The 57671-nt window shown below is 37.2% G+C and carries 43 protein-coding genes and 1 pseudogene (1 of these 44 running past the window's edge); 28 read left to right on the forward strand and 16 right to left on the reverse strand.

Going from position 1 to position 57671, the window contains the following annotated elements; all coding sequences use genetic code 11:
• Positions 1 to 107: pseudogene (locus LO761_RS12610) on the reverse strand (transposase); the annotation flags it as partial.
• 116 nt (positions 108 to 223) lie between these two features.
• Between LO761_RS12610 and LO761_RS07290 the strand changes: the two are divergent.
• The 3 genes from LO761_RS07290 to LO761_RS07300 all read left to right on the forward strand — a co-directional run bounded on the left by LO761_RS07290 (position 224) and on the right by LO761_RS07300 (position 4720).
• Positions 224 to 442: a hypothetical protein gene (locus tag LO761_RS07290; protein ID WP_272817629.1), complete on the forward strand. Its 219-nt coding sequence runs from the start codon at positions 224 to 226 to the stop codon at positions 440 to 442.
• 348 nt (positions 443 to 790) lie between these two features.
• The gene (locus LO761_RS07295) at positions 791 to 2470 is read left to right on the forward strand and encodes a helix-turn-helix domain-containing protein (protein ID WP_272817630.1); all 1680 of its coding nucleotides are present in this window, start codon (positions 791 to 793) and stop codon (positions 2468 to 2470) included.
• A gap of 168 nt (positions 2471 to 2638) precedes the next feature.
• Complete coding sequence (locus LO761_RS07300; protein WP_272817631.1) at positions 2639 to 4720, forward strand: TonB-dependent receptor; 2082 nt, start codon at positions 2639 to 2641, stop codon at positions 4718 to 4720.
• Between the two features lie 564 nt (positions 4721 to 5284).
• On the opposite strand, the gene LO761_RS07305 is transcribed toward LO761_RS07300, so the two are convergent.
• The 5 genes from LO761_RS07305 to LO761_RS07325 all read right to left on the reverse strand — a co-directional run bounded on the left by LO761_RS07305 (position 5285) and on the right by LO761_RS07325 (position 11481).
• Positions 5285 to 6883, reverse strand: coding sequence for a S41 family peptidase (locus LO761_RS07305; protein ID WP_272817632.1), 1599 nt, complete (start codon positions 6881 to 6883; stop codon positions 5285 to 5287).
• A gap of 1 nt (position 6884) precedes the next feature.
• The gene (gene coaD / locus LO761_RS07310) at positions 6885 to 7343 is read right to left on the reverse strand and encodes a pantetheine-phosphate adenylyltransferase (protein ID WP_272817633.1); all 459 of its coding nucleotides are present in this window, start codon (positions 7341 to 7343) and stop codon (positions 6885 to 6887) included.
• On the reverse strand, positions 7340 to 9298 hold the full coding sequence (locus tag LO761_RS07315) for a DNA topoisomerase IV subunit B (RefSeq protein WP_272817634.1): 1959 nt from the start codon (positions 9296 to 9298) through the stop codon (positions 7340 to 7342). The genes coaD and LO761_RS07315 overlap by 4 nt, the downstream gene beginning before the upstream one ends.
• 25 nt (positions 9299 to 9323) lie before the next feature.
• Positions 9324 to 10454: an N-acetyltransferase gene (locus tag LO761_RS07320; RefSeq protein ID WP_272817635.1), complete on the reverse strand. Its 1131-nt coding sequence runs from the start codon at positions 10452 to 10454 to the stop codon at positions 9324 to 9326.
• Positions 10455 to 10524: 70 nt separating this feature from the next.
• Positions 10525 to 11481 carry a calcium/sodium antiporter gene (locus LO761_RS07325; protein ID WP_272817636.1) on the reverse strand — a complete coding sequence of 319 codons (957 nt, stop codon included), beginning with the start codon at positions 11479 to 11481 and terminating at the stop codon, positions 10525 to 10527.
• Between the two features lie 82 nt (positions 11482 to 11563).
• On the opposite strand from LO761_RS07325, the gene LO761_RS07330 reads away from it, so the two are divergent.
• Entirely contained in the window at positions 11564 to 12796 is a 1233-nt protein-coding gene (locus tag LO761_RS07330; protein ID WP_272817637.1) for a nucleoside recognition domain-containing protein, read from the forward strand.
• Here the strand turns inward: LO761_RS07330 and LO761_RS07335 are convergent.
• Together LO761_RS07335 and LO761_RS07340 are read right to left on the reverse strand one after the other, a co-directional pair.
• Complete coding sequence (locus LO761_RS07335; protein WP_272817638.1) at positions 12755 to 14269, reverse strand: PepSY-associated TM helix domain-containing protein; 1515 nt, start codon at positions 14267 to 14269, stop codon at positions 12755 to 12757. The two genes, LO761_RS07330 and LO761_RS07335, sit on opposite strands and share 42 nt — an antisense overlap.
• Before the next feature lie 3 nt (positions 14270 to 14272).
• On the reverse strand, positions 14273 to 16342 hold the full coding sequence (locus LO761_RS07340) for a TonB-dependent receptor plug domain-containing protein (RefSeq protein WP_272817639.1): 2070 nt from the start codon (positions 16340 to 16342) through the stop codon (positions 14273 to 14275).
• Positions 16343 to 17112: 770 nt separating this feature from the next.
• Between LO761_RS07340 and LO761_RS07345 the strand changes: the two genes are divergently transcribed.
• The 11 genes from LO761_RS07345 (at position 17113) to LO761_RS07395 (ending at position 29810) form a co-directional block, all read left to right on the forward strand.
• Complete coding sequence (locus LO761_RS07345; RefSeq protein WP_272817640.1) at positions 17113 to 18696, forward strand: THUMP domain-containing protein; 1584 nt, start codon at positions 17113 to 17115, stop codon at positions 18694 to 18696.
• Between the two features lie 5 nt (positions 18697 to 18701).
• Positions 18702 to 20849, forward strand: a complete 2148-nt coding sequence (locus LO761_RS07350) for a S9 family peptidase (RefSeq protein ID WP_272817641.1) — start codon at positions 18702 to 18704, stop codon at positions 20847 to 20849.
• Between the two features lie 7 nt (positions 20850 to 20856).
• Entirely contained in the window at positions 20857 to 22125 is a 1269-nt protein-coding gene (gene purD / locus LO761_RS07355) for a phosphoribosylamine--glycine ligase (RefSeq protein WP_272817642.1), read from the forward strand.
• A 9-nt stretch (positions 22126 to 22134) separates the two neighbouring features.
• The gene (locus LO761_RS07360; RefSeq protein ID WP_272817643.1) at positions 22135 to 23070 is read left to right on the forward strand and encodes a hypothetical protein; all 936 of its coding nucleotides are present in this window, start codon (positions 22135 to 22137) and stop codon (positions 23068 to 23070) included.
• The gene (locus LO761_RS07365; protein WP_272817644.1) at positions 23046 to 23510 is read left to right on the forward strand and encodes a YqaA family protein; all 465 of its coding nucleotides are present in this window, start codon (positions 23046 to 23048) and stop codon (positions 23508 to 23510) included. The genes LO761_RS07360 and LO761_RS07365 overlap by 25 nt, the downstream gene beginning before the upstream one ends.
• Before the next feature lies 1 nt (position 23511).
• Positions 23512 to 24354, forward strand: a complete 843-nt coding sequence (locus tag LO761_RS07370; RefSeq protein ID WP_272817645.1) for a metal ABC transporter solute-binding protein, Zn/Mn family — start codon at positions 23512 to 23514, stop codon at positions 24352 to 24354.
• A gap of 1 nt (position 24355) precedes the next feature.
• Positions 24356 to 25015, forward strand: coding sequence for a metal ABC transporter ATP-binding protein (locus LO761_RS07375; RefSeq protein ID WP_272817646.1), 660 nt, complete (start codon positions 24356 to 24358; stop codon positions 25013 to 25015).
• 387 nt (positions 25016 to 25402) lie between these two features.
• On the forward strand, positions 25403 to 26923 hold the full coding sequence (locus tag LO761_RS07380; RefSeq protein ID WP_272817647.1) for an alpha-L-fucosidase: 1521 nt from the start codon (positions 25403 to 25405) through the stop codon (positions 26921 to 26923).
• A gap of 1 nt (position 26924) precedes the next feature.
• Positions 26925 to 27857, forward strand: a complete 933-nt coding sequence (locus tag LO761_RS07385; RefSeq protein WP_272817648.1) for an aldo/keto reductase — start codon at positions 26925 to 26927, stop codon at positions 27855 to 27857.
• 4 nt (positions 27858 to 27861) lie between these two features.
• Complete coding sequence (locus LO761_RS07390; protein WP_272817649.1) at positions 27862 to 28779, forward strand: amidohydrolase family protein; 918 nt, start codon at positions 27862 to 27864, stop codon at positions 28777 to 28779.
• 11 nt (positions 28780 to 28790) lie between these two features.
• Positions 28791 to 29810 carry a zinc-binding alcohol dehydrogenase family protein gene (locus LO761_RS07395; protein WP_272817650.1) on the forward strand — a complete coding sequence of 340 codons (1020 nt, stop codon included), beginning with the start codon at positions 28791 to 28793 and terminating at the stop codon, positions 29808 to 29810.
• A gap of 512 nt (positions 29811 to 30322) precedes the next feature.
• On the opposite strand, the gene kbl is transcribed toward LO761_RS07395, so the two are convergent.
• Positions 30323 to 31513: a glycine C-acetyltransferase gene (gene kbl / locus LO761_RS07400; RefSeq protein ID WP_272817651.1), complete on the reverse strand. Its 1191-nt coding sequence runs from the start codon at positions 31511 to 31513 to the stop codon at positions 30323 to 30325.
• Between the two features lie 165 nt (positions 31514 to 31678).
• Between kbl and LO761_RS07405 the strand changes: the two genes are divergently transcribed.
• Together LO761_RS07405 and LO761_RS07410 are read left to right on the forward strand one after the other, a co-directional pair.
• Positions 31679 to 32635 (forward strand): NAD-dependent epimerase/dehydratase family protein, encoded by a 957-nt coding sequence (locus LO761_RS07405; RefSeq protein ID WP_272817652.1) that lies wholly within the window; start codon positions 31679 to 31681, stop codon positions 32633 to 32635.
• A 495-nt stretch (positions 32636 to 33130) separates the two neighbouring features.
• The gene (locus LO761_RS07410; RefSeq protein ID WP_272817653.1) at positions 33131 to 33673 is read left to right on the forward strand and encodes an RNA methyltransferase; all 543 of its coding nucleotides are present in this window, start codon (positions 33131 to 33133) and stop codon (positions 33671 to 33673) included.
• Here the strand turns inward: LO761_RS07410 and LO761_RS07415 are convergent.
• On the reverse strand, positions 33668 to 34261 hold the full coding sequence (locus tag LO761_RS07415; RefSeq protein ID WP_336385767.1) for a DUF4294 domain-containing protein: 594 nt from the start codon (positions 34259 to 34261) through the stop codon (positions 33668 to 33670). The two genes, LO761_RS07410 and LO761_RS07415, sit on opposite strands and share 6 nt — an antisense overlap.
• 84 nt (positions 34262 to 34345) lie before the next feature.
• Here LO761_RS07415 and LO761_RS07420 point away from each other — a divergent pair, with 84 nt between their 5' ends.
• The 8 genes from LO761_RS07420 to ccsA all read left to right on the forward strand — a co-directional run bounded on the left by LO761_RS07420 (position 34346) and on the right by ccsA (position 47160).
• Positions 34346 to 36394, forward strand: a complete 2049-nt coding sequence (locus LO761_RS07420; protein ID WP_272817654.1) for a helix-hairpin-helix domain-containing protein — start codon at positions 34346 to 34348, stop codon at positions 36392 to 36394.
• A gap of 832 nt (positions 36395 to 37226) precedes the next feature.
• Positions 37227 to 38006, forward strand: coding sequence for a radical SAM protein (locus tag LO761_RS07425; RefSeq protein WP_272817655.1), 780 nt, complete (start codon positions 37227 to 37229; stop codon positions 38004 to 38006).
• A gap of 12 nt (positions 38007 to 38018) precedes the next feature.
• Positions 38019 to 39092: a BF3164 family lipoprotein gene (locus tag LO761_RS07430; RefSeq protein ID WP_272817656.1), complete on the forward strand. Its 1074-nt coding sequence runs from the start codon at positions 38019 to 38021 to the stop codon at positions 39090 to 39092.
• 263 nt (positions 39093 to 39355) lie between these two features.
• Entirely contained in the window at positions 39356 to 40696 is a 1341-nt protein-coding gene (locus LO761_RS07435) for a hypothetical protein (protein WP_272817657.1), read from the forward strand.
• A gap of 36 nt (positions 40697 to 40732) precedes the next feature.
• The gene (locus tag LO761_RS07440; RefSeq protein ID WP_272817658.1) at positions 40733 to 41986 is read left to right on the forward strand and encodes an imelysin family protein; all 1254 of its coding nucleotides are present in this window, start codon (positions 40733 to 40735) and stop codon (positions 41984 to 41986) included.
• Positions 41987 to 42095: 109 nt separating this feature from the next.
• Positions 42096 to 43799, forward strand: coding sequence for a di-heme oxidoredictase family protein (locus tag LO761_RS07445; protein WP_272817702.1), 1704 nt, complete (start codon positions 42096 to 42098; stop codon positions 43797 to 43799).
• Positions 43800 to 43871: 72 nt separating this feature from the next.
• Positions 43872 to 44945: an imelysin family protein gene (locus LO761_RS07450; RefSeq protein WP_272817659.1), complete on the forward strand. Its 1074-nt coding sequence runs from the start codon at positions 43872 to 43874 to the stop codon at positions 44943 to 44945.
• 16 nt (positions 44946 to 44961) lie between these two features.
• Positions 44962 to 47160: a cytochrome c biogenesis protein CcsA gene (gene ccsA / locus LO761_RS07455; protein WP_272817660.1), complete on the forward strand. Its 2199-nt coding sequence runs from the start codon at positions 44962 to 44964 to the stop codon at positions 47158 to 47160.
• 21 nt (positions 47161 to 47181) lie between these two features.
• Here the strand turns inward: ccsA and LO761_RS07460 are convergent, their stop codons facing one another.
• Entirely contained in the window at positions 47182 to 48993 is a 1812-nt protein-coding gene (locus LO761_RS07460; RefSeq protein ID WP_272817661.1) for a DUF4091 domain-containing protein, read from the reverse strand.
• Positions 48994 to 49077: 84 nt separating this feature from the next.
• On the opposite strand from LO761_RS07460, the gene LO761_RS07465 reads away from it, so the two are divergent.
• Positions 49078 to 49482, forward strand: coding sequence for an A1S_2505 family phage non-structural protein (locus tag LO761_RS07465; RefSeq protein ID WP_272817662.1), 405 nt, complete (start codon positions 49078 to 49080; stop codon positions 49480 to 49482).
• A 345-nt stretch (positions 49483 to 49827) separates the two neighbouring features.
• Here LO761_RS07465 and LO761_RS07470 read toward each other — a convergent pair whose 3' ends face one another.
• The 4 genes from LO761_RS07470 to LO761_RS07485 form a co-directional block, all read right to left on the reverse strand.
• Entirely contained in the window at positions 49828 to 50409 is a 582-nt protein-coding gene (locus LO761_RS07470; protein WP_272817663.1) for a non-canonical purine NTP diphosphatase, read from the reverse strand.
• Positions 50406 to 51302 (reverse strand): YitT family protein, encoded by an 897-nt coding sequence (locus LO761_RS07475; RefSeq protein ID WP_272817664.1) that lies wholly within the window; start codon positions 51300 to 51302, stop codon positions 50406 to 50408. The genes LO761_RS07470 and LO761_RS07475 overlap by 4 nt, the downstream gene beginning before the upstream one ends.
• A 32-nt stretch (positions 51303 to 51334) precedes the next feature.
• Entirely contained in the window at positions 51335 to 54169 is a 2835-nt protein-coding gene (gene leuS / locus LO761_RS07480) for a leucine--tRNA ligase (protein ID WP_272817665.1), read from the reverse strand.
• A 231-nt stretch (positions 54170 to 54400) separates the two neighbouring features.
• Positions 54401 to 54841, reverse strand: a complete 441-nt coding sequence (locus tag LO761_RS07485) for a hypothetical protein (RefSeq protein WP_272817666.1) — start codon at positions 54839 to 54841, stop codon at positions 54401 to 54403.
• A gap of 850 nt (positions 54842 to 55691) precedes the next feature.
• On the opposite strand from LO761_RS07485, the gene miaB reads away from it, so the two are divergent.
• Complete coding sequence (miaB, locus tag LO761_RS07490; RefSeq protein ID WP_272817667.1) at positions 55692 to 57065, forward strand: tRNA (N6-isopentenyl adenosine(37)-C2)-methylthiotransferase MiaB; 1374 nt, start codon at positions 55692 to 55694, stop codon at positions 57063 to 57065.
• A gap of 52 nt (positions 57066 to 57117) precedes the next feature.
• Here the strand turns inward: miaB and LO761_RS07495 are convergent, their stop codons facing one another.
• On the reverse strand, positions 57118 to 57315 hold the full coding sequence (locus LO761_RS07495) for a PspC domain-containing protein (protein ID WP_272817668.1): 198 nt from the start codon (positions 57313 to 57315) through the stop codon (positions 57118 to 57120).
• A gap of 139 nt (positions 57316 to 57454) precedes the next feature.
• Here LO761_RS07495 and LO761_RS07500 point away from each other — a divergent pair, with 139 nt between their 5' ends.
• Positions 57455 to 57671: the 5' end (the start) of a methyltransferase domain-containing protein gene (locus LO761_RS07500; protein WP_272817703.1), read on the forward strand. Its footprint extends 680 nt past the window's final position; 217 of the gene's 897 nt are visible here — the first part of the coding sequence; the start codon lies at positions 57455 to 57457; the stop codon falls past the right edge of the window.

Consider the following 57671-nt stretch of genomic DNA (forward strand, 5'->3'; position numbering starts at 1 on the left):
CGCTTTGTGGTAGGTGGAAGAGTATATTTTGCCATCATTGTATCAAAAAACTTGCAGAAATCATCTGCCATACAAAATATTTCTATAACTTTGCTTTCGGTGATCATAGCGATTGTTGTTAGTATTTATTTGTATTTCAGCACTATAAAAATATAACAATTTTCGCTAATCACCAATTTTTTAGACAGTTATAATTCATCGAACTCACGTTACTTTATATGTTTTGAAAGGAAAATCAAAATATGAAATAGATAATGGTAAAATTATAATAAAAAGTCCTTACGGAAAAAGACTTAAACCAGACGAAACAACAGACTGTTATATTTTAAGTTTTATAAATTCTTTAAAAAACGATAGAATAGATGACGCAACATTTTCTATCATTAGCCCGTATGAAAGAGAACAATTCTTTGGAGATGAAATAAGCTTATTTCTTGAATAAAATATCTGTTAGTATCATCAAATAAAGTGACGCGGATAAATCACTCAACTCATACGGATGAGTTGATCGATTCATGCGGATCACTTTGACAATTTATCTATGTCACTTTTACAATTCATCGGTACGACTTTATAATCAATATAGTATCAGAAAAAAATAGGAATTGGTCTCATGCAAATGAGATCCTCAACATCAGACATAAGGACAAAGATGAAATCCTATGTGAAACATTAGCAAGGGAGCAGATAAGTTATTAACACTTCTGATTAACTTACTCTTTTGAAAAATGACTATGGCATTTGTATTAAATTTTGTACTTTTGTATTGTTAAAACGAACAGAAAGTACAATGAAACGATTATTATATCTCTTTGTTTTTGCATTGCTGTTTTCATGTACGTCGCACGACAATAGCAAGAAGCTACAAGCTACCGACAGTCTGCTCTTTTCTCACCCTGACAGTGCGCTAAAAATACTTAACGAATTGCAAAATGTAGGGCAAATGAGCGAGGCCGGGGTGATGCATTATGCGTGGAATCATGCTATGGCACACCAACAAATGGGAATGTCACTCGAAGAAGACAGCCTTATTCCAAATGCGGTCAGTTATTATAGACAAAGAAATGACACGACGAAGCTGCTTGACGGCTATCTGCTCAAAGCTTCCTATTTGCGATGGACAGGTAAGCCTAAAGAAGCCTTGACCGAGTTGGAAAAAGGAATTAAGGAAGCCAATATCATGCATGATGATTCGAAATGGATAATGCTAATGGTACAAAAAATAGAAATGCTCTATCGTGAAAATGACTTTCGAACCGCTGCCAACACCATTCGCAGTATGCTTGCAGGGCATCACCCCATAGACCATACCATGGGCGGTAAACTGCTCTACGCTTTGGGTCTCAATCTTTCTTTGCTCAATGACCCACAAGCCAATCGCTACTTTGAGGAAAGTATCAAGTTGGCACAAGCATCTCAACAGATGAATATAGCGGCAGAGCGTATGCGTAACTATTCAGCAGCATTGACAGAAAAAAGCGAGTTTGCCAAGTCCAATGAATTGCTTTATCATCTTCGCCGGTTAGCTCCTGAATATTCCGACATCTCGGCAATTATGCTTAGCTTAGCAAACAATTACGTCAATATGCACCGTTTGGACTCCACCCAATATTTTTTAGAAAAAGCAGAAGAAAGCGAACGTATATTAGAAGCCCACGGTAAAAGCGATCTCAATCGTCGTGCTAACATAGAACTTTTGCGTAACATTATCAACTTCAGTAAAGGAAAGATGATATCTTCGCTCGCCTTCAACCGCTATTGCGATTCCGTTACAACAGCAATGATAGACAAAGACAATACTTCTATGCGCCGCTTAGAAACGCGCAACAGCTTACAAGCTGCCAACTACGCACTACACCAATCCGCGTTACGTCTTTTCCTAATTATAGTTCTGTTGCTTTTTCTGCTCCTCGGCGGAGGCGGAACTGTTTACTGGCTATACCGAAGAAAATATCAACGATTGGCAGAGGCGGAAGAAAGTATTGAAACATTGAAGCAAATGCTCCGTGAAGCCCAAACAGCCACCTCGGAAAACAACCTGACAGATCAAGTGCCAACAAACACTGAGAGCAATGCTTTCCTCAAGAAAGTTCTTTTGCAGCAATTGGGTATCATCCGCCTTGTAGCCGGTACTCCAACCAATCAGAATCAAGCCTTGCTCAAACGCATCTCCGCTATCGGTGGAGGCGAAACGCCTGCCAACGACCTGCTGGTCTGGTCGGATCTTTATCCTATTATCGATCGGCTATACCACAATTTTCATTCCCGTCTGGTAGAAAATTACGGCGATAAACTTATTGAGAAGGAAATTCAAATCTGTTGTCTGCTCTGTGCCGAATTTTCTACCAAAGAGATTGGCGTTATCACTCAGCAAACAAATGCCACTATCTATGTACGTAAAAGCTCCATTCGTAAGAAGTTGGGAATGAAGGAAAGCCAAGACATTGTGGAATTTGTAAATACCATTTAATCTCTATTAAGATTTTCGAGGAGACAATTTAAACTTTCAATAATTGTAATCACTGATTTACTGATTGTTACCTTTATTGTATTAAGACTTTTTATTTGATGATTTAGTCGTTATTAAGAACATTTGCATCCTAATTTTGCAGTTGAAGAAACATCAAATAAAAAAGATATGAGACACTCCGTAAAATTAGTAAAAGTAATGATTCTTTTGCTTGTTGCCACTGCGACAATAGCGCAGGCGCAAAACTTGAATGATACAACAATCGCTTTGAAAGAAGTTACGATTAAAGCAAAAACAATCATCCACAAAGTTGACCGCACTCTTTTCTTACCTACACGTGAAGCACGGCACAATGCCTACAATCCTTATGATCTGATGTTTAATATGGCCATACCCCATGTACTGGTTGATCCTATGACTAAAAGTCTGACAGCTAATGGTGGGGAAGTACAAATGCGCATCAATGGCATAAAAGCCACACAGACAGAAGTAGTGGCAATCTTGCCAAAAAATATCGTACGCATAGAACTGATAGAGAATCCAGGCAAGCGATATGGTGATGAAAACCTTGGGGCTGTAGTAGACATTATCGTTCGCAATCGTGAAGCAGGCGGATTGGTTAATATTCAGGCAACTAATTCACCCATCGTTCCTTTTGGCGAGAACACCATTACAGCCAAATATAATTACGGGCACTCCCAATGGGGCATCAACTATGCCGTAAATTACCGTGATATCCATCATACCCACGTCGACAAGACAGAGGACTTTTTTCTTGAGTCTACACAGATACATCGTCAGCAAACAGGAGTGGATGACCGTTACAACTGGAATGATCATGCCGTAGACCTGTCATATAATTACATGGTGCCCGACCGTTATACGTTCAATGCCGTTTTACGCAATTATTATAAACAAGCCCCCCATCAAGACGATACCGGTATTATCAACAATAACTTGACAACTCACACAGCCTTGGAACTAAGTAACTATTCTCCTTCGCTTGACCTTTATTTTCAGCATATCCTCCCCCATCAGCAAATACTGACAGTTAACCTTACGGGTACGCTTATCAAATCTCGTCGTAATCGTCATTATACAGAACAAAACATAGGTGCTCATCAGTTAGCCGATATTGTAACCAATGTGGAAGGAAACAAGAAAAGCATCATTGGAGAGGCAATCTACGATAAGCAATTCAAGACTACAACTTTGAGTGCGGGATTACGCCACTATCAGATGTACGACCGTAATGAATATACAGGGTCAAGCCCTGTTATGTCTTCAATGAACCAATCACGCACATCAGCATTCGCCGAGATAAAGGGACATTGGAAGAAACTGAACTATGGTTTCAGTGCCGGAGCCACCCGGTCATGGTTCAAGGAGAGCGGTGAAGATCATACTTATATCACCTTTACACCGACTGTACAACTCTCCATTGCACCCCACAAAAACGGCTACCTCAACTACCGTCTCTCCACAGACCCGCAAATACCGTCACTATCTGCACTTACCAATGTTGAGCAAGCGATTGATACCATACAGATAAGCCGTGGTAACCCGATGCTAAAAACTTACAACGTATATAATAATACATTGAACTACTCTTATAACGTAGGGAAAGTCATAGCTATGTTAACCGCTAACTATACCTATCATCACCAACCTATCATGGAAGAACTATTGGTTGAAGGTAATCATTTGGTCATCATGCAAAAAAATCAACGCTCTTACCAAGTACTAAACGTTGCTCCAACCATTATCCTTCATGGTCTCGACCTTTTCGGCTTAAAGAACTTTGCAACACTAAGTCTTGAAGGTGGTTTCAATCGATATTGGAGTAAAGGGCAGACATATAACCATGCTTACAACAACTTCTATTATAACGCGCAATTCATGCTGCAGTATAAATCCTTTGCCTTCATGGGACAGTTACGTAAGAACCGTGACTATCTGTTGGGAGAAACAGTATTCAAGGGAGAGAACATGACAGTTTTTATGACCACATGGAATTACAAACGGCTTCAATTAGGTGCAGGTATAGTCTTCCCATTCGTCAACAACTACCGTACCGGAATGAATCGTCTTTCCTCTGTTGCTCCTTATCAGTCGTGGCGCTATGCCAAAGAATCAGGAAATCTATTCCTCTTTCGCCTAAACTATCACTTTGAGTTCGGAAAGGCATATCATACCAAAGACAAGCGCACCCATAACAGTGATACCGAAGATGGAATGTTGAAAATGTAACTTCAAAAGATAAAGGTAGTGATACGTTACAATGGTTATCTTAACGTGAATTCGATGAAATAACAGGAAGCCTATGTAGAAATCTACAAAGATGGAATACGACCTTATAGTATGTTTAAAACGATGTTTTTCTCTTTTTATCAGGTTCTTTAAAATTGCCATAAAGAGATTAGTAAAAGAGAACCGTATGAATCACTCAACTCATACGTATAATCTACTTGTTTCACCTATGTGAAACAAGTGACTCACATCAGTGAAACAAGTGTATCACATCTGTGAAACGAATGTATCACATCTGTGAAACGAAAAATTCTTTTGATGAATACGGCAACATATATGACCACTTTCTTTGTTCCTACGTATCGGGGTAGTAGCCGCGTACCATTGATTTCTTCAAAGATTTGCGTGTCTGTTTAAGAAGCTGCGGAGATATGCGGCTTACATTATTTTGAATTCGTCGAACTCACGTTATCTTATTGCTTTGCCCAATAAAAGAAGTAACGTATCACTACCATTACTCTGTCGAGATGTTTTCACAATGTTTTAGCAGAACAATAAAAAGATTCATTGTTTCTTGAAAAAGAGCTTATCGTAATCCTTTCTGTTCAGAAGTTCCAAAGCCTTTTTTACACTGAGATTAGATTCATTTACAATTTGATAGTATTCACTCATATCCCACAAATCCCTGGCGATTAATCCTTTTAACTGAAGTTTCATTTGAGGGAGTGATTTTTGATACTCTTCTTCATCCTTTGGGGTGATTTTCTCCTCCTTAGCCATCTCAGCCAATTGCTTCATCATTTCATCTGTCACTTCAAATTTTCTATCAAAATCATCGAACTTCTTATACTTTGAAGCCCACTCTTCTCGATAAGTTTCAATCAATTGGAAATGATATTTCAAAAGAATGCCATTCAAAGAAATCCGACGATGATACTTCGTATACATCGTTGTATCCATAGGAACAAAATAATCAGGCATAATTCCACCTCCCCCATAAACAGTTCGCTTCAATTTTAATGTCTGGAACTTCAAAGAATCAGGGAAGCTAATGCTATCTTCACTCATCATCTCCCCACTGTTATATCGTTTTATAAGGTCTTCATTATAATCCTCGATACTCTTTCCATACGGTTTTTGGATACAACGGCCTGAAGGCGTATAATAACGAGCCACCGTTAAACGTATCATGGATCCGTCAGGCAAATCTACCGGACGTTGAACAAGTCCTTTTCCAAAACTTCTTCTTCCAACTACCAATGCACGATCCCAATCTTGCAATGCTCCGGTAACAATTTCACTGGCCGAAGCAGAGAATTCATCAATCATCACAATCAGTTTTCCGTCATGAAACAATCCATTCCCTTTTGCACTAAAATCGCTTCGAGGATTTCTTCGTCCTGAAGTATAAACAATGAGATCTTTTTTACCTAAGAATTCATTCGCCACATTAATGGCAGCTTCCAAATACCCGCCTCCATTACCCTGCAAATCGAGAATCAAATCTTTCATTCCTTCTCTTTGCAGTTTCTGCAACGCTTCTTGAAATTCTTTATGCGTAGTCGCAGCAAAACGACTGATCTTTACATAACCTGTCCGCTTATTAATAAGATATGCGGCATCAATGCTATGGACCGGAATTTTATCACGACGAATGGTAAAATCAAGTAATCCGTCCACTCCTCTGCGAAGTACTTTTATATTCACTTTTGTCCCTTTTGGCCCACGAAGCTTATTCATAATCTTCTCCGTACTTAATTTTACTCCGGCAATAGTAAAATCATCAACCGACACAATTCTGTCGCCTGCAAGGACACCTACTTTTTCGGAAGGACCACCGGGAACCGGTTGGATAACCAGCAAGGTATCTTCCAGCATATTGAATTGTACTCCGATTCCATCAAAATTTCCTTGCAAAGGCTCCGTAAGTTCCTTTACTTCCTTCGGATCGGAATAAGTAGAGTGAGGATCCAACTGTTGAAGCATCTTGATAATGGCACTGTCCACCAATTGAGCTTCATCCACTTCATCGACATACAAGTTGGCAATAGCATATTCTGCTATCTGTAATTTATTTGCCGGACGATTCATAAAAGGACGCTGCTGAGCTGTTAGCCCTGTAACAGTCATTAATAAAACAAATATGCTGATTATTTTCTTCATTTCATTCTAATTTAAGTCCCTTCGGCAAGAATTCAGACACATCTTTTCCGAAAGCCAGCATCTCACGTACATTTGTTGAAGTTACATAAGCTAATTCAGGCTCTGTGAACAATAATATAGTCTCAATGCCTGACAAACGTTTATTTACCTCTGCCATGTTCTGCTCATATTCAAAATCAGTTACGGTACGTACACCTCGAATGATAAACTCAGCCCCCACTTCTTTCGCAAAATCAACCGTTAAGTTACTATAAGACATCACTTTTATGCTACGTTCATCTTTATAAACCTGCTTAATCATATTTACTCTCTTCTCTAAGGGGAAAAGTGTATTCTTAGAGATATTACAGTCGACAACACTAATGACAATCTCGTCCATGAAAGTCAATGCTCTGCGAACGATAGAATCATGTCCGATAGTATACGGATCAAATGTACCGGGAAACAATGCTCTTCTCATGCTTCAACCATATTTTCTGCCAAGTCTTCTTCAATAACTAAATTATCAATAATAAATCCTTGACGTTCCATTGTGTTCTTCCCCATATAGAATTCCAACAGTTCTTTCACCTGATCGGTTTTACGCAGAGTAACTTGTTCCAAACGCATATCTTCTCCGATGAAAAACTTAAACTCATCCGGAGAAATCTCACCCAGACCTTTGAATCGAGTGATTTCCGGATCCGGTCCCAAATCTATAATAGCCTGCTGACGCTCCTCATCCGTGTAACAATAATACGTAATATAGTCACTCCGCTTTTCTTTCTGCCCCAATCTGGCATCCGATTCAGCTATCACCTTTTTATTCTTTATCTTTGTTCGTTTATTCCGGACACGGAATAAAGGAGTCTGCAAGATAAACACATGCCCCTTCTTTATCAGTTCAGGGAAGAATTGAAGGAAGAAAGTTATCATCAGTAAGCGGATATGCATGCCATCAACATCGGCATCAGTTGCTACAATTACTTTATTATAACGCAATCCATCCAAACCATCCTCTATATTCAATGCCGCCTGAAGCAAATTAAACTCCTCGTTCTCATAAACCACTTTCTTCGTCAACCCAAAAGAATTTAGTGGCTTACCTCTCAAACTAAACACCGCCTGAGTATTTACATCTCTACTCTTAGTAATAGAACCGCTGGCAGAATCACCCTCTGTAATAAAGATGCAACTCTCTTCCTGTTTATCACCACGAGTATCCGTTAAATGGATACGACAATCGCGTAACTTTCTATTATGTAAATTGGCTTTCTTCGCTCTTTCACGAGCTAATTTTGTCACACCGGCAATTGCTTTACGTTCTTTCTCCGAAGCCAGAATCTTAGTCAGCATAATATCCGCGATATCAGGATATTTATGAAGAAAGTTATCTACTTCTGTCTTTACAAAATCGGAAATGAACTTATTCACAGACAATCCATCCGGTCCCATATTCGTAGACCCCAATTTTATCTTCGTCTGACTTTCAAACATTGGATTTTCCACATTGATAGCAATAGCAGCAACCAACCCGTTACGAATATCCGAATAATCCAAATTCTTATTATAAAACTCTTTAATCGTCCGAGCTAAATGCTCCTTAAATGCACTCTGGTGCGTTCCTCCCTGCGTAGTATGCTGACCATTAACAAACGAATAATATTCCTCGCCATACTGATTTGTATGGGTAAAAGCAACCTCAATATCCTCACCTTTCAAATGAATGATATCATATAAACCGGTTTCAGTCATATTATCATTCAACATATCAGCTAATCCGTTGCGGGAAATTATCTTCTTTCCATTAAATATGATTGACAGACCTGAGTTGAGATAAGTATAATTACGGAGCATCGTTTCCACAAACTCAGGATTATAACTATAGTTTATAAATAAAGTGTTATCCGGCTCAAAGAATACAAATGTTCCGGTTGCTTCTGAAGAATCCTCTATTTTATCACTCTTCATATCACCCTTCTCGAACTGCAGTTCTCTTACTTTCCCATCTCGGAAACTTCGAACGATGAATAAAGAGCTTAATGCATTTACAGCCTTCAGGCCGACACCATTCAAACCTACACTTTTCTTGAATGCCTTGCTATCATATTTCGCTCCGGTATTCAACATAGAAACAGCTTCCACAAGTTTTCCTTGAGGAATTCCGCGGCCATAATCACGGACACAGACACGAAGATTATCTTCGACCGTAATCTCTATCTTACTTCCTGCATTCATCTTGAATTCATCGATACTATTGTCGATAACCTCTTTCAGAAGGACATAGATACCATCTTCTATATGAGATCCATCGCCTAACCTTCCGATATACATACCAGGACGAGTCCTGACATGTTCCATATCAGTCAAATGCCGGATATTATCATCATTATATATTACGTTCTGATTTTTTAAGTGTTCTTCGTTCTCCACCATATATAGCTTTTAACCTCCTTTTTAATCAAATATCTTTTTTATATGCACGACGACGTTTATGCAACTCACGCTCAAAATAAGCCCATTGAGCCTGTACTTTAGAATTTATCTCCAGCTCCGGATTACTTTCCGCGTACTTAAATCCCAACTTGTTATACATAGGAATCAAATCATAAAAAAGCAAAGCATTAACACCTTTACTTTGATATTCCGGTTTTACTGCAACCAATAACAAATCAAGCGTATCAGGACGCTTCCAGAATAAAGCCTTACCTAAGTAAAACCAACCAAATGGAAATAACTTTCCTTTTGCCTTCTGCAATGCCTCTGAAATAGATGCCATGGAAATGCCAACACCTATCACATTATCCTCCCCATCCTCAATGACAGTAACCATACGTAAATCAAGAATAGTCAGATATTCTTTCACATACAAATCTATTTGCCCTTGAGTCATTTTTGAGTAACCAAAGAGTGGCGCATAAGCCTCATTTATCAAATCGAATATTTTCTTCCCCAAACCTGCATAAACCTCTTTCCGATTTCTAATCTTTTTAATTTTCAAATGATAGCGCTGCATCAACATTTCAGAAATGCGTTTATGTTTCTCAGGCATCTCCTTCGGAATCATAATTCTATATTCTACCCAATCAACATCTTTTACGTAGCCCAACTGTTCCATGTGTGTCGAATAATACGGGTAATTATATATCGTTGCCATTGTACTCTGTTTATCGAACCCCTCTATCAACATTCCTTCGGCATCCATATCTGTGAATCCCATCGGACCTACCATGGTAGTCATTCCCCGATCTTTACCCCACAGAGCAACTGTATCAAGTAAAGCCTTTGAAACTTCCAAATCATCAATGAAATCAATCCATCCGAAACGAACCTCCTCCTTATTCCAAGTCTCGTTAGCTCTTTTATTTAAAATTGCAGCGACACGTCCAACTAACTTCTTACCTTTATAAGCCAAAAAGAAATCGGCCTCACAGAACTCAAAAGCCGGGTTTTTACTCGAAGAGAAAGTTCCTAATATATCCTCATACAAATCAGGAACAGAATAAGGATTATCTTTATATAGTTCATAGTTGAAACGTATAAACTTCTTCAGTTCACTCTTGTTTGAGACTTTCTTTATAGTTACAGCCATATTTTTTATATATCAATATTGAGGTAAAATTACAAATATTTGTTCAATCTAAAGAATCTTTCACTATTTTTTACTGTTGAGCGATAAGATAGGCTATATATCCTACATAACACGTTACCAACAAAATACCTTCGTATCGGGTAATAGTGCGTTTCTTGAAGAACCAACCTACAAACCAGAATAATATAGATGCAAAAAGCAACATTAATAAGTCTACATTCGTTATATTGCCTATAGAAAGCGGAATAATCGTAGCACTTGTTCCTAATACAAAGAAGATATTAAACAAATTACTGCCTATCACATTACCTATCGCTATTCCTGAATTATGTTTCATGGCAGCAACAATCGATGTTGCCAATTCCGGAAGAGACGTACCACCTGCCACCAGTGTAAGACCAATGATAGATTCACTGACTCCCAATGAGCGTGCTACACCGCTTGCCCCATCCACAAACAAGTCTCCTCCAAATATTAAACCGAACAGACCCAATAAAATAAAAAGTATCGATTTCCACATGGGTAATTCTTTCACCTTTACATCCTCTCCATTCTCTTCACTATGAGCAATAGCAAAAGTATAACCCAAAAAGATTGCAAAAAAGCAAAGTAAAAGAATACCATCAGCACGACCTATCATATTATTAGCACCCCCATCAAGAAAAATATCATTAGCACAAACTATGACAGCAAAAGAAGATAGAATAACCAAAGGAATCTGTTTCGTCAAAGTACTTTTCTCTACCTTTATAGGATAAGCAATGGCTGTACAACCTACTATCATCAAAATATTAAAAATGTTACTACCAACCACGTTACCTATCGCTAAATCTGCGCTACCATTCATTGAGGAGAGTGTACTAACCACAAACTCCGGCATGGATGTACCGAAAGCAACAATGGTCAAGCCAATTACCAAATCTGAAATATGAAAGTGCTTAGCTACAGCAGAGGCACCGTCAGTTAACCAATTAGCGCCATAAAGAATAAGTACCAGCCCAACCACAAGAAATATAATATTCAGCATATTCTAATTGTTTACGGAAACATTTTGCAAAAATAAGAGATTTATTCTATTTTTGTCTCATCCTTTTTGAAAAAGTATTAACATGGCGCTCAACTATATTTGGATAGCATTCTTTGTCATCGCATTCTTTGTTGCACTTATCCGACTGATATTCTTTGGCGACATGAATGTGTTTACTGATATTATTAACTCCACTTTCAGCTCATCAAAGACTGCATTTGAAATATCCTTAGGTTTGACAGGTGTGCTTTCCCTTTGGCTGGGTATTATGAAAATTGGCGAACATGGTGGACTGATCGCTTGGTTTGCTAAAATCTTGAATCCTCTTTTCTCCAAACTTTTCCCTGATATTCCCAAAGGACATCTGGTAATGGGAAGTATATTCATGAATATTGCAGCAAATATGCTGGGACTTGATAATGCTGCCACCCCGTTAGGATTAAAAGCAATGGAGCAGTTACAAGAATTAAATTCCAAGAAAGATACAGCAAGTAATCCTATGATCATGTTCCTTGTTCTGAACACATCAGGATTATGCATTATCCCCATCAGTATTATGGTTTATCGTGCTCAACAGAGAGCTACACAGCCTACCGATGTATTCATTCCTATCCTATTGGCTACTTTCGTTGCTACGTTAATCGGCATTATCGCAGTAAGTATCTATCAAAAAATCAATCTGATAAACAGAACAATCTTACTAAGCCTCGGAGGTATCAGTCTATTCTTCGCAGTCATTATATATGGATGTACCCAACTTTCACAATCGCAATTAAATACCTACTCCACTTTAGTTGCTAATATGCTTCTGTTTATTATTATTATCGGATTTATCATGACCGGAGTCCGCAAGAAAATCAATGTATATAATACCTTTGTAGAAGGAGCTAAAGATGGCTTCACCACCGCTGTCCGAATCATCCCATACTTAGTAGCCATGTTGGTAAGCATTGCTGTATTTCGTGCTTCCGGAGCAATGGACTATATTATTACCGGAATAGAGCAATGCATGATACTCTGTGGACTTCCTACCGATTTCGTTCCGGCTCTTCCTACAGCCTTAATGAAGCCTCTTAGCGGTAGTGGAGCTCGCGGCATGATGCTCGACGCAATGACTACTTACGGTGCCGATTCTTTCGTAGGCCGTCTGTCGTGCATTTTGCAAGGTTCTACCGACACCACATTCTACATTCTGGCAGTTTACTTCGGAAGTGTAAATATTATGAAAACCCGCCATGCTGTACCTGCCGGACTGATAGCCGACTTATCCGGTTCAATTGCTGCCATTCTTATCGCTTATATGTTCTTTGGGTAATCTTCTTCTTGAACGAAGATAAATAAATAAACCTGAAAGCAAAGTAAAAATCAATAATAACCCCGATATTTGTACATACCACGAACTAAATCCTTTTATTCCTAAAGAAAAGTATCTCCCTGTATGAAGCTCCAGAGCAAAATTCCATAAAGATAAAGGCTGCCGGATCATTTTCTTCGGCATTGCAGGCAGTAGTTTATCAGCCCCTTTCTGCTTAGTAAACACAACAGGGATTGGACCCAAATATTGGCTGAATCCGGAAACAGATATTGTTCTTCTCTTTTTGCTATTTGAATGATCGTCCTTTCCCTCTGTTCTTTTAGCATAGTCTTTCACTTGCTCTTTTTGAACATCAAATTTATAAAGCCCACTGACAGATCCTATCACCCAGTCTTTTCCAACCTTTTCAAAGACATTCACTCCCATAGCACTAATCTTCGGCTTTACCTTAAAAGGAATGGGAATTGCATCGAACGATTCCAGATGATACATCTTTCCAGATGTTATCAACAACCATTCACCCAACTGAGCATCCCATCTAATTGCTCTTAAACTGTCGTTAAAAGGATTATCTGAGACTAAAGTAGTACATGGCAACGGACTTACTTCTATCTTTTTCAAAATAGAAGAAAGCGGATCACGCAGACAAATTCCTGTTACTGCTATTAATAATGTAAACACTATCAGCCAATAGCCAAAACGATTATGCCATTTTATATTGGCTTTCATCAAAGTTGTTCCTCTTTTCCTTTTATCAACATTTTTTATATGCTTCATCCTGCTTTTCTTATAAGTAAAAGCTATACCTGTCACACATAATATAATTAGAACTATTGCGATGAAATCGACAAAAATCTTACCCGGAGTACCCAACAATTCACCACTATGAACCATCCAAATAGTTCTAAATAATGTAGTCTTTTTTGAATAATATCTTGCTGGACGAAGTATATGTTCTTCAAAATGAGTATAAGGGGGAAAGGACAAAAAAATTTTAGAACGTCCCAGCAAAACTAATGTATCCCCGCGTAAGGTCATATCCTCCAGTTCTTCTTTATCATCAAATATTTTCTTCCATGAACCATACTCCGACATTCTATATGCGGCAAAGTTGTTGATACACCAAAAGGATTTATCTGCAGTCTCAACCAAACTCAAAATTTTATGGTAATCGGCTCCTGAAGGAATACCTTTATTCATTTCACGAAAAAAAGAAAAGCAAGAGTCCGTTTCCCAGACTCCTGCAATTCCATATGCCAAAAGTTTACCTTCTTTAGTTAGCAAAGTCCCCCGAATTGTTCCATTGTTGTAATTATCTAACCGATAACTCTCAGGCATAATCTTTCTACTGACATCAAGACCGGCAAAAATCGCACGATGATTAATAATAATTCCTGATACTGAAAAGAATAGAATAATAATAGAAAATATTAATCCTACCCACTTATGACATACCCGAAGTATCTTTTTCATATATTAATTAAACTTCAATTTTACCCCTGCTACCAGCATTCTTCCCGAAGAAAGATATGCATAACGCCGTTTCGACCAATCTATACGATTATCTACCTTATCAAAGATGTTATCTACTCCTAAACTTGGCTCAACAAGGAATTTGCTAAAATGAAAGGAATGAGTCGTGTTCAATGAAACAGTTCCAAAACCGGGAGCATTCTCATAATCGATAAAATAGGTCTTACTCTGGAAACGGCCATTGAGATTGGCATTTAACGTATATTTTCCCCAAGAATGACTATAATTTGCGGCTACAGTAGCAGAGTTTTTCACACTACGCTCAAGTGTTTCCCATACACCGGCAGTTTTTGTCCTTGCATAAGTATAAGCATAGTTTGCTGTTATGCTCAAATCATTTGTAATAATGTAACTCGAATGAACATTAATGCCTTTAATTATTCCTTTATCACTGTTTACATATTGGCCATAGGTAGTCATCTTCTTAAAAGTAGCTTCTGTAATATCATTGGGAAACTCTTTCATCAGCATGCTCTTTGCGGCATCATCAATAGAAAGATTATCTTTCACAATCATATCATCAATAAAGTTCATAAATCCGGTAATAGTAATACTGAAGCGATTATTTGTATAACTTCCACTTAAAGAAATATAATCACTCGTCTCCGGATTCAAATCCTTATTTCCGAAAGTAACTACAAGCTTTCCACCCATCTTTGATTTGAAATAATGATAATAAAGCTCATCCAATCCCGGAGCACGGAAGCCACGGGCATAGTTAATACGGAAATTGAAATCGCCCGGCGCAAAACTCAAAGCAACCTTTGGAGTAAACCGACTACCAAAAGTTTCATGTTTATCATATCGGACACCCAATGTCACACGAAAATCCTTTATCGCCTGCATATCATGCTGGCCGTAAGCCGACAAGGTATAAGCATGGTTATCTGTATTTCCTGCTGTTGCCAATAAAAAATCGTTTCTATAATCCAAACCGAAAATTGTAGTCGATTTTGAAGTAAAACGATTGATATTCTTCAACTCTACATCATAGAACAGCTGTCTCTTCTTTAGATCATAGTCTCCTTTGGAAAAGTTTCCTGAGGCAGCAGAATTATATTCATAACCGTAACGATAATTATCACTGGTAAAATCTATCTGCACACTATGTTTTTGGCTGAATTTATAGTTGGCTCCTGCATTGAAACGCAGTGTCTTAAAACGCAAATCATAGGTATATCCGCCTTCTTTCCCTTCAATAGGCAAAGGACGATCTGTCATCTTATATGAGTGATTTATTTCTCCATAAACAGAAACTTTTTCAATAGGCTGATAACTTAAACGCTCACCAATACTGTTTGTGTGATAGCCGAGAAACAACGGATCAATGCATTCCTGCGTATCACCGGAATTGCCTTTGGCATATTCCAACGGATTATTACGATAACTGTCAGCCTCATCATGCTTGAAGTTAGTAGAACTCGTCAGTCCTTTATAACTGATATTCACATTCGCGCTCTGAGTAAACTGCCCCTTTCCTGATATTCGAGTATTAGCCGTTACACTGACAAGCTGATCCTTAGGTTGAGAAGTGATAATATTGATTACACCGCCAATGGCATCACTGCCATAAAGTGAAGAAGCAGCACCGTTCAGCACCTCAATACGCTTCACTTGTCCCATATTGATACGATCCAATTCAACATTTCCAGCAATATCTCCTGTTATCTTCCGCCCATTGATCAATATCAAAATATACTTGTTGCCTAAACCATTCAAACGAAGATAAGACCCCATCGCATTAGGCATAAATTCTACATTCGGCATCAATTTTGTCAAAGCATCATTAAATGTTGATACGCCGGTCTTTTCTATCTCTCTATTAGTCATCACATGAACCGGAGTGGTTGACGATTTTAAATACTCATGATGAGCATTTCCTGTCACCACAACCGGATTCATTTGAAAAATAGAATCTGCAAAGTTGATATATTCCCGCTTTTTATGATTTTGGGCAAAAGCACCCAAAACAAATCCTCCTAAAACGACTGTAAAAATTAATTTCTTTACCATATTATTATTTTTTTGATCCTTTATCCTGACGATGACCAACGTCCGCCAGTATTACTGCTATATTAGAGTTATTACTCTTAACTTTCTTTTGTTTTTCGCTCTAAAAATAGAGGTTAAAAAAAAGAAAGACAATACCTATTAGTAATGATTCAAATAAAATAAAATACCCTTTTATAGGTAGATTTTCATGGACAATTCATTTTTTCTGAATCAAAATACTGTATCATAAAAAAGATTAATCTCACAAAAACGCCACAAAGTAATTGAGTTTATATAAAGGTATGAGATTGTATAAAATAATTTCTATCAAAAGACAAAAGAGATAGGTATTTCAAAAATAATCATACGAACAAGCAAGCCCAGCCATACGAATTGTCGATTTTATTAGAAGTTTTGAGCAAGCCAGTCATACGTATCAGCTCATACGGATCAATCCGTCAACTCATACGCATGAACTGATCAATTCATGCGGATCATTTCAACAACTCATACGCATCAATTTACCAACTCATACGCATGAACTTTTGAAGAGATATTTATGAGTTTCCCGGATGTTACTCAACAGCAACTTCTCCCTTGCTAACAAACAGGAGAAGAGAAGAAGAAAGCTATTCTTTTTTATCACTTATAAATTCATTTTATTCCACATCCAAAAACAATATTCTATTCATCTTTTAAATCCCCCCATTTTGTTGATTTCAAGTTAGAATATAAAATAAAATTCCACTATCTTTGCAACACCATTTGAAATTTTGTAATCCGTATTAAAGATGAACGAAGAATTCGAGCTTGTAGCCAAGACGTTCCAAGGGCTGGAAGATGTGCTTGCAAAAGAACTCACGGAATTAGGGGCAAACGACATTCAGATAGGTCGACGTATGGTCTCTTTCACCGGCAACAAGGCAATGATGTACAAGGCAAACTTCTGTCTGCGCACTGCCATTCGTATTTTAAAACCAATCAAACATTTTAAGGCAAAGAGTGCCGATGAAGTCTACGAGGCTGTTAAAGCTATCGCGTGGGATAATTATCTGGATCCGGATAAAACATTTGCAGTAGATGCTACTGTTTTTTCTGAAGAGTTCCGCCACTCCATGTTTGTCACTTATAAGGTAAAAGACGCCATAGCCGATTATTTTCGCGAGAAGACAGACAAACGCCCATCGGTAAGCGTCACCAATCCGGGTCTCCTATTAAACATTCACATTTCGGATGATAATTGTACGCTTTCTCTCGATAGTTCCGGCGAATCATTGCATCGCCGTGGTTATCGCCAAGAAGCTGTTGAAGCCCCTCTAAACGAAGTTTTGGCTGCAGGACTGATTTTAATGACCGGTTGGCACGGGGAATGCGACCTTATTGACCCAATGTGCGGTTCAGGAACTATTCCTATTGAAGCTGCTCTCATCGCCCGAAATATTGCTCCGGGAATCTTCCGTAAGAATTTCGCATTCGAGAAGTGGCCTGATTTCGATCAGGAACTATTTGATGACATCTATAACGATGATTCAAAAGAATGCGAGTTCGAACATCATATCTACGGATACGATAATAATCTTCAAGCCATTGCCATAGCAACCAATAATGCCAAAGCTGCCGGAGTAAACAAATACATTGCCCTGAAACTACAGGACTTTGCCGAATTTGTACAACCTGACAAGAAAAGCATCATAATAACCAACCCTCCGTATGGAGAACGCATATCGACTGATGACTTGTTGGGCTTGTATCAAATGATTGGTGAACGTCTGAAACATCAGTTTGTAGGAAATGACGCATGGATTATCAGCTATAAAGAGGAATGTTTTGACGCAATAGGATTAAAACCTTCAGATAGAATCTCGTTATATAACGGTGCTTTAGCATGCGAGTTTCGCAAATATCAGATTTTCGATGGAAAATATAATGATTTCCGATCTGAACATCACGAGAGAAAGTTTAAAACAAGTAGTGGCAAGTTCCGCCCACATCATTTGGGAGAGAAACTTGGAGATATTCAAAAACAAGAAAGAGAAGATTCTGACGAAAAACGAAAAAGAGGAGACAAACGTGAACGCCGCTTTGGTGCTCGCGGAGAACGCCGTCCTTTTAAAGAAAAACGGGAAGAACATTCGTTCGGAGATAAAAAAGAAAGGCGTCCGTACAAAGATAGAAAAGAAGAACACCCTTTCCGAGGAGAACGAAAAGAAACACCCGAACGCCGTCGTTTTGCCGACTTTGGAGACAAGTATGAAAAACGAACGGAGGATAAAAAGCAAAATAAAGATTTCAGAGTATTGATGAGCTATCCACAAAGAAAAAAGATGGAACGTGAACAGAAACTCTCTGAGGATTCGGATAAAAAGAAAGACTAATAGATATGAAAAAAGCATTTTATTTATTCGCTCTGATGATAATGGTAACAACCGCAATGGCACAGAAGAAGAGTTTTACATTAGAAGATTTGATGCCGGGCGGGTATAACTACTTTAATACGCGACCGCAGAACAAATATGGTTTGACATGGTGGAACAATCAGGTAATGGATTGTGATGTAGATGGCATAAAAACCGTAAACATGAAAGATGGAACAGAATCGACTGTTATCACACTGGAAGAGATCAATACCATTCTGAAAACTAAAGGTTTAAAAGAGACTCATCAACTGTATAACGCGTCATTCCCATATAAAAAAAAGTTGATGCTGTTGAGAGACAAAACAATTCAAGTTCTGATTGACATAGAGAAGAAAGAAGTGGTCTGGACTCAACAAATTCCTGAAGGAGCAGAAAACTTAGATTGGGAAAAGAATACCAGAGCTTTAGCTTTTACCATAGGAAACAACTTGATAGTGACTACCGCTGACGGGTATCAACAACAAGTTACCACTGAACCGGACGGAGTTGTATGCGGACAAAGCGTCCACCGTAATGAGTTTGGAATTAACAAAGGCACGTTCTGGAGTCCAAAAGGTAGATTCTTAGCATTTTATCGCATGGATCAATCGATGGTAACCGATTATCCACAAGTAAATACAACAACGCGAATCGCTACACCGGAACCGGATAAGTATCCTATGGCAGGTATGACAAGTCATAAAGTAACTATAGGAGTCTACTGCCCGTCAACAAAACAGACAATTTATCTACAAGCCGGAGATCCTACAGATCGTTATTTTACGAATATTTCGTGGAGTCCTGATGATATGCATATTTATATTCAGGAATTAAACCGCGATCAGAACCACATGAAAATGGTTTGTTATAATGCTATCAGCGGTGAAAAGGAAAAAGTGCTGTTTGAAGAAACTCATCCGAAATATGTAGAGCCGTTACATCCTATTACATTCCTTCCTTGGAATCCAACAGAATTCATTTATCAGAGCCAATGCGACGGATTCAATCATTTATATATCTATAATACCGAAGGAAAGTTGATTAAGCAGTTGACAAAAGGCGAATGGCTCGTTCAAAATCTGTTAGGCTTCAACGTCAAGACTCAAGAGGTCATTTATATGTCAACGGAAATTTCTCCGTTGCAGACCAATACTTATGCCATTAACGTAAACAATGGGAAAAAGCGATTGATTGGCACTGAAGAGGGCTTTCACAGAGTACAGCTCTCTCCGGATGCAAGTTATATAATAGACAACTGGGAATCGCATGCTGTTGCCCGTAAGATTGATATTATCCCAACGTCCGGAAAGGGCAAGACTGTGAACATTCTAACAGCAACTAATCCGCAAGAGGAATATAACATGCCTGAAATTACAGTCGGTACAATTAAAGCTGCCGATGGGAAAACAGACTTGTATTACCGACTGATAAAACCGGTCAACTTTGACTCTTCAAAGAAATATCCTGCAGTAATTTATGTATACGGAGGACCACACGCGCAAATGATTAACGATGTGCGGAACTATGCAGCAGGCGGTTGGGACATATATATGGCTCAATTAGGTTACGTTATGTTAACCGTTGACAATCGTGGCAGCGAGAATAGAGGCCTGGAATTCGAAAATGTTACCTTCGGCCAATTAGGAACAGAAGAAATGAAAGACCAAATAAAAGGTGTAGAGCTTTTAAAATCTCTCTCCTATGTAGATCCTAACCGAATTGGTGTTCACGGATGGAGTTTCGGAGGATTCATGACAACCAACCTGATGTTGACTTACAATGATATCTTTAAAGTAGGTGTAGCCGGAGGTCCGGTCATCGACTGGGCATATTACGAAGTAATGTACGGAGAACGTTATATGGATACTCCACAAACAAATCCGGAAAGGTACAAAAGCTCCAATCTTAAACTTCGTGCAAAGAATCTGAAAGGACGTTTGGAGATTATTATCGGAGCAAACGACAAGACGGTCGTTCCACAGCATGCCATCACCTTTATACGTGCATGCATTGACTCGGAAACACAACCCGATTTCTTTATTTATCCGGGTGATGAACATAATATGTTCGGACGTGACAGAGTCCATCTGTACACCCGAATAACCCGTTATTTTGAAGAACATTTAAAATAAATGATATATGAAACTGTTACTGTTAGGTTCAGGCGGACGCGAACACGCATTGGCATGGAAAATAGCACAAAGTCCGAAGATTGAAACATTATATATCGCTCCGGGAAATGCAGGAACATCTTCAACCGGCATAAATGTTCCTATCCAAGCAGATGACTTCAATGGAATCAAAGCTTTTGTACTAAAAAACGAAATTGATATGGTAGTTGTCGGACCGGAAGTTCCCTTGGTAGAAGGTATCACTGACTACTTAAAAAACGATCCGCAACTGAAAGACGTTTCCGTAATTGGTCCTTCCAAACAAGGAGCTCAAATGGAAGGCAGTAAGGAATTCGCCAAACACTTCACGAATCGCCATCATATCCCTACAGCTAAGTATCAGGCATTTAATAATCAGACATTAAAGGAAGGGCTGGCTTTCTTAGAAACACTCCAACCTCCTTATGTTTTAAAAGCTGATGGCTTGGCTGCCGGTAAAGGTGTATTGATTCTCCCTACCTTGGAAGAAGCAAAAAAAGAACTAAAAGAAATGCTGGGCGGTATGTTCGGTAATGCGTCTTCAACAGTTGTTATAGAAGAATTCTTAAGCGGCATTGAGTGTTCTGTTTTTGTTCTTACCGATGGCAAACACTATAAAATCCTCCCTGAAGCGAAAGATTATAAACGTATTGGAGAACATGATACCGGACTGAATACCGGTGGTATGGGAAGTGTTTCCCCTGTTCCCTTCGCCGATAAAGACTGGATGAAAAAGGTTGAAGATCGTATTATCCGTCCAACTGTTGAAGGATTGACAGAGGAAGGTATCGATTATAAAGGATTTATCTTTTTCGGACTGATAAATGTAAAGGGAGAACCCATGGTGATAGAATATAATGTCCGTATGGGAGACCCCGAAACCGAAACTGTTATGCTACGCATTAAAAGCGATTTGGTTGATCTGCTTGAAGGCGTGGCAAAAGGGAATCTGGACACCAAAGAAATGGAGATTGATGATCGTTCGGCAGTATGTGTCATGTTGGTCTCCGGAGGCTATCCTCAACACTACGATAAAGGATACGAAATAACAGGACTCGACAACATAAAAGAAAGTATCGTCTTCCATGCCGGAACAGCACTGAAAAACGGGAAAGTTGTTACAAGTGGAGGACGAGTACTCGCAGTCAGCTCTTACGGAAAAAATAAAGAAGAGGCTTTAGCGCAATCTTTTGCCAGCGCAAAGAAAATAAACTTCGAAAAAAAATACTTCCGTTCTGACATTGGCGCTGACCTTTAAACAGAATAGATGGCAACAGAAAGAAGATATCAACGAGAGATAACAACGGGAAGAGGGACCCTTCCCGTCACCATTCTCCTATGTCTCATTCTATGGAGTATCCATTTCAAATCTTTTTCTTATTTTGCCAGTTTTGCTATCTATGCATTGGTGGGTTATCTGTTAATAGAGTTGAACACCACTTTCAGCATCATCCGCACACGGACCACTATGCCTGTTGCACTCTATTGGCTCATCATGGCCATTTGTTTATTCTTCCATCCTTTTAATTGGGTAAACATCACACCTCTGGCTTTTATTATAGCTATTTTCCAATTGTTCATTACCTATGAGCGAAAGAACAGTACCAAATTCATCTTTAATACATTCTTTATCATCAGTGCTGGAAGCATTGCTTTTCCACCATTACTTTATCTTATCATCCCATTTTTTATAGGGATGAAGATGTTCCGTTCGCTCACGCGAAAAACATTCTTTGTCGCTATTCTCGGACTTCTTTTTCCATACTGGTTTCTCTTTTGTTATGCTTTCTTGACAGATCAATTGAATGTATTCAAAGCATCTATACATTCACTGTACAACTTCTCTCCTATTATATATAGCGGAATACATATCGAGATATTGGCAGCTGTTGGAATCATTACTTTCTTTTCATTAATCGGTACCATTCATTATCTGATGGTATCTTATCAAGATAAGACACAGACCAGAATTTATTATTCATTCTTTATTCTGCTTGAAGTATGCATATACATTTTAGGAACCTTACAGCCTCAGCATTTATATCCGCTTTTGTTGATGCAAACTATCATTATGTCTATTCTGGTGAGCCACTTGATTGTTTTGTCTCGCACTCGCTTCTCATCCATTATGCTGATAGCTACCTTTATTATCTTAACCGTTTGGGCTTTATTTGAAATATGGATGCTGTCATTCAATTCTTAGAAAACTGGGGTATTCTGGGACTTTTCTTCAGTGCATTTATTGCCGGAAGCGTCATTCCATTCAGTTCCGAAGCTATACTTGTCGCTTGCATCGGACCACTGAAGCTTTCTCCTATGCTATGCCTGATAGCAGCTACCCTTGGAAATGTGGCAGGTGGCATGACATGCTATTGGATTGGTCATTTGGGAAAGATGGAATGGATAGAGAAATATCTCCATGTAAGCAAAGAAAAGTTAAATAAAGCAGAAAAATTCGTGCAAGGACGGGGAGCATGGATGGCATTCTTCGCTTTTATTCCTATCTTGGGAAGCGCCATAAGCATAGCGTTAGGATTAATGCGTGCGAATCCTTGGATTACTGTCTTAGCTATGGCTATCGGAAAAGTCATCCGGTATGCAATTATTATTATAGGTACCTTAGGTGCCATAACTTTATTTTAGAATGAGAAAAATTTTATGCTATATTTGTCTGATAATAGGCTTCTCTGCTTGCGGAAACAATCCAACAAACAAGGAACGAATTATTACAGTGACCATAGAACCGCTTCGCTACTTTACAGAAGCTATAGCAGGCGGCCAATATAAAATTGTCAGTATGGTTCCCGAAGGTACCAGCCCGGAAACCTACGATCCTACTCCACAGCAACTCATTGATTTATCAAAAAGTGCTGCTTATTTTAAAATCGGATACATCGGCTTTGAGCAGCATTGGATGGATAGGTTAAAGGAAAACAATCCACAACTAAACATTTTCGATACTTCTGAAGGAGTCCAGATAATGAAAAGCAATGATGAACATAGCATAGCAGGAGTAGAGCCACATATATGGAACTCCACACAAAACGCAACGGTTATTGCTCAAAACATCTGCAAGGCTTTATGCAAACTCGATGCCAAACATACCGATGATTATACACACAGGCTCGACAGCTTGCAACATATCATCCATAAAACCGACAGCATAATAAAGACAGATTTACAACAAGCCGATACTGCTTTCATCATTTTTCATCCTGCACTCAGCTATTTTGCACGCGATTATGGATTAAAACAAATTTGTATGGAAGAAAACGGAAAGGAACCTTCTCCGGCTTCGCTTCAACAGATCATAAAAGAAGGTAAAGCAAATCGGGTACACACCATCTTCATCCAAAAAGAGTTTGATTCTCGAAATACCCAACTGATTGCCGATGAAATGGGATTAAAAGTGATTACGATTAATCCACTGAGCTATCATTGGCAAGAGGAAATGGTTCGAGTTGCGGATGCCTTAAAACAAAAATAACATGGAGCCGATCATTGAAATAAAAGAGTTAACAGCCATTTACGGAGATAACGTCATCTTTACCAATGCAAACCTGACGGTCTATAATCGCGACTTCCTCGTCATTATAGGTCCTAATGGAGGTGGAAAAACTACCCTTATTCGTTATATGTTAGGACTGAAAAAGCCTGCTGTCGGAACCATTACCTATTTTAAAGATGGTAAACAAATCAATAACTTGCCAATGGGATATCTTCCACAATATAATACCATCGACAAAAAGTTCCCTATTTCTGTTGAAGAGGTGGTGCTCTCCGGACTGAACACACAGAAAAAACTATGGAAACGATTTACTACAAAACAATATGAGCAAGTGAAAAGGGTAATCGAACGCATGGGACTGAATGGTTTGGAGAACAGAGCAATAGGAGAATTAAGCGGTGGGCAAATACAACGTGCTCTTTTAGGAAGAGCCATTGTTTCGAATCCGGATGTGGTGATTTTAGACGAGCCGAGTACCTATATGGATAGGGAGTTCCAATCGCAGCTCTATCAATTGCTGCAAAAGATTAATAAAGACTGTACCGTTATCCTCGTCAGCCATGATGTGAATAAGGCAATGCAACATGCCAATCGGGTGATTTACGTTAACCATACGGTGGAAGAAACTACCGTTCTATAACCTTATGTAAAGTCATACGAACGTATACCCGAAATAATGCGTATGAGTTGCCGTATTCATCAGTATGAATTCTTCGTTTCACTTAGGTGATTCACTTGTTTCACTTAAGTGAAACGAACGAATGATACGCATGAGTTTTGCAGATGATACGTATGAACAAACAAATACTTCTGATAAATACGGGAACTCATACATATCGCTCTCCACGCCCCTATATACAAGAACAGTAACTTATTATGATTAGCTTTCAAAAAGCCATATAACAATCTAAAGAAATGTAATAAAAAACATTAATTTTATCTTACTTATAAATGTTATTATGCAATAACTTTTCATGCAATTTTCTTATCTTTGTTAAATATAAAATAATCTTTTAAATCAATTTATATGAAAAGAAACATAATCTATATAGCTGCCACTATATCAATGCTCTTTTTCTTCTCCTTCACTTCTTTGCAAGCTCAAAATGAAGCATTGAAATACCATAGAGGTAAATACAATTCGTCAGAGGAATCGCTCAAGCAATACAAAATTCCTGAATGGTTCCGTGATGCCAAATTTGGAATCTGGTCACACTGGGGGCCGCAAGCCGTCCCACGTGAAGGCGATTGGTACGCCAAAAATATGTATGTTGAAGGTTCAAGACAGAATAAGTATCATGTAGAGCATTACGGACATCCTTCAAAGTTTGGTTATAAGGATATCATTGACTTGTGGAAAGCAGAAAAATGGAATCCTGAAGAGTTGATAAAACTCTATAAGAGAGTGGGAGCCAAATATTTTGTTTCCATGGGTTCACACCATGATAATTTTTTCCTTTGGGATTCCAAACTAAACAAGTGGAACTCAGTAAATAAAGGTCCTCATAAAGACGTCGTAGGATTATGGCAGCAAGCAGCCAAAAAAGAAAGGTTATATTTCGGCGTTTCAGAGCATATAGCAGCAAGTTATACGTGGTATCAGTCTGCCCATAGCGCAGATAAGGAAGGCACTATGGCCGGCGTTCCTTATGATGGAAATGATCCGGTTTATGCCGATTTATATCATGAGAAAGCCGATAAGAATGATACAGAATGGTATACCACTAATCCGGCATGGCAACTCGACTGGTATAATAAGGTAAAGGAACTGGTTGACCAATATCACCCAGACTTGTTGTACTCCGATGGGAAAATACCATTCGATTATGTAGGTCGCTGCCAATTAGCTAATTTATACAACAGCAATACTTCTGCTGATGGCGAAACTCAAACTGTTTATACTTGTAAGCACGATGCCCAAAGCATGGGTGTACTCGATGTTGAAAGAGGCGCTGTTCAAGACATCAATCCGGATCCTTGGCAGACAGATACTTCTATTGGCGACTGGTACTATCAAAGAGGTCAACGATACATGACATCTGATCAGGTTATTCAGATGCTTGTCGATGTAGTAAGCAAAAACGGAAACTTACTTCTGAACGTTGTTCAGACTCCTGAAGGAGATTTAGAACAAGACGTATTGGATATTCTTGAAGGAATAGAAAAATGGATGAATGTAAATGGTGATGCTATTTACGGAAGCCGTCCTTGGAAGATTTACGGTGAAGGGCCGTCCATGGAGAATCAGGAAAAAGGCATATTCGGAGGTGTTAAAGACGTACGCCCATATAAGCCGGGCGACATACGCTTTACTACCAAAAACGGAAAGCTTTATATCTTCTTTATGGAGCATCCTACCGAAAGTATAAAGATTAAATCTCTCAGCAAGTCTTCTACCGATAAAACTACTTCTATTACTTCTATCAGCATGCTTGGCAGTAAGGAAAGAATCAAATGGACACAGAATGATGATTCATTGGTTATTAATGTACCATCTAAGTTGCCAACCTATGCAACAACAGTTTACGAAGTTCAATTCAAGAAATAAAATGGAATACAGAACAATAGGAAAGACAGGAATGAACATCTCCTGTTTGAGCTTTGGAGCTTCCTCTTTAGGCGGTGTATTTCACGAGGTCGACGAGAAAAAAGGAATTAAAGCTGTCTTTACAGCTATTGAACATGGCATTAACTTCATTGATGTGTCCCCTTATTACGGATACTATAAAGCTGAGACTGTTTTGGGGAAAGCATTAAAAGATATCCCGCGCAATGCATACTTCCTCTCTACTAAAGTAGGAAGATACGGTCAAAATGGGGTCAACACTTGGAATTATTCAGGAAAACGGGCTAAAGAAAGTGTTTACGAGAGTATGCAACGTCTGCATGTTGATTTCTTTGACATCATCAATGTCCATGACATAGAATTTGCTGATTTAAATCAAGTTGTTAATGAAACCCTTCCGGCTTTGGTTGAACTCAAAAAGGAAGGGGTCGTCAAACACGTTGGAATTACCGACCTTCAATTGGAAAACTTAAAATGGGTAGTCGATCATGTCCCAACAGGTACTGTCGAAAGCATATTAAATTTTTGTCATTTCTGTCTCAATGATGATAAGCTAACTGACTTTCTTGATTATTTTGAATCAAAAGGAGTTGGAGTTATCAATGCATCTCCATTTGCCATGGGGCTGTTATCCATGCGTGGTGTTCCCGATTGGCATCCGGCACCAAAGGAATTGGTTGAAGCCTGTAAAAGAGTTGCTGATTTCTGCAATAAAAAAAGATATCCGATTGAAAAATTGGCTATTCAATATGCAGTGTCAAACCCTCGCGTCACTACTACACTCTTTAGCTCGGCCAATCCAGACAATGTCCTTCGTAATATTCAATATGTGGAAGAGCCCATCAATACCGACTTGGTGAATGAAGTACAAAAGATTATTGGCAACCAGATGAGAGTAAGTTGGAAAAATACATGATAATATGAAGATAATTGACGCTCATGCCCATCTCTGGCTAAAGCAGGATACTACAGTTAACGGTTTCCCCATTAAAACGTTAAAAAACGGACGATCACTTTTCTTCGGAGAAGAACGACAGATGCTCCCACCGTTTATGGTAGACGGGCGGAACAGCGCAGAAGTCTTCCTTTCGAATATGGATTATGCACAAGTATCTGCCGCTGTTATTACACAGGAAATCATTGATGGACAACAAAATAACTATCTGGAAGAAGTAAAAGCTACTTATCCTGACCGATTCTTTGTATATGGAATGCCCGACTTTCAAAACGGCAACTTTATGGAAGAATCTACAAGCCTGATAAAAAAAGGATTTAAAGGCTTTGCCATTCCTGCTCACCGAGTGTTTGCTCAGAAACACGGAATGAATCTAAACAGTCCAGAGATGATGGAACTCTTTCATCTGATGGAACAAAACAATATGATTCTTTCTATCTGTCTGGCTGAGGGAGACCAACACATTCCACCTATGAAAGAGATTATTCAAGAATGTCCACATCTGAAGATCGCCATAGGACACATGGGGATGGTAACTTTTCCCCAATGGGAAGAACAAATAAAACTTGCTCGCCACCGGAATATCATGATTGAAATGGGCGGTATTACCTGGCTCTTTAATAAGGAATTCTATCCTTTTCCTAACGCTATTAAGGCTGTTCGAAAAATAATTGAACTGGTTGGTGTAAACAAATTGATGTGGGGATCTGATTACCCGCGCACCATCACAGCCATCACTTATAAAATGTCGTACGACTTCATTACTAAATCAAAAGAATTGTCGGATAATGAAAAAGAACAGATACTTGGACAAAATGCCCGACAATTCTTTAACTTTAAACACCTCGTCGACTTACCATATATTAAAAATATGTCAGAATAAACAATGATTATATGAAAGCTATTCAAATAACAGCGCCTTCCGATATGAAGGTCATTGATATTAGCACTCCCCAACTGAAAAGAGGAGAAGTTTTATTAAAAATCCATTTCGTCGGATTCTGTGGATCGGATCTGAACACTTTCTTAGGAAGAAACCTGATGGCGCTGAATCCTGTCATTCCCGGACACGAGATTGGCGCGACTATTGAGAAAATAGGAGAAGACGTTCCTGATTTTCTAAAAGTTGGAATGGCGGTCACCGTGAATCCATATACCAACTGCGGAAAGTGTGCCGCATGTCGGAACGGAAAAGTAAATGCTTGTGAACATAATGAAACTTTAGGAGTCCAACGTAACGGGGCTATGAAAGAATTCTTAACAGTATCATGGGAGAAGGTTATTCCGGCAAAAGAAATCACTCCTCGCGATTGTGCACTTATTGAACCGATGAGTGTCGGCTTTCATGCTGTTTCAAGAGCTCAGGTTACAGATATCGATACGGTTATGGTCATCGGTTGCGGAATGATTGGCATAGGGGCCATTACACGTGCAGCATTGAGAGGAGCTACCGTCATTGCTGTCGATTTAGATGACTATAAATTGGAATTAGCTAAAAGAATTGGAGCAAAATACACAATTAACTCGAAAACAGAGAATATACACGAAAAGCTTCAGCAATTGACAGACGGCTTTGGACCTGATATAGTAATTGAAGCAGTAGGAAGTCCGGCTACTTATGTTATGGCCGTTGAAGAAGTCGGCTTTACCGGCAGAATTATTTGTATTGGATACTCGAAAAGCGACGTTACGTTCCAAACAAAACTCTTTGTACAGAAAGAACTCGACATCCGTGGTTCACGGAATGCTTTGCATGCTGATTTCAGAGCGGTGATTCATTATTTAGAACAGAAGACATATCCGATAAACGAACTGATTACTGAAGTGGTTAAACCGGAACAGGCATTAGGTGCCATGCAAAGATGGACAGCTAATCCGGCCAAAGTTTTCCGTATCTTAGTCTCGTTTGAATAAGAAAAAGCGGTTCAGTAATTTATCAACTCACGTCGACTATAAAATTAACAACATAAAGTATTATTCAATAAAAGATGATACCATCCGTATGAAAGAGAACAATTCTTTGGAGATGAAATAACTTTATTTCTTGAATAAAATAGAATGTATTCTTCTGTTTGTTCCGAAGACTATACTTGATTTACTTATTTGTCAGCGCAGTCAAATAAAGTAATGTGAATGAATTGTCTAACTCACGCGGATGATTTATTCGTTTCACAGAGGTGAGTCACTTGTTTCACAGAGGTGAGTCACTTGTTTCACAGAGGTGAGTCACTTGTTTCACAGAAGTGAGTCATTTGTTTCACAGAAGTGAAACGAAAAAATCTTCTGATGAATACGAAAACTTATATGTATCATTTTCTTTGTTTATATGCGTTGAAACAGTAACCGATTATAGTTAATTTAAAAATGAGCCGTATATCCTCTAAAAAAGATGAATATACGGCTCAATTTATAAAATGTGCTTTACCTTATTTCAAAACATTCAATTCCTTTCCAACTTTAATAAATGCAGTGATAGCTTTATCCAAATGCTCTTTCTCATGACCGGCAGATAGCTGAACACGAATACGAGCCTCACCTTTCGGAACAACAGGATAATAGAATCCGGTGACATAAATCCCTTCTTCTTGCATTTTGTTAGCAAAATCTTGTGATAACTTAGCATCATACAACATGACTGCACAGATAGCACTTTGAGTTGGTTTAATATCAAATCCTGCAACGAGCATCTTGTCACGGAAATAATTAACATTATTCACTAATTTGGTATGCAAATCATTGCTTTCTTTTAACATCTTAAACATCTCAATACTTGCGCCAACAATACCCGGAGCAATAGAATTAGAAAACAAATACGGACGAGAACGCTGACGCAACATATCAATAATTTCTTTTCGACCAGTTGTAAATCCGCCCATAGCACCGCCGAATGCTTTACCTAATGTACCGGTAAATATATCAATCTTGCCATACAAGTTGAACTGCTCTGCAACACCATGTCCGGTTGGTCCAACAACACCTGCGGAATGAGACTCATCAACCATTACCATAGCATCGTACTTCTCTGCTAAAGCACAAATCTTATCCATTGGAGCAACATTTCCATCCATAGAGAACACACCATCCGTCGCAATGATACGGAAACGTTGAGCTTGAGCCTCTTTCAAACAATTTTCAAGCTCTTCCATATTTGCATTCGCATAACGATAACGTTTTGCTTTACAAAGACGAACCCCATCAATAATAGAAGCATGATTCAATGCATCAGAGATAATGGCATCTTCTTTAGAGAGAATTCCACCAAACAAACCACCGTTAGCATCAAAGCACGAACCATAAAGAATAGCATCTTCAGTATGAAAGTAATCAGAGATAGCTGCTTCTAACTGTTTATGAATATCCTGCGTTCCACAAATAAAACGAACAGAAGACATACCATAACCATGTGTTTTCATAGTTTCAACAGCAGCATTCATTAATCGTGTATTATCTGAAAGACCCAAATAATTATTTGCACAGAAATTAAGAACTTCCTTATTCGGCTGCACCTTAATATCAGCACGTTGAGCAGTAGTAATTATTCGTTCTTCTTTATATAATCCGGCAGCTTTAATGTCAGACAGTTCCTTTGTAAGAAACTCTTTTACCTTTCCATACATAATATTAAATTTTTATATTGAGTTAAACATACTTTCTTTATTACTTTCATTTACAAAGTTCTAAAAATTTTCTGATAATAAAGAAATATCTATAGGAAAATTTCATTAATGAGGTATAAAGTCACTATATTTGTGACAAATTGATATTTGATAATCTTATTATAAATGAAAAACGTATTGATTATTGGTTCAACCGGACAAATAGGTTCGGAATTAACCATGAAACTTAGAGAGATTTATAAAAATGGGAATATTGTAGCCGGCTACATCCACGGTGCCGAACCTAAAGGAGAATTAGCAGAATCGGGGCCATCGGAGATAGTTGATATTACAAATGCTCAACAAATCGCGGATGCTGTTAAGAAGTATCATGTAGACACTATTTATAATTTAGCAGCATTACTTTCAGCTGTTGCAGAAGCAAAACCTCAACTTGCGTGGAAGATTGGCATTGGTGGCTTAATGAATGTTCTTGAAGTATCAAGAGAATTAAAATGTGCTGTATTTACTCCAAGTTCCATTGGTTCATTCGGTCCTAATGCCCCAAAAAATGAGACTCCTCAGGATACTATTCAACAGCCAAAAACAATGTATGGCGTAACAAAGGTAACAGGTGAATTACTTGGCAACTATTATTTTCATAAGTTTGGTGTAGATACTCGTTCTGTTCGCTTCCCGGGATTAATTTCTTATGTTACTCCTCCGGGGGGTGGTACCACCGATTACGCTGTCGATATATACTACTATGCGGCTCAAGGCAAAAAGTTTACTTGTCCTATTAAAGCAGGAACTTTTATGGATATGATGTACATGCCCGATGCACTCCGTGCTGCCATTGAAATTATGGAAGCAGACCCTACTCGTTTCATTCATCGTAATTCATTTAATATCGCTTCTATGAGTTTTGATCCGGAAATCATTTATCATAAAATTAAAGAATATGTTCCAGATTTTGAAATGATGTATGATGTCGATCCACTTCGGCAAGAAATTGCCGAATCTTGGCCAAATAAGATGGATGACAATTGTGCTCGTTCTGAATGGGATTGGAAACCGGAATACGACTTAGATGCCATGACTAAGGATATGCTAACAAAGCTAAAAATCAAATTTACAAAGTAATCAAACATACTTTCATATACAGGCGGGCTATATCAGTCCGCCTTTTTTATGAACTATATAATATTATTATTTTTTATATTTTAATTTATATAAGACTATATGATAATTATAATAAGATGTTCATAAAGTTCATAAATAATGCTATATTTTGTTGGATTCAAAGTTATTATTTTTTTAATGAACTTATTTAAATACCTTATTAACTTAATAATTATTTGATTATATATGATTTACGTTTATTATTAACGATTTGTTTAAAACGTGTAAAGTTTATATTTCTTTATTAGGTTTATAGTGAAAAGTAATTTCTTTGATGTTGAAAGTAGACTATTAAAAAATATCTTTTTCTTTTGTTTTACTTGTTTAGATGAGCATATATAAATAAGAATGAAAAATACAAATGAAAGTTTTAAAAGTGTTTCAACATGTTTTCCATTGTTTATTAACAGGTAATGTAAATAAGTTGTTATCTTTGTAGATACAAATTTAATCCTTATGAGAAAACTAAAGATAACTGAACTAAATCGAATGACAGTAGATGAATTTAAAAAGGCCAATAAATTACCGTTAGTTGTAATTTTAGACGGAGTACGCAGTTTATATAATGTGGGTTCTGTATTTCGTTCTTCAGATGCTTTTCGAGTTAATTGTATTTATTTGTGTGGTATAACAGCTACTCCTCCTAATGCTGAAATTCATAAAACAGCTTTAGGCGCTGAAGATTCTGTCGATTGGATTTATAAAAAGGATACTATAGAAGCGGTAAAAGAGCTTCGTGATGAAGGTTATGTTATTTTATCTATTGAACAAGTTGAAGGAAGTACTATGCTTAATAATTTTTGTTTAGATAAGAATAAGAAATATGCTGTTATTTTCGGGAATGAAGTGAAAGGAGTTCAACAAGAAGTGGTTAATGTTTCGGATGATTGTATAGAAATTCCGCAATATGGAACTAAACATTCTTTGAATATATCAGTTACCGCAGGAATAGTATTATGGGAATTCGCACAGCAACAAATAACTTTAAATGAGTTATAATTGTCCGTTTTCCACTTGAAGAACAATTCTTTCAATAAGTTTATCTTCCCCATTGGGATCATATTCTTTTTTAAGACTGGCTCCCATCATAGAAGCAAATAATTGATATGACCAAGCACGCATAGGGCCTAAAAAGACTTTGACTAAATCGTATGATGATGAATTAGTTTCGCGATACACCAATTTAATCAATAATTTACCTTGTGATAAAGTTAACTTCTTCATTCTTGGTGTATATTGTTGTTTAATACTTTTTTCTACTCTTTTTAAGTGTTTGGAACGTTGTTCAGGTGGTAAAGTCTGGAGATACTCGTACGTTTCCAAAATGATACCATTGACTTCTTTTGCTAATGGTAATGTCTTTTTAACATTACGAATTAATTTATAATAATTTGCTTCTTGTCTTTTATTCTTAAAAATCAGAGGCTTAAAAATATAAATCATTGGTAATTTTAATGATGCTATAGTATCTCCTTTATATATCGTTGCCGGAACACGATATCCCATTATTTTAGTAGACAGATCTTGTGCTGATGCTGCTAAAGTAATAATTGACAAACAAAATAATATAAAGAGTTTTCTTTTCATACCATTACAAAAGTACTAAGAAAACTGATTACTTAACTAAGCTATAATTATTTTTAGTATAAAACACATAATATTAAATACCCAATGGCTCAACTATTAAAAAAGTTATTAATTGCTTATCTTTTAATAAGTTTTCCTGTTCATAATCGGGCACAAGATATATTAGAAGAGTTAACAGAACAGGCTATAGAGAATGGCAGTGTTCAAGGTGAAGTATTGTTTGAAGATTTGGCGGATTATTTGGTTACTCCTTTAAATATAAATATGGCTACAAAAGAGCAATTGGAATGTTTTCCTTTTCTTTCCGATGAGTTAATAGAGAATATTCTTTATTACTTATATAAATATGGGTCGATGTTAACATATAAGGAATTGATGATGGTGGAAGGTATGGACAAAGAGACAATGAATAAATTGAAACCTTTTGTAACTTTTCAGCCATTGGATAAAACATCTAAACCTCTTAATATCAAGAATATTATAAAATATGGTAAGCATGAATTGACAGCTCGAATGGATATTCCTTTTTACTTTCGAGAAGGATATAAAACGCATAGTCAGAAAGTGTTGGCTAAGAATCCAAATAAGCAGTATATCGGATATCCTTATCATCACAGCTTACGATATGGTTTTCATTATAGTAATAGAATTTATTTTGGATTGACTGCCGAGAATGATGCCGGTGAACCATTCTTTTCGGGAAAAAACAAAAAGGGATACGATTACTATTCTCCTTATTTTATCATACATGATATTAATCATTTAAAAACTTTGGTATTAGGAAATTATCGGGCAAGTTATGGATATGGATTGGTGATGAATACAGATTTCCTGTTGGGAAAGACTGTCACATTAAACACTTTATTCAATAGGCGTGTGGGGTTAAAGAAACATTCATCGACAGATGAGTATAATTATCTTCAGGGAATAGGATCAAGTATACGATTAACCAAGCGTTGGACTATTGATGCTTTTTACTCTTTTCGCAATATGGACGGAAAAGTGGATAACTTGTTCATAACTTCGTTGAAAAAAGATGGATTACATCGGTTAAAAAAGGATTATGAAAAGAAGAATACTTTTCATAATCAAGTAATGGGCAGTCATTTAAACTATAATGGGAAATATTCTGAATTAGGATTAACAGCTGTTTATAATGTTTTTAATAAAGTGTTGAAACCTATGGAGAGATCGTATAATAAGTATTATCCTAAAGGTCGCGATTTTTTTAATATAGGAGCAAATTATAAGTTCTTCTTAAACCGATTTACATTGTTGGGTGAGACAGCAATGGATAAAAAGGGGCGTATTGCTACGTTAAATATGTTACGTTATTCACCGAATTTGAAAACTCAGTTTATAGTTATGAACAGGTATTATGATGCAAAGTATCAAAGTTTGTATGCTCGTTCAGTTTCTGAGGGAGGATTGATTCAAAACGAGAATGCAATGTATATTGGATTGGAAACAAAGATTTTACCCAATACCTCTTTAGTAGCTTATGGCGATTTCTTCTACTTTCCCTATGAAAAGTATTTGGTTAGTAAAAATGGAACAAACGGATTCGACGGACTTTTTCAACTAAGTTATTCACCGAGTTATCAACTAAATATGTCTTTACGATATCGGTTTAAAAAGAAAGATAAAGATTATAAGGTGAGTAAATCGGAAAAGCAAACTATTCCGTATTATCAGCAACGTATCCGTTATCAGCTTAATTACCAACCGAATGAACAGTTGCGTTTGAAAACGACAGTAGCGTATAATTGGAACAATTATCAATATAGGAAAATAAAAATGGGATATTTAATCTCTCAGAGCGCAGACTATCATTTTCTGCGGTTACCACTTCAAACAAATTTAGCTATAACATGGTTTGATACGGATGATTATAACAGTCGTATTTATTTATATGAGAAAGGATTGTTGTATTCATTCTCCATTCCATCGTTCTTTTATCAGGGTCTCCGTTTCGCGTTGAACGCTCGTTATGCTATTACAGAAAAATTAATTGTTCAGTTGAAATACGGATGGACGCATTATACAAACAAGGAATCCATTGGAACGGGTTTAGATTTGATTAATGGAAAGAACAAACGAGATCTTTATTTACAAGTTCGATGGAAGTTTTAAAAACGGAGATGTTATTATGTGATATTTTAAAAGTACAACTTTCTTTTAATGTTTGTGGGATCGGATGGAATGTTTTCTCTTATTATGAAAACTGAATCTATAAATAATAAAGTTAACAGAATAGTGAGTAAATAGAAATCTCAAAATTAGCTTCGTGTTACCCTTCCTTTTAATTTAATAATCGTTATGATTAACGAAAGCAAATTTATTGAATTATTTTGTCTATCAGATGACTTTTACAAGTTTTTTTGACTCCATGAAAATATGCTTTAACGTATGTTCGATGAAATAACAGAAGAGTCATGTAGAAGCCTACAAAGGTAGAATAAGCCGTTATAGTATGTTTAAACTGTGTTTTTACCTTTTTATCAGGTTCGTTAAAATACTCACAAAGAGATTAGTCAAAGTAATCCGTATGAATTACTCAACTCATACGTATAATTCATTTGTTTCACACTAGTGAAACGAGCGAATCACATCTGTGAAACAAGTGAATCACATTTGTGAAACAAGTGAATCACATCTGTGAAACGAAAAATACTTCTGATGAATATGGCAACTTATATGGTTTACTTTCTTTGTTTCTACGTATCGGAGTAGTAGTTGCATGTTATTGATTTCTCTAAAGATTTGTTTGTCTGTTTAAGTAGAAATAATGATACACAGCTTGTTTTATTTAGATTTGTCGAACTCATGTTAATAAATTATGTAATAATGATTTATAGTGAAGGGAGTGAAACGTGTTAATGAGAGCATCAGATTCTTAATTTTTCATTATTCATTATTCGTTATTTCCTTATATCTTTGTATTTTGTAAATAAAAAATAGAAAGATGCCAACTGTTATTTATCCTTCTCCTATATTCGGACCTATTATGAGTCGGCGTTTGGGGGTGTCTTTGGGGATCAATCTGTTGCCTGAAGATGGTAAGTTTTGTACGTTTAACTGCATTTATTGCGAGTGTGGATTTAATGAAGATCGTCGTCCGCGTCATCCGTTACCTACCCGTGAGGAAGTACGTGTGGCATTAGAAGCAAAGTTGAAAGAAATGCAAAGTAACGGGCCGACTCCGAACGTACTTACTTTTGCCGGAAATGGAGAACCGACAGCCCATCCCGATTTTGCCGGTATCGTTGATGATGTTATTGCTTTACGGAATATTTATTTCCCCAATGCAAAAGTCAGCGTATTGAGTAATTCTACCATGATTCATAAGCCCGATGTGTTTATTGCATTAAAAAAAGTTGATAACAATATATTGAAACTGGATACTATCGATTCCTCTTATATCTCATTAGTTGACCGTCCGTTGCAGTCGAATTATAATGTGAAGCAAGTTATTAATGATATGATTAACTTTAAAGGCCATGTTATTATTCAAACCATGTTCATGAAAGGTAAGTTTGGCGATAAGGACGTGGATAATACATCGGATAATTATGTTCTTCCTTGGTTGAATGCTGTACGGGCTATTGAGCCTCAGCAAGTTATGGTGTATACCATTGATAGAGAAACCCCCGATGATGATTTGAAAAAAGCAACGCACGAGGAGCTCGACAGTATAGCGGAAAAAGTGCGGGCATTAGGTATTCCGTGCTCTGCATCGTATTAATAAGATAGAGCTATGAAAAATTTTATTCATTTTTGTTTATTACTAATATGCTTGGTATTAGTATGTTGTACTCCATCAATCGAAAAGCGAAACGTTATAAACATCGGTCAGGAAGTTATTACTTCAGCTAAGGTACTGAAAGAGGAGCCATTAACTTTTATTGACAGCTTGAAAGATGCGAAGTTATGTTATGTTTATAAAGACAGCATTCTTATTGTGTTGAATAAAGGATTGGATAGTGAACATTTGGTTGACTTTTATAACCTGAATTCCGGACAATCTATTGCCAAACTCTATCATTTGGGTAATGGTGCCGACGGATTACTTTCAACAGAGGCAATAGTGAACCGAAATCTATTGATTCTCAATGACTCTATCATGTCACAGGTTGCGGCTTTGAATATAGATTCGGTGTTAAATAACTCGAAATATATTGTTCATCCGATTCAATATAGTAAGATTGGTGTTCGGAAAGCTGCTCCGTTCTATGATAATATGTTGGTTGAGAATCCCGATTATTTTCATAATAAGGATATGCGAATTAATCAGGGTAAGTCACGCTTTCTCATTATGAAGCCCGGCGATAACTATACCATGGACCGTTCGTATAAATATTATGTGAAAAATTTGTCAATAAACGGGCAGATATTGGTTAACGAAGATAAGGCGCGTATTATCTATGGTCAACTTTACGACTCTCAGTTGGAAATATATAACTCAGAGCTTCAACTCATTCGTTCGGTAGTTGGTCCGGTGAATATTGCTCCGAAATATAATTTCAAAGGCGATGAGGGTTTTTATCGCATCATATTCAAGTTTCCCATTCCATACGCTTATCTGAATTGCACAGCCGATAACGAATACATTTATATGGTATATGCCGGAGCGAAGGTAAAGGAAGGTATGACCGTAAATGACTTACCCAATTGGATTTTGAAGTTTGATTGGGATGGAAACTATATAAGCAGTTATAAAATAAATAGATCCATTCAGTCGCTTACGAAGAGTGTTCAGGATGAATCTGCTTTTTATGCCACAATTTTAACCAATGGTCGGCCTGAGTTGGTCAAACTTAGCTTAAAATAATTACTATCTTTTAGGGAAATAATTCCATAATAAATAATGTTTTGATTGAGAGTTTCTTCTTTAATTGGTAACTATACTTTTGTCTCTTTTTATTTGCGTTCATTAAGGAAAACAGTTACTTTATTTATAGAATCAATGTGTAGTTAAACTAACAACATGTAGTAGGTATTTATCATTGTTATTTCTTCTATTTTTTACTTATTTTTAGTTATTGGTATATTTTTCTTTTCGAAATATTTTTGCAAGGAAAAAATACTGTAAAAATGAGAAAAAGAATTGTATTAATATTAAGTTTGATATGGTGTATTTCTTCTTTTAGTTTTGCTCAAAAAACGGAAAGTCTTTATGGGGATGATGAAGTTAATGAGAGCAAAGAGATTAAACAACAAATATCAAAATATAATTTAAAATCACGCTTAACCGTTGGTGGCTATGGTGAAGTTGCTTTTACTCGAGAGTTTTTTAGTGATAATGTGTACAGGTATAGTAAACCAGGTCAATATAAGCATGATCCGAGCCATGGAAAGTTTGACATTCCTCATGCTGTTATCTATTTGAATTATGATTTTGGACGTGGTTGGACAATGGGTACTGAAATTGAATTTGAACATGGAGGTACCGGTACAGCATACGAAAAAGAATTTGAAGAGAGTGGTGAGTGGGAACAGGAAGTAGAGAAAGGCGGTGAAGTAGAATTGGAACAGTTTTGGTTGCAAAAGTCTTTTTCCCGTTTATTAAATATAAAGGTAGGACATATTGTTGTTCCAGTCGGCGGACTGAATAATTCTCATGAACCTTTGAATTTCTTTACTGTTTATCGTCCTGAAGGTGAATATACTATTCTTCCAAGTACATGGCACCAAACGGGTATAAGTTTATGGGGAAGATCAAAGAAATGGAGATATGAAGTTCAGTTTCTTCCAGGGCTAAATGCCATGTATTTTACACGTGACAAATGGATTCATAAAGGAGCAGGTACAGCCCTTGAATTTGAAGTTGCAAATAAATATGCCGGAATGATTCGCATAGATAATTATTCTATTCCGGGTTTGAGAATGGGTATTTCTGGATATTATGGACATAGCATTGATAATGCATTAACTCGTGACGCAAATGGTACAGCAAGTAAACTAAAAGGCGCTGTGGCTATAGGTACATTCGACTTTACCTATAAAGGATATAACTGGATTATTCGCGGTAATGCAGATTATGGACATTTAGGTGATGCTGTTTCTGTTTATAATTTACCGGGCCGCCAAACAAAAACAAGTCCGTATTCGTCTGATCATGTTGGAAAGAATGCGTTAGCTTATGGCATTGAAGCAGGTTATGATATCTTTTCTCAAATACATTCTTTAAGAGAAAAAGAGCAAAAGATGTACATATTTGGAAGATATGAATATTATGATTCTTATGTTCCAAACAGAAATTCACAACCGGAATATCCTTATACCGATAAAAACAGGATAGCTGTTGGATTGAACTATTTCCCTTTACCCCAGATAGTTGTAAAGGGAGAATATTCTTATCGATTTTTAAAGAGTCGGTATAATAACGAACCTTCTGTTTCATTAGGAATAGCATATCAAGGTTTCTTTTTTTAATTAATGTTGAAAATTTTATTTTAATAATTAATAAGTATGAAAACATATTTCAATTTACTTGGACTTGTAGTTATTGTATTGACTACATTGTTTAGCATGTCATCTTGTGATAAAAATAATGATGATCCTATTAACGAGAATGAGTTATCGGCTGGTGATAAATTGCTGCAACAAGTTTTAGTTCAGAATGTTGATGGAACTATTAACCCTATTTACCAAGCTTTAGCTGCTGATTGTTCAAATTTATACGATGAAATGAAAGTTATTCGTTCTGCAGCTGCTACTAAATCCGTTACTCAAGACATGGTTAATTCAGCTTGTACAAGTTGGAAAAAAGCTCGTGCTAATTATGAGTTAAGTGAGGCTTTTCTGATGGGTGCTGCCGCTGATTTTAGTATTGATCCACATATTGATTCTTGGCCACTTGATCTTGATCAGCTTTGGACATTGCTAAGTAGTACAAATATGGTAAATAAATTAGATGGTGATGATGGTCCTGAATATGCTAATACAAACTTAGGTCAAAATTTATTAGGATTTCATGGAGTAGAATTTATTCTTTTCCGTGACGGTTCGCCAAGACCTGCATCAGAATTTAACGGATATGATTCTTATAATAAGGATGGTTTGGATTTCACTTCATTTTCTGGAGAATATGAAATGGTTTATGCTTTAGCAGTTTGCGGTGATTTACGTAATAGTTGTTATCGTTTGGAAACTTCTTGGAATGAAAAAGCTCCGGCAGCTCATTTTTCGGTAATGAGTGATTTGGAGTGGTCAACTACTTTAACAAGTGGTAATTCTTATGGAAAAAACATGAAAATTTCTGGTGAAGCCGGTAGTACTTATTCAAGTGTTAGAAATGCGGCAAGTGCTGTACTTGTAGGTGATGGTGGCGCAGCAGGTATTGCCGATGAGGTTGGAAATGTAAAGATTGGCAATCCTTATACAGGTAAGGATATCAATTATATTGAATCACCTTATAGTTATAATTCTTTAACAGACTTCTATGATAATATTGAAAGTATAAGGAATATATGGATGGGAGGTTCTTTAGGAAACAGAGTTTCCGGTATTTCTTTTTCTGTTTACTTTGCCAAATATAATACAGCAATTGGTCAACGTGTAGAAAAAGCTATGGACAATGCTCAGTCGGCTATTAATGCTATTCCGAAACCATTTGTTAAGAACTATACAAGTTCACAATGCGCGACAGCAATGTCTGCGTGTACAGAATTGGTTAATGCATTAAATGCAGCTAATGATTATATACAAAGTTCGAAGGATTGATAATAGAGGATTATAATCATTTGTAGATTAAGATTAAATACTAAATAACAACGATAGGGAGTAATAAAGAACTGCTTCTTTTAGGTGCAAAAATATCTAAATTATGAAAATGAAGTTTGTAAACAAAATGCTTCTATTAGGAATGTTATCTGTCGGATTGTTTGCTTGTAGTGATGATAAAGAGGATAATACTAAAAGCAATACGATAAATGGAGAAACAGGGGAAGCTAATGATGTATTTACTAAGGCAGAATGGTATCCGGGAGGAGAATTAGGAACAACAAGCAATGAACAGGGTTGCTACTCGAATCCTTCCCCTTATGTAGAGAACAATGGAATGTATATGAACTTTAAAAAAGGAGAGACTTTCTTCGAGAATGATTATACATTGAATACTTTTCCTCGAAGAGGATTAGGGCCGGCTTGGATTCGTCCGGGCTGTTTATATTGTCATCCTTCGTATGGACATGGTAAACGTCAGACAACTTATAATGCTGATATGCAGGGTAATGGTTATCTGTTGGTAGTATACCATCCAACTGCTGGTACAACTTCTCAAGGTGTATCTTATGCTGCTAACAGTTATATAACGGAAGTAACAGGTATGCCTCAAACGCGGGCAATGTCTCCTTTTCTTCCTCCTATTGATGAGAGTGGAATTCATATTCAATGGTTAAATGCTACAGATGAACATAATAACACTTTTCCTGACGGTGAGACATATTCGTTAATCTATCCGGAAGTAACAATAGATGAGTCGGCTTTTAATACAAACCCAAAGCCGGAGAATTATGAAGTTCGTCTGGAATCAACTATTGGAGTATATGGTTCAGCTTTACTTGATGCCATTTCAGATGATTCTTTAAAAGATCAATATGCGAAGGAAGCTCCTTATGTTTCTTTAAATCCTGCTATGTGGGATAAAACTTCAAATGATTGGGCACCTTCTGCTTGGTATACTTTAGCTGATGGTGCCAAGAGAATAAAGAAATTTACTTATGCTTTGACTCGTGGATCGTTACAAGATGGTCCTGGTGCAAATGCTATTTGGAATATTACGAATGTAACTCGTTCCGATCGTCATTATCTTTATAGTACTAAGGCTTGGGCAAAAGCTATGTCTGAAGAAGAAAGTGTTATTTCTACTATTCAGAATAGTGGTTCTGCCAAAACTTCTTTACTTCATCCATATTATGCTGATGGTAGTAAAGACAGTATCAGTTATATGGTTAATAAACTTCTTGGTTTGAATACAAAAGCTGATGCTGATGAATATGCTAAGCATTTTGTTTCTAATGGTCAGGAAGAAATGAGTGATGCTGATTATTATGATTTTATGGTTTGGCATAGAGGTCTGGCTGTTCCTATGGCTCGCGATTTGAATAAAAAGCAAGTTCAAAAGGGCAAGCAATTATTTGCTGAAATGGGTTGTGCTACTTGTCATCGTCCTTCATGGGAGACAGGTAACGATGATTATTGGAAAGATGCTGTTGTTAAAGGTCAAGGTGAACTTCCAACTTATGCGCATCAAACCATTTGGCCTTATACTGATATGATTCAGCATAAATTACACATGATCAATGATATTCGCACCGGATGGTGCCGTACAACTCCGCTTTGGGGGCGTGGACTTTCAGAGCAAGAAACCGGTGCTTCCGATCGTTTGCACGATTGCCGTGCTCGTAATGTTATTGAGGCTATTATGTGGCACGGTTACAGTTCAGAGAGTGATGCATATACAGCTTCACAGAAATTCTATAATCTTTCTAAAGAAGATCGTGATGCAGTAGTTGCGTTTATCGATGCTATTTAACTGTTAATTAATATATGTCCACAAAAAGTTGTCTTATAAAAGCTACTTTTTGTGGACATTCTTATCATTAATATGAAATTAAAATTATTTTTTCTGTGTTTCTTTATTTTCTCTTTATGTGTATTATCGTGTAATAATAACGAAGAAAAGATACCTATAACTAACGAAATCAATCTTAATGATGTTTTGATTCAAGTAGTAGATGCTACTATAAATCCTATTCATGATAAGCTTATGACAAAAGTTGATGAACTTTTTGTTCAGCTTACTTTAATGAAAAAGGATAAAACTCAAGATAATGTTAATAAAGCGTGTAGTATATTTCTTGAAGCCAGGGCTCTATATGAATTAACAGAGGCATTCCAATTGGGACCTAATTCTTTTAATAGCGTTGATGCTAATATCAATTCTTGGCCTATGGACTATGATGAATATAATAATCACGTTGCTAATGGCGGACAAACTATTGATAAAGACGGGGCCATGAATATAGACGCTTTATCTTCAAGTGTGAAAGGTTTTCATGCTATTGAATATGTTCTTTTTCGGGAAGGAAAAAATCGTAATATTAATGATATAACTGATATAGAAATGAGTTATGCGCTTGGAGTAAGCCATTATATATGTGATGAATTTAGTGTTGTTGTTAAAGGTTGGAATAGTGGTGATAAACCTTTTAAACAGAATTTCTATTCTATAGGCCAAAGTAATAGTATTTATAAAACGGTTAAAGCAGCGTCGGAGGCAATATTAATTGGAGATTCCGGATGTGCTGGAATATCTGATGAAATAGCATATATCAAGCTTGGTGAACCTTATAATAAAAATAGTTATCATTATATTGAATCACCTCATAGTTATACTTCTATAGAAGATTTGGAATATAATCTTCAAGGAATAGAATGTATATGGTATGGTGGTTATGATAACTTACGTAATGAAAATAAAAGTTTTCATGCGTGGTTTATAAAGAAGAATATTGAAATTTGTAAGTTGGTTGAAGACGCAATAGAGAATGCTAAAGTTGAGATAAAGAAAATACCTGCGCCGTTTGTATATAATTATAATAATTCGCAAGTAGGAAATGCTATAAATGCTTGTAATAATCTTACTGAAGCACTTGAAAAAGCGATAGAATATATGTAAAGGAAAAGCATATCGTATGTTAAAGAGAGTTCTTTTTATTGTTTATTTTATATTAGTTGTAGTATTAGGAATAGCTACATTTATCGATCGCTATGTAAGTAATCAATTTGTCAAGGAAACGATTTATGGCTCTTGGTGGTTTTGTTTGTTATGGGGCATATTAGTTTGTACGGCAATTATTTATTTTTTTCAGCGCAGAATACGACGATTATCCATTATCCTTTTACATTGTTCTTTTATTGTTATATTATTTGGAGCTTTACAGACTCATCTTTTTGGTGAGCAAGGAGTTCTTCATCTTCGAATAAATGAACCGGTAGATACTTATATTGTGAATGAAAGTTCTTTTCATTCCGTAGAGAAAAAACTGCCTTTTATAATTCTTTTGAAATCTTTTCGTATTACTTATCATCAAGGAACAGAAGCTCCACAAGATTATATCAGTGAAATTCAGGTAACTGATAAGAATGGGCAGCAGAATGTAGTCATTTCCATGAATAAAATTTACTCTTTTCACTCTGTTCGTCTTTACCAATCATCGTATGATGAAGATGGGCAAGGTAGTTACTTAGCTGTAAATGTTGACCCGTTGGGGATTACTGTTACCTATTTTGGCTATGCGCTACTTTTTCTTTCATTGATTTGGATTTTATGTGATCCCAAAGGAACTTACAGACGATTATTAAAAAGCCCACTTCTGAAAAGGGGGATGCTTGCTGTTTTATTTTTTTGTTTTGCATTAAATATGCAAGCAGCAAATGTATTGCCAAGGGAAGTTGCAAAACAATTCTCAGAATTAAATATATTATATAATAATAGGATTTGTCCGTTGCAGACTTATGCCATAGATTTTACTAAAAAGCTTTATCATGAAGCATTGTATAAAGGTTATACGGCAGAACAAGTACTGACCGGTTTTTTATTTTATCAGAGCTATTGGGATAATCAGCCAATTATTCGGGTTAAAGATATGTCGATGAGGAAGAAACTGTCTCTTCCGGAATATACTTCTTTTCGTTCGTTCTTTAAAGATGGTAATTATATTTTAGGTGAATTCCTTCAAGATTATTATCGGGGAAATAAAGATAGCTTTCATAAAGCGGTAGCAGAAACGGATGAGAAATTAGAACTAATTTTTTCTCTTAGAAGAGGTTCAGCACTTCAGATCTATCCATATACGTTGGACGGGCAAACCACTTGGTATGCTTCGGACAGTAAGAAACCTACGGGAATAAATCAGGCTGATCAATTCCTGATGGAAAATATATTAAAGGTCTTTAAAGAGGATGTATCTAATGAAAATATAGATCATTTTCTTCTCTTGTTAAGTAAGGTAAAGGAATTCCAAATTAAACATGGTGGTTCTTCTTTACCTAATGCCATGAAGATAAAGGCAGAATATCTTTATAATGCTTTTCCTTTTGCTAAGGCATTATTTATGGTGAATCTTACAATGGGATTCCTTACCTTATTTTATTTTATTTTTCGTTTATCTAAAAAAGGGGCTATATTACCTCACCGAAGCAAAAATGCTCTGACCATTTCGTTGCTTATTTTAATTATTTCTTTTTTAGTGCTGACTTACTGTGGGATACTTCGCTGGATAATAAGTGGAGAAATTCCCATGAAGAATGGATATGAAACGATGCTTCTTTTGGCTTGGTTTATTATGCTCATTACTTTTATAGTATACAAGAAGTTCCCTATTGTTTTAACGTTTGGCTTTTTACTTTCCGGATTCTTTTTGTTAGTGGCTTATATTGGGCAAATGGATCCGCAAATTACCCCCATGATGCCGGTGTTAGCATCACCATTGTTAAGCATTCATGTCTCAATGATTATGATGTCGTTTGCTTTGCTTTCTTTAACATTCTTATGTGCTGTAATGGGCTTATTGTTTCGTCTGCAGGGAGAGGCGCTGCAACTTCTTTCTCGTTTGTTTCTTTATCCAGCTGTTTCTCTTTTAGGAATAGGGATATTTATTGGAGCTATTTGGGCAAATGTCTCTTGGGGAAATTATTGGGGATGGGATCCAAAAGAAGTCTGGGCACTCATTACCTTTATGGTTTATGCTATTGCGATGCATACTACTACTTTACCAAAACTAAATAAGCCATCAGCTTACCATGTATTCATGCTCTTAGCTTTTCTTACAGTGCTGATGACTTATTTCGGAGTAAATTATTTATTAGGTGGTATGCATAGCTATGCGTGAGCTACTTATAGTTTTCACCAATTAGAATTGATTTAATATCTTCTTTATTCTGTTGACATCGTTGGCAGCCGGAATGGTGTTTAATTTTAATTCGTCCATCGGCTTTAACGCATTTTCAATTTTCCACAAAGCAGATTTATTTCCTTTCTTTGTGAACTCATCACGTAGAATGAAGATCTTCTCGTAATCTTGAATACCCTGAGTCAGACGCTCGAAGCGAATGCTTGTTCTTCCCGGGTAGATTAAATATGTATCTCCGGCAGCCCAATTGGTGAAACGACTGTCAAGTAATGGTTCTGGAACCCAACTGTTTAGTGCCCAACGAAGATAACCGTCTAAATTTGCTTTTGCTGCATAAAGCGGAATCCATTCTGCTTCAGCCGGAGGACTGAATGTAAAGGTATTGGGATAGGGTTCGGCACAACAAGTGTAGTATGTAGTAACCTTACCTTCTGCACGACGGCTTTCTATAGCTTCTTTCGAGAATTTTAAACGAATAGGAATACAGTAATCGTTTAATTCATCTAATAACTCTTTATGCAAACCGCCGGCCATGGAAATCTTAAACTTTGGATCGGCATTATGAATAATCTTTAACGTTTTCAGCATGACATCCAAACTGCGCTCGTCCATTGAGATATGCGTGATATCGAACCAGCCTTTCTCTTTCAAGTGCTGAGCAAATGATTTAAGCAACTGAGTCCAAATAGCATCGTATTCAGTGTCGCCCGGTTGCGTCTTAATAGAACGCATGGAATTGCTTGCCTGATCAAAATATTGGAATTGCAGAGCCCAAGGAACCATTGAGTAACACCCTATTTCTTTCTTTATTCCAAGATCCATCATAAATTGAACCCACTTATCGAAGATAGAAAAATCGAAAGTCCAAGTGCCGTCTAATTTCTTCACCCAAGTAATCATGGATTCAAAATAATCGTAAGTCTGGCCGTTCCAAGGTTTATGCATGATAGATGCCGTGATGACTTTTCCACCGGCTTGTTGGTACATCTTCATGATAGGACGCATGACATCGAAATGTTCTTTGCTCCAAGGCTCAACCTTATAATAGCGGGCAATGGCATACGGATTCTGCCATAAATCAAGATGGAACTTCCAATCTTGAACAGCCGGGAGGGTACGATTCTTTACTTTTACTTTTAAAGTTAAAGTATTCAATAGTTTATCGCCGCTTTTTACGGTTATTTTTCCTACATAAGTACCGGCAATTGCTTCTTGAGGAACCCAAACACGAACCCATCCGGCTTGAGTATTCATGGCCGGTAAGGACAACTGTTTAGTAATAGTTATTGGGTCAAGTACATCGGCAACCAAAGTAGAATCCCATTGGGTTGGGTCCGGACGGTTGCCACATGCGCCGTTTTTATCTTTGTTCAACTCATCAGTCATCACATAACGGACAAATGAACCGAGTATATTATCTTTTGAGATAACATTTTTTCCGGATGTCAAATCGGATACTTCGAAGTTAAGATTGGGCAGTGCTTCTTTATTCCAAACAACAAATTGAGCAGCAACACGTTCACCCCGCCAGGCAATCAATTGTTCGGAATCACTTCCTAAAATGGTGGGTGGAACTTCTTTTTTGTATCGAACATCTGTTGACCCCCAACGGACATTGGTTCCATTTACTTTATTCCAATCCACAGGATTGACTGCAATCGGATTGGATAGTTCAATATATTCTTTTTGAGGAAAGATGGGTTGATTGGTATTTCTTCCTGTAAGAGTCTTCCCATTGGGCTCTTGAGCTGCAGTATGCAGTGCAAACAGGCAGAAACATGATAAGGTTAATACTTTGAATTTTGTTTTCATGGTGTGATCGTTTTTCAATTTCAGCCAAAGATAATAAGTTTTTCTTATATTTGGGTATTAAACCTATCTATTTAGAATGCGATTATGAAGAAAGAAAATAGAATCACCCCTGAATTCATTACCTCTTTGAAGGATAATGAGATTTTTGTTTTTGGTAGTAATTTAAACGGAAGTCATGGTGGCGGGGCTGCCCTCCTGGCTTATCGTCGTTTTGGCGCTATATGGGGACAAGGCGTTGGTTTACAAGGACAAAGTTATGGCATTCCTACCATGCATGGTGGGATTGATGTTATAAAACCTTATGTAAATCAGTTTATAACATTTGCCGTACAGCACAAAGAATTATTCTTTCTTGTTACCAGAATCGGTTGTGGTATTGCCGGTTTTACTGTTGAGGAGATTGCTCCTTTATTTAAAGATGCAATAAATGTGGAAAATATTGCCTTACCTCAGGATTTCTGGAATGTATTGGAAAAGAATAAGGTTTAGAGAAGTCAATCGACTTATGATTTTTCTCCGATAAATACATGATATTTGGGATTAACAATATCACGTACTAATCTGATACGTATGAACATGAAAAGAAATGCATATAAGTTGCCGTATCTATCAGAAGATTTCTTCGTTTCACAAGAGTGAAACAAGTGAATCACATAGGTGAAACAAATGTCTCACAAGAGTGAAACAAATGAATATACGTATGAGTTGGACAATTCATACATATCACTTTTCATAATCTCTTTATGATAAAGTTACCGTATACTAATTAAAGAATAATTGGTATAGTGATTCCTGCCCACGATGCCTTAGTGTGTTTTTGCGAAAAAGGGTCAGTTACTTAGACAAGTATTCACAAAGTTTGGCAACGGCACGGGCACGATGGCTGATTTTATTCTTTATCTCCTCTCCTAACTCAGCAAATGTTTTGTCATATCCGTCAGGAATGAAGATGGGGTCGTATCCGAAACCGGATGTTCCACGCTCTTCTTGAATGATTTGTCCTTTAACTTCTCCTTCGAAGAAATGCTTCTCTCCGTCTTCAATTAAACAAATGACCGTGCGGAAACGAGCTTTTCTATCTGACTTATTAGTCATATTTTCAAGAAGCTTTTTACGGTTGGCTGCCGAATCATGCCCCTCTCCCCCGCCGTAACGGGCAGAATAGACGCCGGGAGCTCCGTTTAAAGCCTCCACTTCCAGACCTGTGTCATCGGCGAAGCAATTCGTATGATAATGTTCAAAGATATATGAGGCCTTTAAGTAAGCATTCCCTTCGAGCGTGTCAGCTGTTTCCGGAATATCTGTGTGGCAATTGATGTCTTGCAAATTTAAAATGTCATAATCATTGCCAAGTATCTCTTTGATTTCATATAACTTATGTGCATTATTTGACGCAAAAACTAATTTCTTTTTCATTTGACTTTTAGTTTATCAAATCCTTCTCCGTAAACACCAACAACATTACTTTGTGATATAAAGGCGTTTGGATCTATTTCTTTGACTAATCGGAAGATGTCGAGTGCCTGATTCTTTCGAGCCAGTACCACTACTACTTTCAAATCTTGTTTGCTGTACCACCCAGTTCCGTCGAGTAATGTTACTCCTCTCCTCACCTGAGTGTTAATCGCTTCCGCAATATCATTGTATTTCTTTGAAAAGATGAGAAACTGAACCGATTGACGGGCAGAGTTGATAACGTAATCGAGAACAAAGTTAGTAATGAAGAGGATACAATATCCGAAGAGTACTCGTTTCCAATCGTTGAAAACGAAATAACACGATGTAACAATAATAATATCGCAGTACATCATCAATCGGCCGAGCGAAACGTCTTTATACTTATTAATAACCCAAGCAATGATATCCGTACCACCCGTGCTACCGTTCTTACTGAAAACCATTCCGACACCTAAGCCAATCATACATCCTCCAACAACGGCAGCCATAAACTCTTGATTCTCTCCAAGAAGCTGTGGAAAATCGGGATTTCCGTTCTTTACAATGGCCTGAGCCAAGCCAAGAAAAAAGGAAAGAGCAATGGTAGCAAAGATAGTTTTTATGAGAAACCTCATTCCAAGAACCTTTAATGCAATACCTAACAAAATAATATTGATAAGCATATAGGTATATTGGATTTCTATTCCGGTCGCATAGTATATAATAGTACACAGACCGGTTACTCCACCTGTTGTTAATTTATAAGGCAGCAGGAAAACAGCAAATCCCATGGAGATTATGATAGTTCCTATAGCGATGACGACATAATCTTTCCATTCTTTCTTAATATTTTCTATTAAAGGTGCATTCATGGCATTAGATTTAGGGTTGATAATTTATCTTATTATAAAACAATGTTGACAATCTTTTTCGGAACGACAATGATTTTCTTTGGAGTCTTATTATCTATCCATTTCTTTGATTGCTCTTCAGAGAGAACAGCTTTCTCAATCGTTTCACGGTCGGCTTCGACAGGGAAATCCATTGTAAAGCGAGCTTTCCCGTTGAATGAGATGGTGTATTTAACGGTATCTTCTTTCAGATAGGCCTCATTATACTTTGGCCACTGAGCATCACAAACAGAAGTGGTATGACCTAAAGATTCCCACAGCTCTTCGCTAATATGCGGAGCAAATGGGGCAAGTAAAACAACCAAATCAGAAAGTACAGTTTTGCTATAACACTTTAACTGACTTAATTCATTCACACAAATCATAAATGCGCTGATAGAGGTATTGTAAGAGAAGGCTTCAATATCGTTTGTTACTTTCTTTATTAACTTATGGACGCTCTTAAGTTCTTCCTTTGTAGGCTTACTGTCAACAGGCAAAAACTGGTCTTCTCTACTCCAGAACAAGTTCCACAATTTTTTTAAGAAACGATATACACCATCAATGCCGTTGGTATCCCAAGGTTTACTTTGCTCAACCGGTCCGAGAAACATCTCGTACATTCGTAAGGTATCGGCTCCGTATTTTTCGATAATCATGTCAGGATTGACGACGTTGAACATTGATTTGCTCATTTTTTCGACAGCCCATCCGCATACATATTTGCCGTTCTCTAATATGAACTCTGCGTCATGATATTCCGGCCGCCAGTTTTTGAAGGCTTCTATGTCCAATATGTCATTTGAAACAATATTTACATCCACATGAATAGGAGTAACATCGTATTTGTTTTTCAATCCGAAAGATACAAATGTATTGCTATCTTTAATACGATAAACAAAATTACTTCTGCCCTGAATCATTCCCTGATTAACCAGTTTCTGGAAAGGCTCTTCTTTTACACTAATATTATAATCGTGCAAGAATTTATTCCAATAGCGAGAATAGATTAAGTGTCCGGTTGCATGCTCTGTGCCACCAACATATAAATCTACGTTTTGCCAATAGTAATCAGCTTTTTCTGATACTAATTCTTTATTGTTATGCGGGTCCATATAACGAAGATAATACGCAGAAGAACCGGCAAATCCCGGCATTGTATAAAGCTCCAGAGGGAATACATTTATATTATCAATCAATGTATTCTCTACAACTTCGCCTTTCTTAATATCCCATGCCCATTTTGATGCTTGTCCTAATGGTGGCTCGCCGGTTTCTGTTGGCTCATACTTGTCAACTTCCGGAAGTTCCAAAGGTAACTTGGATTCGTCAATCATGTAAGGCATATCGTTTTTATAATATACAGGGAACGGTTCGCCCCAGTAACGTTGACGACTGAAGATTGCATCGCGTAAGCGGTAGTTTACTTTTATTCTTCCCAACTGATGACTTTCTACATATTCTTTTGTAGCGGCAATAGCTTCTTTAATTGTCAGACCATTTAAAACCAAATCACAATATGGTTTGATTCCCGGTTTGGGAGAATTACAAACAATTCCTTCTTTTGCGTCGAAGCTCTCTTCGCTCACATCACAGCCTTCTACCAATGGAATAATCGGCAAATTGAAATGTTTAGCAAATGCATAGTCTCGACTATCGTGAGCAGGAACGGCCATGATGGCTCCGGTTCCGTAACCGGCTAAGACATAATCACTGATCCAAATAGGAACAGCATCACCGGTGAAAGGATTAATAGCGTATGAGCCACTGAATACTCCGGTTACTTTTCTGTCGGAAATACGTTCGCGTTCTGTACGTTTTTTCGTACGATCAAGGTAACCGGCCACTTCACTCTTTTGAATCGGAATAGTTACTTCCGGAACGAGCTCGCTTTCAGGCGCGAGAACCATAAAAGTAACGCCGAACATGGTATCGGCACGAGTGGTGAAGATGGTGAACTCTTTATCGGAATCTTTAATCTTGAAGCGGACCTCCGTACCTTCGGAACGACCTATCCAATTGCGTTGGGTTTCTTTCAAAGAATCTGTCCAATCGATGGTGTCCAACCCATCAAGCAAGCGCTGAGCATAAGCAGATACTCTTAAACACCACTGACGCATTTTCTTTTGGACAACCGGATAACCTCCACGCTCAGAAACACCGTCAATAACTTCATCATTAGCAAGAACGGTTCCAAGCTCAGGACACCAGTTGACCATCGTATCTCCTAAATAAGCAATGCGGTAGTTCATCAGAATCTGTTGTTTCTCTTTCTCGGTTTTAGCGTTCCATTCGTCGGCTGTAAAGCAGATTTCTTCAGTGCATGCTATATTAACATCGTTGGTTCCCTCTTTCTCGAAATGCCGAATGAGTAAATCAATAGGTTGAGCTTTATTTACCTTATTGTCGTAATAGCTGTTGAACATTTTCTGAAATGCCCATTGAGTCCAATGATAATACTCCGGATCACAGGTACGGACTTCACGATCCCAATCAAAAGAGAAACCAATCTTGTCCAATTGTTCACGGTAACGATTAATGTTGTTAACTGTAGTGATGGCAGGATGTTGACCGGTTTGAATAGCGTACTGTTCTGCCGGCAAACCATAAGCGTCATACCCCATGGGGTTTAGAACATTAAATCCTTGCAGACGTTTGTAACGAGCATAAATATCACTGGCGATGTATCCTAATGGGTGTCCGACATGTAGTCCGGCTCCCGAAGGATAAGGGAACATATTTAATACGTAAAATTTCTTTTTTGTTTCATCTTCAACAACATGATAGGTTTTGTTTTCAACCCACTGCTGTTGCCATTTCTTTTCAATCTCTTTGAAATTATATTCCATGATTATATGATGATTTATTTTAAATAATCAGTATTGTCGGCAAAGATAAAGAAAATCAAAGAAATAAAATTGTTTTGTGGAATAAATCAACAGCAAAAGCAGGATGAAGAGAAATACAAATGAAATTGATGGGGTATTCCCGTTGTATTAGTTCTTCTTTAGTGTTAATTCAGTGAATCACATTTGTGACATTCTTATTTTTTTAAGTTAAAGCAACTCGTTTATCAGATGTTATTCATATTTTCTTTTGAATATTTCGGAATAGATAAAAGCCTTCCGGGCATCTTCCGGAGTTTGAAACCGGATATCACCAAGAAAGGAATCTGTCTGCTCCTCCGGAATGGTGACAGTTTTAATATCTGTGGTAGAACGTGGTGCTTCGGTAAATGCTTTTTGCCAATTCTCACGGTCTTTTTTCATTCTGAAAACGTGTTTCGCTTCATTTCTTTTTATCGGTTGTCCATAGGTTGTTGATTGGCCGACAGATTGGGTGCGAATTTTTGTTGGTTGAGGCTGCTGGTTGGGTCTGCTCCATTCTTTTATTTCCGGGAATACTTCACCGAAAGATTTGGTAGGAGAAGATTTTTTATTCTTTTTTTCTTTCTTAACGGAAAGAAGATTTCCGATGGCAATAATAGCTATGAGAATTATGATGTATAAGATATTATCCATGGTAATTATTCAATGATGCTTTTTGCAAAAATAATAAAAGAATTCGATAAATGTTTCGAATAGAAATAAAAAAAGGAAGTGAGTTTCACAACTGACTTCCTTCTTATTTTTAACCTAAACCTTAACTATGAAAAAATCTAATGTTTTTTAACATTGCAAATATATAATATATTTTTCTTTTAAAAACATGAAAGTATTCATCATTGTTCGTTAATTATGCTTTATTAACAATTCGTATAATAAAAAGAAAGAATATACTTCTTCTTTTCGACGGAATAAAATCGAGCTAATTAACGCGAATTCAATAAGATATAAGTATCTATAAGCTTGATGGCTGGTTCAGGTTATTTTACCATATATTTTTATAATGCAGTTTTTGCTGAAAGGATATGTTGAACCTAAACTTTAGGAATAAAGGTCTTACAGCGTATTTGAACGATGTTTTAGCCTTTTCGTCAGATTCATTAAATTGGTTATCAAGAGATTTTGAAAAGTGATTCGCATGAATCGTCCAACTCATACGGATGATTCTTTTGTTTCACATTAGTGAAACGCATGACTCACATAGGTGAAACGCATGACTCACATTAGTGAAACGCATGACTCACATTAGTGAAACACATGACTCACATTAGTGAAACGAGAAAATCTTCTGAAGAATACGGCAACTTATACGATTCACTTTTCACGTTCATACGCATTCGAATAATAATTGTTATGGGTGGTTGACAAGAGAGTCGTGTATTACTTCAAAAAAGTAGTGATGACCGGCTTGTATTATTTAAATTCGTCGAACTCACATTAATTTGTAAGAAGTACGTATCTTTGCCAAGAAATTAAAATTATTTATATGACCAATGAAATTACAGGAGCAGACTTAAAATCTGCAACTGAGAAAGAGAAGAAACTCTTTATTGAGACGTATGGATGTCAGATGAATGTGGCTGATAGCGAAGTTGTCGCTTCTATTATGAAGATGGCCGGATATACTGTTTGCAATCAATTGGAAGATGCTGATGCCATATTTATGAATACCTGTTCTGTCCGTGAGAATGCTGAGAACAAAATCTATAATCGTTTGGAGTATTTCCATTCTTTAAAGAAGTCCAAAAGACCTCATCTGATAGTTGGTGTACTCGGATGTATGGCTGAGCGGGTTAAAGATGATCTGATACGAAATCATCATACCGATTTAGTGGTTGGACCTGATTCTTATCTGAGTTTACCCGATTTGGTTGCTGCGGTTGAAGCAGGAGAAAAGGCGATAGATGTACAACTTTCTACAACAGAAACTTATCGAGATGTGATTCCTTCGCGTATCTGTGGGAATCATATTTCCGGTTTTGTGAGCATTATGCGCGGTTGCAATAACTTTTGTCATTATTGCATCGTTCCATACACAAGGGGCAGGGAGCGTAGTCGTGATATGGAAAGTATATTGAATGAAGTTCGCGATTTACAGGCTAAAGGTTATAAGGAGGTAACGTTGCTCGGTCAGAACGTGAATTCGTATTTGTTTAAAAAAGGAAACGAAGTGGTTACTTTCCCACTCCTTTTGCGGACTGTTGCCGAGGCTGTGCCGAATATGCGTATTCGTTTCACCACTTCTCATCCGAAAGATATGAGTGATGAGACGCTTCATGTCATTGCCGAGGTTCCTAATGTATGTAAACATATTCATTTGCCGGTTCAAAGCGGAAGTAACCATATTCTTAAGTTGATGAACAGGAAATATACCCGCGAATGGTATTTGGATAGGGTGGCAGCTATTAGGAAAATTGTTCCGGATTGTGGGTTGACTACGGATATTTTCTGTGGTTATCATGATGAAACGGAAGAAGATCAGCAACAGACACTCTCTTTGATGAAGGAGTGTGCATACGATGCCGCGTTCATGTTCAAGTATTCCGAGCGCCCGGGAACCTATGCTTCGAAACATTTGCCGGATAACATTCCCGAAGAATTGAAAATAGAAAGGTTAGAGGAGATTATAGATTTACAAAATCATCTTTCTGCTGAGAGCAATGCAAAGGATATCGGCAAGACTTTTGAGGTTTTAGTTGAAGGATTTTCAAAACGTTCGCATTCCCAGCTTTTTGGACGAACGGAACAGAACAAAGTAGTGGTTTTCGATAGGGGCAATCATCGCATAGGCGATTTTGTTAAAGTGAAGATAAACGAGTCCAGTTCCGCAACGTTGATAGGCGAGGAAGTGAAAGAATAAAAAGATAAGGTGCATTGATGGTGCACCTTAAATTTTATATATCAGCGGGAGATTACAACCGATCTTTTGGCATGATAAGTAACAGAACAAGGTAAACAATTCCTCCGGCAAATGCGGTGAATATGGTTGCTAATGCCCAAACGATACGGATTAGAGTCGAGTCCCATCCGAAGTATTCAGCTATGCCTCCACATACTCCGCCAATCATTTTATCTTTTACAGAACGAACCAACTTTTTTTGATTTTCCATATCCTTTTTTTATTATTGTTTCTTCTTGCAAATGTATGAAATTGACAGACTTTCCTCATACTTAATTCTATTAAAAGTTTAAAAAATATAGGAGTATGTGATAATTTATTTGTTTCTTTGCAGGAAATTAGGTAGAGAGGTGAATAAACTCCATATTGTTACTTGTCCGCTGTGTGGCGGAAATCATCTTAAGCCGGTGATGTTGTGTACAGACCATTTTGCTTCGGGGGAACAGTTCGAAGTATGGGAGTGTGCGGATTGCGGTTTCACCTTTACTCAGGATGTACCTGTTGAAGCAGAAATAGGAAGGTATTATGAAACACCGGAGTATATCTCGCATTCCGATACCGAAAAGG

This window comes from Phocaeicola oris (genome assembly GCF_021295095.1).
GTDB lineage: Bacteria > Bacteroidota > Bacteroidia > Bacteroidales > Bacteroidaceae > Phocaeicola > Phocaeicola oris.

Bases quoted from the DNA above. Each gene is read 5' to 3' on its own strand.
- LO761_RS07295 (WP_272817630.1), top strand. From the start codon at position 791: ATGAAACGATTATTATATCTCTTTGTTTTTGCATTGCTGTTTTCATGT.
- LO761_RS07300 (WP_272817631.1), top strand. From the start codon at position 2,639: ATGAGACACTCCGTAAAATTAGTAAAAGTAATGATTCTTTTGCTTGTT.
- LO761_RS07305 (WP_272817632.1), bottom strand. From the start codon at position 6,883: ATGAAGAAAATAATCAGCATATTTGTTTTATTAATGACTGTTACAGGG.
- coaD (WP_272817633.1), bottom strand. From the start codon at position 7,343: ATGAGAAGAGCATTGTTTCCCGGTACATTTGATCCGTATACTATCGGA.
- LO761_RS07315 (WP_272817634.1), bottom strand. From the start codon at position 9,298: ATGGTGGAGAACGAAGAACACTTAAAAAATCAGAACGTAATATATAAT.
- LO761_RS07320 (WP_272817635.1), bottom strand. From the start codon at position 10,454: ATGGCTGTAACTATAAAGAAAGTCTCAAACAAGAGTGAACTGAAGAAG.
- LO761_RS07325 (WP_272817636.1), bottom strand. From the start codon at position 11,481: ATGCTGAATATTATATTTCTTGTGGTTGGGCTGGTACTTATTCTTTAT.
- LO761_RS07330 (WP_272817637.1), top strand. From the start codon at position 11,564: ATGGCGCTCAACTATATTTGGATAGCATTCTTTGTCATCGCATTCTTT.
- LO761_RS07335 (WP_272817638.1), bottom strand. From the start codon at position 14,269: ATGAAAAAGATACTTCGGGTATGTCATAAGTGGGTAGGATTAATATTT.
- LO761_RS07340 (WP_272817639.1), bottom strand. From the start codon at position 16,342: ATGGTAAAGAAATTAATTTTTACAGTCGTTTTAGGAGGATTTGTTTTG.
- LO761_RS07345 (WP_272817640.1), top strand. From the start codon at position 17,113: ATGAACGAAGAATTCGAGCTTGTAGCCAAGACGTTCCAAGGGCTGGAA.
- LO761_RS07350 (WP_272817641.1), top strand. From the start codon at position 18,702: ATGAAAAAAGCATTTTATTTATTCGCTCTGATGATAATGGTAACAACC.
- purD (WP_272817642.1), top strand. From the start codon at position 20,857: ATGAAACTGTTACTGTTAGGTTCAGGCGGACGCGAACACGCATTGGCA.
- LO761_RS07360 (WP_272817643.1), top strand. From the start codon at position 22,135: ATGGCAACAGAAAGAAGATATCAACGAGAGATAACAACGGGAAGAGGG.
- LO761_RS07365 (WP_272817644.1), top strand. From the start codon at position 23,046: ATGGATGCTGTCATTCAATTCTTAGAAAACTGGGGTATTCTGGGACTT.
- LO761_RS07370 (WP_272817645.1), top strand. From the start codon at position 23,512: ATGAGAAAAATTTTATGCTATATTTGTCTGATAATAGGCTTCTCTGCT.
- LO761_RS07375 (WP_272817646.1), top strand. From the start codon at position 24,356: ATGGAGCCGATCATTGAAATAAAAGAGTTAACAGCCATTTACGGAGAT.
- LO761_RS07380 (WP_272817647.1), top strand. From the start codon at position 25,403: ATGAAAAGAAACATAATCTATATAGCTGCCACTATATCAATGCTCTTT.
- LO761_RS07385 (WP_272817648.1), top strand. From the start codon at position 26,925: ATGGAATACAGAACAATAGGAAAGACAGGAATGAACATCTCCTGTTTG.
- LO761_RS07390 (WP_272817649.1), top strand. From the start codon at position 27,862: ATGAAGATAATTGACGCTCATGCCCATCTCTGGCTAAAGCAGGATACT.
- LO761_RS07395 (WP_272817650.1), top strand. From the start codon at position 28,791: ATGAAAGCTATTCAAATAACAGCGCCTTCCGATATGAAGGTCATTGAT.
- kbl (WP_272817651.1), bottom strand. From the start codon at position 31,513: ATGTATGGAAAGGTAAAAGAGTTTCTTACAAAGGAACTGTCTGACATT.
- LO761_RS07405 (WP_272817652.1), top strand. From the start codon at position 31,679: ATGAAAAACGTATTGATTATTGGTTCAACCGGACAAATAGGTTCGGAA.
- LO761_RS07410 (WP_272817653.1), top strand. From the start codon at position 33,131: ATGAGAAAACTAAAGATAACTGAACTAAATCGAATGACAGTAGATGAA.
- LO761_RS07415 (WP_336385767.1), bottom strand. From the start codon at position 34,261: ATGAAAAGAAAACTCTTTATATTATTTTGTTTGTCAATTATTACTTTA.
- LO761_RS07420 (WP_272817654.1), top strand. From the start codon at position 34,346: ATGGCTCAACTATTAAAAAAGTTATTAATTGCTTATCTTTTAATAAGT.
- LO761_RS07425 (WP_272817655.1), top strand. From the start codon at position 37,227: ATGCCAACTGTTATTTATCCTTCTCCTATATTCGGACCTATTATGAGT.
- LO761_RS07430 (WP_272817656.1), top strand. From the start codon at position 38,019: ATGAAAAATTTTATTCATTTTTGTTTATTACTAATATGCTTGGTATTA.
- LO761_RS07435 (WP_272817657.1), top strand. From the start codon at position 39,356: ATGAGAAAAAGAATTGTATTAATATTAAGTTTGATATGGTGTATTTCT.
- LO761_RS07440 (WP_272817658.1), top strand. From the start codon at position 40,733: ATGAAAACATATTTCAATTTACTTGGACTTGTAGTTATTGTATTGACT.
- LO761_RS07445 (WP_272817702.1), top strand. From the start codon at position 42,096: ATGAAGTTTGTAAACAAAATGCTTCTATTAGGAATGTTATCTGTCGGA.
- LO761_RS07450 (WP_272817659.1), top strand. From the start codon at position 43,872: ATGAAATTAAAATTATTTTTTCTGTGTTTCTTTATTTTCTCTTTATGT.
- ccsA (WP_272817660.1), top strand. From the start codon at position 44,962: ATGTTAAAGAGAGTTCTTTTTATTGTTTATTTTATATTAGTTGTAGTA.
- LO761_RS07460 (WP_272817661.1), bottom strand. From the start codon at position 48,993: ATGAAAACAAAATTCAAAGTATTAACCTTATCATGTTTCTGCCTGTTT.
- LO761_RS07465 (WP_272817662.1), top strand. From the start codon at position 49,078: ATGAAGAAAGAAAATAGAATCACCCCTGAATTCATTACCTCTTTGAAG.
- LO761_RS07470 (WP_272817663.1), bottom strand. From the start codon at position 50,409: ATGAAAAAGAAATTAGTTTTTGCGTCAAATAATGCACATAAGTTATAT.
- LO761_RS07475 (WP_272817664.1), bottom strand. From the start codon at position 51,302: ATGAATGCACCTTTAATAGAAAATATTAAGAAAGAATGGAAAGATTAT.
- leuS (WP_272817665.1), bottom strand. From the start codon at position 54,169: ATGGAATATAATTTCAAAGAGATTGAAAAGAAATGGCAACAGCAGTGG.
- LO761_RS07485 (WP_272817666.1), bottom strand. From the start codon at position 54,841: ATGGATAATATCTTATACATCATAATTCTCATAGCTATTATTGCCATC.
- miaB (WP_272817667.1), top strand. From the start codon at position 55,692: ATGACCAATGAAATTACAGGAGCAGACTTAAAATCTGCAACTGAGAAA.
- LO761_RS07495 (WP_272817668.1), bottom strand. From the start codon at position 57,315: ATGGAAAATCAAAAAAAGTTGGTTCGTTCTGTAAAAGATAAAATGATT.